Origin of the sequence: Nonomuraea sp. NPDC050663 (genome assembly GCF_044456985.1) — a bacterium.
In the GTDB taxonomy this organism is placed as follows: Bacteria; Actinomycetota; Actinomycetes; order Streptosporangiales; family Streptosporangiaceae; genus Nonomuraea.
This window is the reverse complement of the sequence record NZ_JBITGL010000007.1, coordinates 333,523-389,627: the sequence shown is the minus strand read 5'-3', so window position 1 is coordinate 389,627 and position 56,105 is coordinate 333,523. Positions and strand designations below refer to the sequence as shown.

The following is a 56,105-nucleotide window of genomic DNA, read 5'->3' as shown; positions in this document are numbered from 1 at the left end:
CTCGGTGCCCTTCGGGGTGAGCTCGATGGTCGCGGCGACCTTGATGACGTACGGCTCGGCGGCGGTGACGTAGGCGGCGAGCTCCTCCTGGGTGGTCACGGTCACCGTGGCTCCGGCGGCGCCGCCCGTGGTGCCCTCGGCGAAGCCGTCCGCGATGTCCGTCCACCGGCGCGCGCCGCCGAGCGGTTCGAAGGTACGCAGGCTGCCACCGACGCGGTAGCGGCCGTCGCCGGCGTGGTCGAGGGTGGTGGGGGCCGAGCGGCGGTTCGCGCCGTCGACGAGGATCACCTGGCCGCCGGGCGCGGCCTCGAGCCTGAGCTGGGCCGTACGGCCGCGGCAGGGGCGGTCGCGCAGCTCGACGTCGAGGCATCGGCCGCCGTCGGCGAGGTGATAGAAGCCGCCACCGGGAGGAACGGAGGCCGGGGCAAAGACGGAGGCGGAGGCGGGGACGGCGGTCCAGGCGAGCAGGGCCAGCCCGGCCGCGGGCATGGCGAAACGGCGGGGTGAGATCACGGGGGGTTCCACCTTCGGGGAGGGATGGGCTCACTGTAGGAAGGGCGCCGAATTACCGTCAATGGCTTTCCGCAATATTTGTTTCATGGATTGACGCAATAGGAAACCCCGCCGTAACCTCCTGGCCAATCCCCCCTGCGCGAAGGGCAACGACCCATGATTTCCAGAAGAGACGTCCTGCGGACCGCCGGTCTGACCGGCCTGGGCCTGGCGGTGGCGGCCTGCGGGCGCGGCTTCGGCGGCGGTGGCGGCGAGGCCGCGTCGGGCAAGATCGAGCTGAACATGGTCTGGTGGGGCGACGCCGACCGGGCCGCCAAGACCCAGGCCGCCCTCGACCTGTTCATGAAGCAGAACCCCACCGTCGCCGTCAAGACCGAGTACCAGGACAGCGGGCCGTACAAGGACAAGCTGGCCACGCGCTTCGCCGCCGGGAACCCGCCGGACCTGATGATGATGCGCATGGACTCCCTGCGGGAGTACGCCGACCGCAAGGCCCTGCTCGACCTCGACGCCCACGCCTCCGCCGTCGACACGACCGCCCTCAGCCAGGCCGCCAAGGACCTCACCAAGGTCGGCGACGCCACCTACGGCATCCCCTCGGGCCTGAACACCATCGGCTTCGTGGTCAACAAGACCATCACCGACCAGTACGGCGTGGCCGTCCCCGACGGCGACACCTGGACGTGGGAGGACCTGGCCGCCTTCGCCAAGGAGATCTCCGACAAGAGCGGCAAGAAGGTCTACGGCACCCTCGTCGACCCCGCCACCCTGGCCAACGTCATCGTCTACGTCGCCCAGCAGGGCGAGGACTTCTTCACCGCCGACGGCAAGCTCGGAGCCAGTGAGGCCACGCTGACGAAGTGGTTCCAGCTGTTCGAGGACATGCGCAAGGACGGCGGCTTCCCGCCCGCCGGCTTCGTGGAGACCACCGGCTCCTCCCCCGAGCAGTCGTACATCGCCAAGGGCTCGATCGCCTCGCAGATCATCCCGACGAACAACTTCCTGCGCTACAACCAGGTCTCCGGCGGCAACCTGCAGCTGCTGCGCATCCCCGGCGAGTCCTCCGGCAAGCGCCGCGGCATGAACATCGGCACCCCGGCCCTGTGGTCGATCGCCGCGGGCTCCAAGCACCCGGCCGAGGCGCTGAAGCTGCTGAACTTCCTGGTCAACGATGTCGAGGCGGGCAAGGCGATGAAGACCACCCGCGGCGTCCCTGCCAGCGGCTTCGTCGCCGACGCGATCAAGCCCTCGCTCGACAAGGACGACCAGGTGGCCACCGACTACCTGATCGGGCTGCAGAAGGAGACGCTGCTGTCGGTGCCGCCCTACCCCGTGGGCGCCAGCGCCGTCCAGGACGCGCTGACGGCGGTCGCCCCCGAGGTCGAGCACGGCCGCGTGACCCCCGCCGAGGCGGCCAAGAAGATCATCGACGAAGCGGCGAAGGCCCTGTCGCAGTGACGCTCGTCCAAGATCCGCCCGCGTCCCTGGCGGCGGCGCCCTCGCCCGCCAAGCCGCGCCAGGACCGGTCGGGCTACCTGTTCATCCTGCCCTGGTTCCTCGGGATGGCCTTCACGATCGTCCCGTTCTTCGCCTCGCTGTACCTGTCGTTCACCGACTACAACCTGCTGAACGCGCCGAACTGGATCGGCCTGGACAACTTCGCCGACATGTTCGCCGACGCCACCTGGTGGCAGTCGGTAAAGGTCACGGTGATCTATACGTTCGTGTCGGTGCCGCTCTCGCTGGCCATGGCGCTCGGCGTGGCGATGCTGCTCAACCGCGGCGTGCGCGGCCTGCCGGTCTACCGCGCGGTCTTCTACCTGCCCTCGCTGCTGGGCGGCAGCGTGGCGCTGGTGCTGCTGTGGCGCTACATCTTCGGCCTGGACGGCATCGTCAACGCCTTCCTCGGCGTCTTCGGCATCGAGAAGATCGCCTGGACCTCCGACCCGGACTTCACCCTCACCACGCTGATCATCCTGCACATCTGGACGTTCGGCTCGCCGATGGTGATCTTCCTGGCGGGGCTGCGGCAGATCCCGGCGATGTACTACGAGGCCGCCGCGATCGACGGGGCCGGAAAGTGGCAGCAGTTCCGCAGGATCACGCTGCCGCTGCTCAGCCCGATCATCTTCTTCAACCTGATCCAGTCGCTGATCTCGTCGTTCCAGACCTTCACCCAGGGCTACATCTTCAGCGGCGGCAAGGGCGGCGCGGCCAACTCGACGCTGTTCTACAACCTCTACCTCTACAAGCAGGGCTTCGAGCAGTTCCACATGGGCTACGCCTCGGCCATGGCCTGGATGCTGCTGATCATCATCGCGGCCTTCACGGCGCTCAACTTCGCCCTGGCCAAAAGGTGGGTGCACTATGAGAACTAAGCACCTGGTGTTGTGCCTGGCCGGCGGGGTCATGCTCTACCCGCTGGCGTGGCTGGTGGCCAGCTCGCTCAAGCCCAACGACCTGATCTTCAAGGACCTGTCGTTGTGGCCGGCCGAGTGGGACCTGTCCAACTACGCCGAGGGCTGGACGGCCCTGGCCTACCCGTTCGACCTCTACCTGGTCAACTCGCTGGTGATCGCGGCGCTGACCATCGTCGGCAACCTGCTGTCGTGCTCGCTGGCCGCCTACGCCTTCGCCCGGCTCAATTTCCGCGGGCGCAAGCTCTTCTTCGCGCTGACGCTCGGCACGATGATGCTGCCGGGCCACGTGCTGCTGGTGCCGCAGTACATCCTGTTCAACAAGATGGGCTGGCTCGACACCTTCTTCCCGCTGATCGTCCCGAACTTCCTGGCCACCAGCGCCTTCTACATCTTCCTCATGGTGCAGTTCATCCGGTCGCTGCCCAAGGAGCTCGACGAGGCCGCGCGCATCGACGGGGCGGGCACGTTCCGCATCTTCTGGAGCGTCATCCTGCCGCTGTGCAAACCGGCCTTCGCCACCACGGCGATCTTCACGTTCATCGCGTCGTGGAACGAGTTCTTCAGCCCGCTGCTCTATCTCACCGAGCAGGAGCTCTACACCGTGCCGCTGGCGCTGCGCCAGTTCATCGACTCCGAGGGCCAGTCGCAGTGGGGCCAGATGTTCGCCATGTCGTTCGTCTCGCTCGCGCCGGTCATCGGTTTCTTCATCGCCGGCCAGAAGTACCTGGTCAAGGGCATCGCCACCACGGGACTCAAATGAAGCGCCACGCGTTCGTGGGCACCGGCTCGCGCGCCCAGATGTACCTGTCCGCGCTGCTCGGCCCCTACGCCGACGTCGGCCGCCCGGTGGCCTTCTGCGACACCAACGAGGTGCGCATGGCCTACTACGACCGGTTCGTCCCGCTCCCCCACTACACCCCCGACCGGTACGACGAGGTCCTCGGCCTCGCCGACGTCGTCGTGATCACCTCGCCCGACCACACCCACGCCGACTACGTCAGCCGCGCGCTGCGGCGCGGCGTGGACGTGATCGTCGAGAAGCCGATGACCATCGACGCGGCCGGGGTCCGCGAGATCGGCCGGGCCCTGGACTCCGGTACGGCGGAGCTGACCGTCACCTTCAACTACCGCTACTCCCCGCGCAACTCCCTGGTGAAGGAGCTGATCCCGCAGATCGGCGAGGTCACCTCGGTCACCTTCGAGTGGTGCCTCGACACCGTGCACGGCGCCGACTACTTCCGCCGCTGGCACCGCGACAAGGCAGCCTCGGGCGGGCTGCTGGTGCACAAGGCCACCCACCACTTCGACCTGGTCAACTGGTGGATCGGCGACCGGCCAGAGGTGGTGTTCGCCCGGGGCGGGCTGCGGTTCTACGGGTCGGGCAACGCCCGGCGCCGCGGGCTGGGCGAGCGGCCGTCGCGGGGCGTCGTCGACGGCGACCCGTTCTCGCTCGACCTGGCCGCCGACGACACGCTCCGGGAGCTGTACCAGGAGGGCGAGCACCTCGACGGCTACATCCGCGACCGCGACGTGTTCTCCGACGGCATCACCATCGAGGACAACCTCTCCGTGGTGGTCGGCTACCGGGGCGGGGCGTCGATGGCCTACACCCTGCACGCGCACTGCCCGTGGGAGGGCTACCGGGTCGCGATCAACGGTACGGCGGGGCGGATCGAGCTCGACGTGGTGGAACGCCCGTTCGTCACGCCGTCGGGCGCCTCGGCGAGGATCGGGGCGGCCACCGCCGCCTCCAGGGCGGGCGGGCGGAGCCTCGATCCCGGGGCCGCGGAGAGGGCCGCATCGGATGATGGGGCCGCACCGGATGATGGGGCCGCGCTGGACGACGGGGCCTTGCACGAGGCCGCACCGGACGACGGGGCTCCCCGGCGCCGGGGCTCGCGGCTGCTGCTGCAACGCCACTGGGAGCCCGCCGTCGAGGTGCCGATCCCGCAGGGCGCGGGCGGCCACGGCGGAGGCGACGCGATGCTGCTGCACGACGTCTTCCGCGGCCCAGGCCGTGACCCGCTCGCCCGCCACGCGGGCTTCGCCGACGGCGCCGCGAGCGTCCTGGTCGGGGTGGCGGGCAACGAGTCGCTGCGCACCGGCAGGGCCGTGCGCCTGGACGAGGTCGGGCTGCCACCGGCATGACGGGACGCGCCGAGGTCGCCGGGCGGAGCGGCGTCTCCGCGGTGCTCGTGGCGGCCTCACCCGGGGACTACCCTCGTAATCCCCGGACGTGTGAAGGCGGCGAGATGACCTCGGAAGTGCTGCAGGTGAACGGGCGTGAGGTGGCCACCTACGTCTGGCAGCCCAAGGCGCCCGCGTCCAGTTCTCCGCGGCCCTACCTGCATCCGGTCCGCACGCTCGCCGGCCGTACGGTCACCGACGCCGTGCCCGACTCGCACCCGCACCAGTTCGGCATCGGGGTGGCCTTCCCCGACATCGACGGGGTCAACTTCTGGGGCGGGCGCACCTTCGTCTCCGGTCACGGGCCCGCCTGGCTCGACAACCACGGCAGCCAGCGGCACGAACGCTGGCTGGGCCGCAAGGACGGCTCGTTGTCCCACTCCGTGCGCTGGCTCGGGCCCGACGAGGAGACGCTGCTGCAGGAACGCCGGGTGATCACGAGCGCGCCGGTCAACGGGGCCGTCTGGTCGCTGGCGGTGCGCAGCGTGCTCACCAACGTCGCCGACCGGCCGCTGGTCGTGCGCAGCTCGGCGTCGAAGGGCCGGGTCGGGGCGGGTTACGGCGGCTTCTTCTGGCGCGGCCCCGACGTGGGCGGCGCGGGCGTGTTCAGCCCGTCGGGCTCCGGCGTGGAGCCCGTCCACGGCCGGCGGGCCGACTGGGTGGCGGTCGCCGGAGCCGACTGGACGGTGGTCTTCCGCTCCGAGGAGCCCGGCGGCGGCACGTGGTTCGTGCGTGCCCGCGACTACCTCGGCGTCGGCTCGTGCGTGTCGTGGGACGAACCGAAGGTGCTGCGGCCGCTGGAGACGATCGACATCAACGTGGTCGCGCTCCTGGCCGACGGCGTCCTGGGCGCCGCCGACGTGGACCGGCTGCTGTCATGACCGCCGCGTTCCGGCCGAGCGGGCCGCGCTCGCCCGACGGGGCGGTCCGCCAGGAGAACCTGCGCGACCTCAACCTGGAGGTCGTCTTCCAGCGCATCCTGGGCGCGGGCGAGCCCATCTCGCGCACCGAGCTGGCCTCCGCCACCGGCCTGACCCGCCCCACGATCACCCGCATCGCCGAGGAACTCCTGGCCGGGCGGCTCATCACCGAGAAGGGCGTCACCCACAACGGCAGGGCGGGCCGTCCCCGCGTCGGGCTGACGTTGTCCGACCAGGGCCCGGCCGGGCTGGGGCTCGACATCCGCGCCGACGGGCTGGCCGCGTGCGTCGTCGACCTGACCGGCACCGTGCGCCACCTGACCTTCGCCCCCGCGCGCTACGCCGGGCGCGAGGCCGGGGCGGTGCTGACGGAACTGGCCGGGATGGCACGCGACGCCGCGGGCGCGGTGGCCGCCAAGGACCTGACGGTCGTCACCACGACACTCGCCGTTCCCGGCCCGGTCGACGGCGGCCTCGTGCGCTCGGCCCCGGCGCTCGGATGGCGCGACGTGGCGGCCGGAACGTTCCTCGGCGACCTGGGCCTGGCCACGGCCGTCGACAACGAGGCCAACCTGGCCGCGCTGGGCGAGCTGTACGCCGCCGACCAGGGCGACGACCGGGCGCTCGACAGCTTCGTCTACGTCTCGGGCGGGCTGGGCATCGGCGCCGGCATCGTGCTGGGCGGCCGGCTCATGCGCGGGGCGCGCGGCTGGAGCGGCGAGCTCGGCCACGTCACCGTCCAGCCCGACGGCGAGCCGTGCCCGTGCGGGTCGCGCGGCTGCCTGCAGACCTACGCCAGCACCGCGGCCATCCTCGGCGGCGAGCCGGTGCCCGAGGGCGCCAACCCCGACAACGTGATCACCGAGCGGGCCGAGGCGGGCCACCCGGCCACGCTGGCCGCGCTCGAACGCGCGGGCACGGCGCTCGGCATCGCGCTGTCGGGCGTGCTGAACATCCTCGACCTCGGCACCGTGCTGCTGGGCGGCAGCTTCTCGCTCATGTCGTCGTGGCTGACGGCGACCGTCAAGGCCGAGATCGACCGCCGGGTGCTGACCGCGGCCTGGGCCCCGGTGACCGTACGGCCCGCGCTGCTCGGACCCGACGCCGCCGTGATCGGGGCGGCGCTGACCTCGATCGACCAGATCAGGCAGCGGCCGACGGTGTGGCTGGCCCGCCAGGGCTGAACCGTCAGGGCTGACCTGGCTGGGCTGACCTGCCTGGTCAGCCCTGCCTGGGCTGACCTGGCTGGGCTCAAGCGGCTGGGCTCAAGCGGCTGGGCTCAAGCGGCTGCGCACGGTGGGCCGGGCCGACGATTCGCGGCAGACTGGGCGGATGATCGACGCCTATCGCGCGCTGGCGCTGCAGCTGGCCACCCGTGCCGTCACCTCCCGCGAGCAGATCGCGGAGGCGATCGGCAGGATGGCCGCCCAGGTGGCGGGCGCCCGCGCCTGGCTCGGCCCCGAGCTGCGCCTGGTCGTCCTGCCCGAATACTTCCTGACGGGCTTCCCCATGGGCCACGACGTGCCCGCCTGGCAGAAGCTGGCCTGCCTCGCGCCGGACGGGCCGGAGTACGAGGCGATGGGCGAGGTGGCCAGGCGCCACGGGCTGTTCCTGTCGGGCAACGCCTACGAGACCGACCCGCACTTCCCCGGCCTGTACTTCCAGGCGTCGTTCATCATCGACCCGTCGGGCGAGGTGGTGCTCCGCTACCGCCGCCTGCACTCCATGTTCTCCCCCACGCCCTACGACGTGTGGGACGCCTACCTGGAGGTCTACGGCGTCGAGGCGGTCTTCCCCGTGGCGCGGACCGAGCTGGGGGCGCTGGCCTGCGTCGCCTCCGAGGAGATCCTCTATCCCGAGCTCGTGCGGGCGCTGGCCCTGCGCGGCGCGGAGGTGCTGTGCCACTCGACCTCCGAGGTGTCGGCGCCCACGCTCACGCCCAAGGCCGTGGCCCGGCGCGCGCGGGCGCTGGAGAACCTCGCCTACGTGGTCAGCGCCAACTCCGGCGGGCTCGACGGCATCCCGATCTCCCGCGACTCGACCAACGGCGGCTCAGAAGTGGTCGACTTCGAGGCCAGGCAGCTGGCCGTCGCCGGTCCCGGCGAGTCGCTGGTCGCCTCGGCCGAGCTCGACCTGGCCGCGCTGCGCCGTACCCGGGCCAGGCCGGCCATGACCAACCTGCCCGCCCGGCTCAAGCCCGCCCTGTGGGCCCAGGAGTACGGCAGGCACGAGGTGGAGCCGCCCAACGCGCTCCTCGACGGCCAGGTGCCCGACCGGGCCTGGTTCGTCCGGCGCCAGCAGGAGATCATCGCCTCCCGGACGCCAGGTACGCCCTCCAGCCACCGTGAGCCGTGATCTCCGTGGCGCCGCTAAGCCCTTCCGGCGTGCACACGAAGCCGGTCACCGAACCTCCGTCGGCGAGCTCGACCTCGCCCAGCGCCAGGGGTCTGGGCACGTCGGCGAGCAGGCCGCCCAGGCCGTCCGCGGGTAGCTCCCAGACCTCCACCTCGATGGCCGCCCCGCCGTCCGCCGCCCTGACCAGGCCGGGCTTGGGCGGCTGCGTGGCCAGGGCGTACAGGCGGTAGTGCGGCGCGGTGGCCGTCGTGGCGGCCAGGCGCGCGCCGCGGGAGGTGAGCTGGTGGTTGAGCGGCTGGCCGCTCAGGTGGGCGCCCACCACGGCGAGCAGGAGCGGCGGGGCGAGCCGTTCGGCGATCGCGGCCAGCAGGTCGTCGGCGTGCGCGCGGCCCAGCAGCATCACGCCGAAGGGCCGCCCGTCCACCTCGCCGGCGGGCACGGTCAGGGCGGACAGGCCGAACAGGTTCGTGGAGTTGGTGAAGCGCCCCAGCCGCGTGTTGGCGGCCAGGGGGTGCGCGGCGACCTCGGCGAGGGTGGGGTGGCCGGGTGTGGTGGGCAGCAGGAGGGCGTCGGCGTCGCCGAGGTTCGCCATGGCCCGGGCGCGCAGGAGGGCCAGGCGTTCCTGGTCGGCGAACAGGCGGTGCGCCGGCAGGGTGGCGGCGGCCGTGATGATGCCCGCGACCGTGGGGTCGAGGTCGGGGCCGCCCTTGGCGACGAACTCCCCGACCGCGGTGTGCCGCTCGGCGACGAACGCGCCCTGGTAGAGCAGCTCGGCGGCCTCCAGGAAGGGGGCGGGGTCGACGGGCAGGAGTTCCACGTCGCGCAGCGACCGGGCGGCGCGCTCGAAGGTCGCGCCCCAGCCGGGGTCGAGCTCGCCGAGCGTGTCGACGGGCGGCACGGCCACCCGCCACGGCCCCGGCCTGCGGCTCCCCCGCACCCCGGCACCCGGTGACACCGGCGCCCCGGCCAACCCTCCGGCCGGGACCTCCGTCAAGGTCGCGTCCGCGCCTCCGGTCGCCATGGCGGCGAAGGCCCGGCGGGCCTCGGCCAGGGTGCGGGCGAAGACGGTCACGCAGTCGAGGCTCCTGCACGCGGGCACCACCCCCGCGGCGGGAACCAGGCCGTAGGTCGGCTTCACCCCGACGATGCCGTTGAAGGCGGCGGGGACCCGCCCGGAGCCCGCGGTGTCGGTGCCGAGGGCGAAGTCGGCGATCCCGAGGGCGACCGCCACGGCCGAGCCCGAGCTGGAGCCGCCCGAGACGTAGGCCGGGTCGACGGCGTTGCGGACCGCGCCGTACGGGCTGCGGGTGCCGACCAGGCCGGTGGCGAACTGGTCGAGGTTGGTGGTCCCGAGGACCACGGCGCCCGCCGCCCGCAACCGCGCCACCACCTCGGCGTCGCGGCCGGGCCGGTAGGCGTACGACGGGCAGCCCGCGGTGGTGGGCAGCCCGGCGACGTCGATGTTGCCCTTCACCGCGAAGACCGTCCCGGCGAGCGGCAGGCCAGGATCAATCGCGGCGGCCTCGGCCTCCACCTCGGACGGCGGGCGCAGGTCGATCCAGATCTCGGGCCTGTCCACCTCGGCGATGCGCGCGTACGCCCGCCGTACCCTCTCGACCGCGCTCACGCCGCCTCTCCCTTCAGCACCACCAGGGCGGAACCCGCCTCGACCTGGTCGCCTGGCCTGACCAGCACTCGCTCCACGACCCCGCCCTGCTGGGCCACGACGGCGGACTCCATCTTCATCGCCTCCAGCACCACCAGCCGGTCACCGGCCTCGACCCGCTGCCCCTCGGTCACGGCCACCTGCCAGACGCTCGCCGCGAACTCGGCCTCGGCCACCACACCGCCCGCGGGCACCTCGAAGCCCGAGGGGGCGGGCGGCGCGGCGTCGGCCTCCGCGCGCGAGAACTCTCCCGCCGCCTCCCACGCGGCCCGCTCGGCGGCGAAGGCCGTCGCCTGGTGGGCGCGGAAGGCGGCGATCGACTCGTCGTTGGCCGCCAGGAACCGCCGGTATCCGGCCAGGGAGAACTCCCCCTCCTCGACCTTCGGCTCCAGGCGTCCCGCCGCCATGTCGGCGCGCAGGTCGAGCAGTTCGCGCGCGCTCACCGGATACCAGCGGATACGGTCGAAGAAGCGCAGCGACCACGGACGCTCTCCGCCGTAGGTGGACCACACCTGCACGGTGCGCCCGACGAACTGGTAGCCGCCGGGGCCCTCCATGCCGTAGACGCACAGGTAGGCGCCGCCGATGCCGACGGAGTTCTCCGCCGTCCAGGTCCTGGCCGGGTTGTACTTGGTGGTGATCAGCCGGTGCCTGGGGTCCAGCGGCGTTGCCACCGGCGCGCCCAGGTAGACGTCGCCGAGCCCGAGCACGAGGTATTCGGCGTCGAAGACGACGTCGTAGACGTCCTGGACGCTGGCGAGCCCGTTGACGCGGCGGATGAACTCGATGTTGTCGGGACACCAGGGGGCGTCGTCGCGCACGCCCGCCATGTAGCGCTGGATCGCCTCGCGCGTGGCCGGGTCGTCCCACGACAGCGGCAGGTGGACCGTGCGCGAGGGCACCACCAGGTCCTCGACGGGCGGCAGGCCCGCCTCCAGCTCCATGACGACGGCCAGCAACCGCTCCTGGGCGAGCACCGCGGGGTCGAGGTGGACCTGGAGGGAGCGGATGCCGGGGGTGATGTCCACGACGCCCGGCAGCCGGGCCGCCTCGATCGCCTCGGCCAGGGCGTGCACCCGCATGCGCAGGGCCAGGTCCAGCTCCATGGGGCCGAACTCGACGAGGATGTTGTCGTCGCCGCTGCGCCGGTAGGTGACGTCGCCCCGCCGTACGAGCACGCCGCCGTCGCCGCGGCGGCCGACGGCCGAGGGCAGCGGGACGAACCGCACGCTGTCGCCGGGGCGCAGCTGGCCGAGCTTCCACCGCTCGGCGGTGACGACCGTCGCCGGGCAGACGAACCCGCCGAGCGAGGGCCCGTCGGGACCCAGGATGACGGGCATGTCGCCGGTGAAGTCGACGGCGCCGACGGAGTAGGGGGTGTCGTGGATGTTGGAGGGGTGCAACCCCGCCTCGCCGCCGTCGGGGCGGGCCCAGCGGGGTTTGGGTCCGACGAGCCGTACGCCGGTCCTGGCGGAGTTGTGGTGCACCTTCCAGGTGGCGGCGTAGAACTCGGCGACGTCGTCGTCGGTGAAGAACTCGGGTGCGGCGTGCGGGCCTTCGACGACGCCGATCTCCCACGTCCCGGTCATGGCCGGGGGCACGGCGGAGCCGGGCGGGAGGTGCGGGCCGCCGGGCACGGCACGCAGCACGTCGCCCGCCCGCAGCGCCCGGCCGCCGTGCCCGCCGAAGTTGCCGAGGGTGAAGGTGGAGGCGCTGCCCAGGTAGCCGGGCACGTCCAGCCCTCCGGCCACCAGCACGTAGGTGCGCATGCCGGTGGCGGGCGTCCCGACGTCCAGCAGGGCGCCCGCGGGGACGACGAAGGGTTCCCCGATCGCGACGGGCCGCCCGTCGACGGTCACGGGGGCGGGTGCGCCGGTCACGCAGGCGGCGGTGGCGTGGGTGAAGCGCAGCGCGGGCCCCTGGAGTGTGCACTCGAGCCCGGGAGCGCCCTCCGGGTTGCCGAGGGCGAGGTTGCCCTCGCGGAAGGAGCGCCAGTCCATCGGCCCCGAGGGCGGCACCCCCACCTGCCAGTAGCCGGTCCTGCCCGGCCAGTCCTGGACGGTGGTCTGCATCCCGGCCCTGACGACCTCGATGCGCGGCGTGGTGTCGGCGATCCCCGCGAGGGTGGCGGTGCTGTGCCGTACGGCCAGCACGTCGTCGTCCTCGACGACGGCGCGCAGCAGCCCGAGGTTGGTCTCCACCCCGTCGATCCGGCACTCCTCCAGCGCAGCGCCGAGCCGCGCCATGGCGGTGTCGCGGTCGGGCCCGTGGGCGATCACCTTGGCCAGCATCGGGTCGTAGGCGGTCGTCACCTCCGTCCCGGTCTCGACCCACGTGTCGACCCGCACGCCGGGCGGGAACTCCACGCGGGTCAGCCGCCCGGCGCTGGGCCGGTACTCCCTGTTCGGGTTCTCGGCGTAGACCCGGGCCTCCACGGCGTGCCCGCGCGGCTCGGGCACCCCGGCCTCCAGCGGCGAGGTGTCGCCCTGGGCCAGCCTCAGCATCCACTCGACCAGGTCCACGCCGTAGCGGGCCTCGGTCACCGGGTGCTCCACCTGCAGGCGGGTGTTCACCTCCAGGAAATACGGCCGGCGCCGGACGGGGTCGTAGATGAACTCCACCGTCCCGGCCGAGCGGTAGGAGACCGACTCGCACAACCGCACGGCGCTGTCGGCGAGCAGGTCGCGCACCGCGTCGGGCAGGCCGGGGGCGGGCGCCTCCTCCAGCACCTTCTGGTGGCGCCGCTGCAGGGAGCAGTCGCGGTCGCCCAGCGCCACGACCCGTCCCAGGCCGTCGCCGAAGACCTGCACCTCGACATGGCGCGCCCCTTCGACGAGGGTCTCCAGGAACATGCCGGCGGTGCCGAAGCCGGCCGTGGCCACGTGCTGCACGCTCACCCACGCCTCGCGCAGTTCCGCCGCGTCCCGGCAGGCGCGCATGCCGATCCCGCCTCCGCCCCCGGTGGCCTTGAGCATCACCGGGTACCCGATGCGCTCGGCCGCGGTCAGGGCGGCGGACAGGTCGGCCAGCAGCCCCGTGCCGGGCAGCAGCGGAACCCCCGCCTTCCTGGCCGCGGCGCGGGCGGTGTGCTTGGCACCGAACAGCTCCAGCTGGCCGGGCGTGGGACCGGCGAACACGATCCCGGCCTGCTCGACGCGGCCGGCGAAGCCGGCGTTCTCCGACAGGAACCCGTAGCCGGGGTGCAGCACGTCGGCCCCCGACTCGATGGCCGCGCCGAGCACCCGGTCGGCGTCGAGGTAGCTCTCCTTGGCGGGAGCGGGGCCGAGGCGGACCGCGTGGTCGGCCAGGCGCACGTGGGCCGCGCCGCGATCGGGGTCGGAGTGGACCGCCACGGTCCGCAGGCCCATCCGGCGGGCGGTGCGGATGATCCGGACCGCGATCTCGCCGCGGTTGGCCACCAGCAGCGTCATCGTCACTGGATCGTCATCCTCACCGGCGTGGGGTCGAAGCCGTTGCACGGGTTGTTGATCTGCGGGCAGTTGGAGACGAGCACGAGCACGTCGGTCTCGGCGCGCAGGCTCACCCGCAGGCCGGGGGCGGAGATGCCGTCGACGATGCCGAGGGTGCCGTCGGCCTCGACGGGGACGTTCATGAACCAGTTGACGTTGCTGACCAGGTCGCGCTTGCCCAGGCCGTGGCGCAGACCCTCGGCCAGGAAGTTCTCCACGCAGGCGTGCTGCGACCAGGTGTGCTGGCCGTACCTCAGGGTGTTCGACTCCTTGGAGCAGGCGCCGCCGACGGTGTCGTGGCGGCCGCAGGTGTCGTCGACGACGGTCATGAGCGGGGTGTGCTCGTTGGACAGCAGCACGGTGCCGGTGGTCAGGAAGATGCCGCCCTGGGCGTGGACGGTGTCCTGGGCGCTGTAGCGCACGCGGGTGTCGTGGGCGTCGTAGAGGAGGCAGTCGACGGCCTGGTTGCCGCCGAGGTCGGTGATGGTGAGCGTCCTGCCGGCCTCGACGACGGCCGACCAGGGGGCGCGGGCGGGGACGGTGATGTCCATCAGCGGGTCACCTCGGCGGTGTTCTCGAAGGCGCGGCGTGCTTCCGGGGTGGCGTTCCAGAGGGCGTCGCCTGGGCCGGTGGGCGTCGCCTGGCGGGCCGTCACCTCCAGGAGGCCGCAGGTGTAGGTGGGGCGCGGGTCGACGGGGTGGGCGGTGTTGGCGATGAGGATCGTCACCGGCATCTCCATGCGGAGAGTGACCGCGGCGCCGGGACCGGCCGAGCCGGTGAACTCCAGGCGGCCGGTCGCCGGGTCGACGCGCACGCCCTGGAAGAAGGAGATCGAGGGCGGCAGGTCGCGCGGCTCCAGGCCGTGCTTGGCGGCGGCCAGCTTGAACAGCTCGCGCCCGGCGGGCGAGGCGCCGTGCGGGGCGCCGTCGCCGTACCGCCCGGTGTTGCGGCGCAGCGTGGAGGCGCCGCACATGGTGTCGGCCGGAGCGCTCGACTCCGGGATGGAGGCCAGGACCCGGCCCTGGTCCGACAGCAGCAGGTGGCCCGCGCCCGGGTAGGCGTTCCAGAGCACCTTGACGGTGTCGGCGACGTTGAGCCGCTCCCAGGGGCGGCCGGTCACGTACAGCAGCAGGTGGGCGCAGGCCTCGCCGGTGACATCGGTCAGGGTCAGCTCCGTGCCCCTGGCCAGGGCGCGATGCGTGTAGCCGCCGCCCGCCACCGTCTCCGACCAGGTCAGGCCCTCGGGGGCGGGCACGTGCGGCATGGCGGGGACGGTCGTGCCCTCCTGGGCGCGTGCGTGCTCGCGCGCGCCGTGCGTCGTGGCTGTGGCCATCGGCTCCTCCTCTATTTCTGTCGCACGACAGAAATTAGGAGGCGGACGTTTCCCCCGGTGCGCGCCCAGGTTTCCACCGTGTCACCGAAAGCTCACCGTCCGGCCGGGTACCGGCGCTGTGAAAGGATCGGCTGGTGAGCAGACGAGGGGTCGGGCGGCCCAGGGCGGTCGCGCGTCCCGACACCGGGTTGTCGGCCCGTGAGGAGTTGCTCGCCGCCGCCGCCGAGCTGTTCACCGTCAACGGCTACAGCGCCACCACCACACGCGAGGTCGCGGAACGGGCCGGGATCCGGCAGGCGACGATGTACCACTACTTCGCGGGCAAGGAAGCGCTCCTCGCCGAGCTGCTGGAGAGCACGGTGCGGCCCTCGCTGGAGGCGGCGCGCCTGCTGGCCGCCTCCGAGGCGCCCGCCGGGGCGCGGCTGTGGGCGCTGGCCTGCCGTGACGCGGCGCTGCTGTGCTCGGGCGCGCACAATCTGGGTGCGCTCTACCTGCTGCCGGAGGCCGACCGGTTCGAGGAGTTCCAGGCTCTGCGGGCCGCGCTCAAACGGGCCTACGCCGGCCTGCTCGCGCCCATCACCACCGACCGGCTCCGGGCCGAGCTGGTCTTCTCCGTGGTGGAGAGCGTCATCCTGATCCGCAGGAACGCCTCCGCCTTCGCGGTCGAGCCGATGGCGGAGGCGATCGCGGACGCCGCCCTACGCGTTGGCGGCGTCGGTGAGGACGACCTGGCCGACCTGCGGAAGCTCGGCCGCGCGCTTCTTGGCGGCTGACCAGCGGTAGAGCAGGCCCGCTCCCACCGCCACGGCCAGGAACAGCACGGTGAACCACTGGAAGTACCACTCGCCGCTGGCCGGGGCGTAGACCTCTGCCCGCGGCCAGGCGAGGTTGACGGCCATGCCGACGCCGTACAGCACGGCCAGCACGTTGACCGGCAGCCCCCAGCGGCCCAGCGAGAACAGCGGGCGGCCGTTCTCGTCGGTCCCGGCCGGGGCGCCGCCCTTCCACGAGCCCTTCAGCCGCTGGTAGAGCAGCGGGCCGGTGACCAGGGCGTAGGCGATGTAGAGGGCGACGATGCAGGTGGTTCCGACGGCCAGGAACGCGTCGGGCGAGACGAAGTTGATCGCCACGATGACGGCCGCGAGCACGCCGGTGACCAGCGCGGGCCCGGCCGGCATGCCGGTGCGGGGCGAGACCCTGGCCAGGCGGGAGGAGAAGGGCACGACGCCGTCGCGGGCCATCGAGAAGAGCATGCGGGTCGCGGCGGTCTGGATCGCCAGCGTCGCGACGCAGATCGCCACCACCACGTCCACCAGCAGCAGCTTGCCGACCCCGTCGCCGAGGGTGCTCGTCAGCACGTACGACAGGCCCTCGGTGGCCAGGCGGCCGTCGGTGAGGCTGGGCGCGGCCAGCAGCGCGGCGAAGACGATCAGGCACGCCAGCAGCCCGGCCGCGCCGAGCGCGGTGAGGATCGTGCGCGGCGCGACCGCGGAGGGCTTGCGGGTCTCCTCGCTGAGCTCGCCGGCGCTGTCGAAGCCGATCAGCACGTAGGCGGCGGCGAACGCCGCGACCAGCAGGGCGGCGAAGGCGCTGCCCGGCATGCCGGTCTCGAAGGTGATCGTGGGCGTGCGGTCGGCGTGCGTCAGCAGCAGCACGACGATGAGGACGGCGCCGATGATCTCGGCGGTGACGCCGACGACGTTGATCCTGGCCATGATCCGGTTGTCGAGGACGTTGATCACGGTCGTGGCGGCCAGCAGGATCACTCCGAACAGCGCGGCGTTGGCCGCGCCGTCCGCCGAGACGGGCGAGGTGTCGGTGCCGATCAGCTGGAAGCCCGGCCAGATCGCCGGGAGCACGACCTGCAGGGCCAGGGCGGCGGCCGCGATCACCACGACCTGGCCCAGCACCATGATCCAGCCCGCGAACCAGCCGACGGCCGCGGTGCCCATGCGGGTCGACCACTGGTAGATCGCCCCGGAGATCGGGTAACGCGCGGCCAGCTCCGCGAAGCACAACGCCACCGTCAGCTGCCCGGCCAGCACCAGCGGCCAGGTCCAGAAGAAGGCCGGGCCTCCGAAGGAGTAGCCGAGGGCGAAGAACTGGAAGACCGTGGTCAGGACCGAGATGAAGGAGAAGCCGGCCGCGAAGGAGGCGTAGCGCCCCATGCTGCGGCGCAGCTCCTGCCGGTAGCCGAACTGCTCGAGGACGCTCTGGTCGATGGGGGGTGCGGACGCCATGGGGTCTCCCCGGGGAGGCAATTTCTGTCGATTGACAGATAAGTAACGCCGCCCCGTTTCCCCCACGTGTCCCGGGTGTGTGCCGGTCGTAACGGTGCCCTCACATCAGCAGGTGCGCAGCATGTTCAGCAACGCCGTGCGCTCGCCGCGGGTGACGAACAGCTTGTAGTGGTGCTTCACGGAGATCCACGAGATGGCGTACCTGCACCAGTAGGCGCGCCTCGGCGGGCGCCAGCTCTGCGGGCCCTGGCCGCCCTTGGCGATGTTCACCGAGTGGCTGACCGCCTTCAGCTCGGGGCGCCACAGGTCGTTGGCGAAGGCACGCCGCTTGGCCTGGCTCCAGCGTTTGGCGCCCGAGCGCCAGGCGTAGGCCAGCGGCACCATGTGGTCGACGTCGACGTGGCGCTCGCTCCTGAGCCACTTGCCGTCGTAGGGGCTGTACCAGCGTCCCTTGACCGGGTGGCAGGAGGAGTTGCGCCTGACCCCCTTGCCGTCCCTGGCCAGCACCACCTCGCGCGTGTCGCACCTGCCCCTGTGGTTCGCCCAGCGAGGCTGGAAACGTTTGTGGCTGTATCCGCGAATCGACAGTGCCTTGGCCACCTTCAGCTGCGCCAGCATGCGACGGGCCTGGGCCTCCGACTTCGGCGCCGCCTCGGCCGGGGCGGGTGCCAGGGGGATGACCAGGACGCTGAGTGCGGCGGCTCCTGCCGCGCGGATACGGGGGATCATGGTCCCTAGCTTTACATATCGACCCGGTGTCCCTCCGCCTCCAGAGCCGCGACCGCCTCCTTGAGCCGGTGCTCCGGCACCAGGACGAGGTCGGCGTGGAAGGTCGAGGCCGCGAAGACCGCGATCTCGGCGTCCGCGAGCGGCCCGACGACGTCGGCCAGGGCGCGCACGTTGTGCTTGGCCGCCTTGCCGTACAGGCCGACCCAGCGCTCGCCCGAGCCGGTCGGCCACGTCTCGCGCACCACCGTGAGGCCCTCGGGTGCGCGCACCAGGGCGATCCACTCGTCGTCTTCCGGGAAGGTGGCGTGCGGCAGGTGCTCGACGGCGAAGACGGACGGGACGACGCCCAGGTGCTGAGTCATGCGTCGTATCTAAGCGCACGCGGCGACGAGCCGAACTCACGACGGCACGCCTTGTTGAAGGCCTGGAGGTCGGGGATGCCGACCTGGGCGGCGATGGCGGGGATGGCGAGCGTCGACTCGCGCAGCAGGTGCAGGGCGCGTGTCAGGCGCCGCCTGCGCAGGTAGCCGACGACGGTGTCGCCGGTCTGGGCACGGAACAGGCGGGTGAGGTGGTTGTGCGACACCCCGGCGGCGCGGGCGATGGCGGGGACGGTGAGCGGGGCGGCCAGGTTGGCCTCGATGTGGTCCGTGGCCGCCGCGATCACCGCGTGCGGGCGTTCCGCCTGGGGCAGGTCGGCCACGCGCCAGAGCACGCTCCACACCTCGGCCGACATGCGGGCGGGGCCCGCGGTGACAGCGGTGCGCAGGGCTGCCGCGATGGCGGGCGCGTGGTCGCCGGTGTCGCGCATGACGGGCACGGTGCGCCGCTCCTGCGCGCCCGGCAGGCGGAAGTGGGCGTACAGGTGCTGCGAGCGGCCGGTGTAGTGGTAGTGCACCTCGGCTCCCGGCGGGATGAGGCTGAGCCGTCCTGGCCTGATGAGGTGCTCGGCTCCCCCGACGACGAGCCGGGCCGCGTAGCCGTACAGGTGCAGTTGCCACAGGTCGGGCAGGCGGAAGACGTCGTGGGGGCGGGCGACGCCGTGCACGCCGATCCCGGCGCTGGCGACGTCGGGGGGTTCCGACAGGGGCAGGGTCACCTGGTGAAAATCAACCACCGTCTGATGATTTCATCCCATTTCAGGCGCGCCGCGGGGCCGTACGGTCGGACGCGTGCCAACCACTTGCCTGACTTCAGTCCAGGTGGCGCGCTTCGTGGCGGCAGGTTACCTGCGCCTCGACGCCGTCGTCCCCGACGAGCTCAACGACCGCGCGATCGGCGTGCTGGAGGCGGGCCTGCCCGCCGTCCCGTACGGCACGCCGATCGAGCAGGCCTTCCCCACGGGAAGCTTCACCCGCGACCTACTGGAGGTGCCCGAGGTCGCCGGAGCGCTGCGCGGCCTGCTGGGACCGGGCGCCACCGTCGACCACCACGCCGTGCACGTGCGCCGGCCGCGCGGCGGCCAGGCCCAGCCGCTCCACGGCGACGCGATCATCGACGTCCGTCCCGACGCCTTCGACGTGCAGCTCATGTACTACCCGCGCGCGGTCGAGGCCGACATGGGCGGCACCCTGGTCGTGCCCGGCAGCCACCTGCGCCGCACCAACGAGAGCGACACCGGCCGCTACCAGAACCTGCTCGGCCAGGTGCGGCTGACCTGCCCGGCGGGCACGGTGATGCTGCTGCACCACGGCATCTGGCACGGCGGGCGCCGCAACGACAGCGACGTCCGGCGCCACATGTACAAGATCCGCTTCAACCCGAAGGTGCCGCAGGTGCTGCTGTGGGACACCGCCGACCTGCACGACCCCGCCGTGAAGCAGGAGCTCGACCGGCGATTCCCCTGGTACGAGCACGCCACGGGACGCCTGGAGGTCCACAACCGGGTGCACCTGTGGCGCACCATGACCGCCGACCCGGCCTTCGACATCGACTACTGGGCCACCCGCGTGAGCAACCGTCCCCTCCTCCGGAGCGCCGTATGAAGCAGCAGGTCCTCGTCCTCTACCTGGCCAACTCCTCGCTCGACGCGCCGGTGGTGGGCTGGTCGTCGTACGACGGCACCGGGGCCACCCGGCCCACCGCGGGCGACAGTGACGAGCCGCCCTACCGGAGCGGGGTGGAGGCGCTGTGCGACGGCTGGCGGTTGTTCCAGGCCTCGCAGCTGATCCCGCCGTACCCGGGGCACGAGTACGACACCTCGTTCCTCAAGCACGAGTTCTTCTTCGAGAAGCTCGCTTAGAGGGACGCCGGGAGGGCAGGGCGAATCCATGCCCCATGCCGGCAAGCTCCTCGCGGGATCACTGATCGTGTTCGCGGCGGCCGGGTGCACCGGCCTGTCGTACGACTCCGACGACGTCACCCGCTTCCACCACCCGCAGAACGAAGGCGCGAACGCCAGCTTCCGTGGCGTGCACCTGCGCAACGCCTACCTCCTGGGTCAGGAGGAGGAGACCTCCTCGCCCGTCGACATGCCGCTCTACCTGGTGATCGTCAACGCCGCCGACCGGCCGGACCGGCTGGAGCGGGTCCAGGTGGAGGGCGGGGGCGAGGTACGGCTGGCCGGGCCGATCGAGCTGCCGCCGCACCAGCCGGTCGGCGCCGCGCAGCCGATCGGCACGGTGAGCGGGGTGAAGGGCTCGGGCTCGGCTTGGATGGTCTTCCAGCTGCGCGAGGCCGGGGCGGTACGGCTGGCCGTACCGGTCAAGCCGCGTACGGGCCTCTACGCGACCATGACCCCCAGCCCGATGAGCTCCAGCCCGATGACCCCGAGCCCGACGGCGCCCAGCCCGACGGCGCCCAGCCCTTCCCCTTCCGGCTGAGGTCAGCCGGCCTCGGCCGCCTGCGCCTCGAACATCCACGCCTGCTTGTCGAGGTCGCGCGCCACCGCGATGAGCACGTCCTGGCTCACCGGGTCCGCCTCGGACAGCGCCGAGATCCGCTCGCGCAACCGGCCGCCGGATGCCCGCAGGATCCGCACCATGCCCTGGACGACGGCCTTGTCGGCGACCCATCCCGCCGCGCCGGTGCCGGGCCCGTGCGCGGAGGCCACGGTCTGGGCACGGCCGTCGGGGTTGACGCCCACGGCCACCGACCGCTCGGCGACGGTGTCGGCGTGCGCACGCGTGATCGCCACGATCTCGTCCAGCTGCAGGTGCAGCGACCGGAACCGGGGCCCGACCAGGTTCCAGTGGTACTGCTTGGCGACCAGTGAGATGTCGATCAGCTCGACCAGCGTGCCCTGCAGGGCCTCGCCGGCGAGCTTGCTCTCGGCCTCGCCCAGCGGGCTGCTGATGATCGTCATGATGCTTCCCCTCCTCGGTGACGGTCAGGTTTGGCGACCTTCCCGCAACCGGCCGGAGCATGCCTGATCAGGTGGTTTCGGGCAGCCGCCGCACCGCTTCGAGGGCCAGCGCGATGTCGACGATGTCGCGCGGGCGGGCCAGCGAGCGCCCGGTGAGCTGCTCGATCCTGCGCACCCTGTTGATGATCGTGTTGCGGTGGCAGAACAGGCGCCTGGCGGCCCTGGCGGCCGAGCCGTCGCAGGCCATCCAGGTCTCCAGCGTGGTCAGGAGCAGATCGCGGTCGGCGGCGTCGAGGGCGAGCAGCGGGCCGAGGGTCCCGGCGACCAGGTGACCGGCCAGGTCGGGCTGGGTGATGACCAGGACGGCGGGGATGCGCGCGTCGAGCCTGGCCAGTTCGGGGCCGCCGTCGAGGCAGGTGCGCATGGCCAGGGTGGCCAGTTCGTGGGCGCCGCCCAGCTCGGTCAGCCCGCCGACGACCGGGCTGACGCCGCCGACGCCGCTGACGATGAGGCTCAGTTCCTGGCACAGCTCGTCGAGGGTGACCTCGCCGAGGGCGGCCACGGCCACCTCGTGACCGGCGCGCATGCGCCACAGCAGGCGGGCGCCGCCGAGCGAGCCGGGCAGGCGCACGTCGTCCTGGTGGCGGTAGCCGGCGAAACGCACGGTGACGACGGCGTAGCGGCCGCGCTCGGGCAGGTCGAGCGAGGCGGCGGCGGTGCGCACGACTCCGGCGTCGGCGGTGCCGTCGAGCAGCGCGTCGAGGAGAGCGTCGATCCGCTCCTTGCTGCGGCCCAGGATCTCCTGCTCCCGCCTGCTGTAGGTGTCGCACGTCACCATGCACTGCCTGTCGATCGCGTGCCAGACGTGGCCCGCGGCGCGCACCAGCACGCCGAGCCGGTCGGGGAACTCGCGTTCCGTGTACTCCACCATCGCCGTCCAGGTGACCTGGCCGGCGATGCGGTACATGCGTAACAGCGAGTCCAGCGGCAGTCCCTGCTCGGCCCTGCGTTGCGCCATGGCCGCGGTGAAGACCAGGTCGCGGCGCTCGGAGGGTTCCTGCAGGATCGCCGCGAGGCCCTGGCGCACACCCTCGCGGGTGCTGCTCCAGTGGTCCTCGTAGGAGACGTACGCGCAGTACACCTCGTCGGCCTGCCGTACCCGGTCGACCAGGTCGTCGGTCAGCCGGGTCAGGTGGTGCTCGAGCAAGGCGCCGGCAGCGGTTCGCAACGTCTGGCGGACGTCCTCGTCCACGAACGAATGAGGGCGCATTCCCCGAGGTTGCCACCGACCATTTGTCTAGAACAAGGCTCTGTAGCGATTTGTGACCTGGCCCTGTGCGGGTGCACAACGGGCGCGCCGCCCGGCTGGGCAGCGCGCCCGACTTGCGCCGGGGATCTGGACGACGGCGCACGTCAGAGGTTTGGGTGAGCCCGCATGGGAGGACAGTGAATGGCTGAGCTGACAATCGCGGACCTCGCGGTGGACTACGGTCCGGTGCGGGCGCTGGGCGGGATCACCCTCAGCGTGCCGTCCGGCTCGATCGTGGCGGTGCTGGGCGCCAACGGCGCGGGCAAGACGACGTTGCTGCGCGCGGTCTCGGGAACGCTCCGATTCCACCGCGGACGGGTCACCGGCGGACGGATCGGCCTCGAAGGCGACCGGGTCGACGGGCTGGCCGCGGCGGCGGTGGTCCGGCGCGGCGTGACGCACGTGCCCGAGGGGCGCCGCGTCTTCGCTCGCATGACGGTCGCGGAGAACCTTCGGGCGGGCGGACTGGGCACGCCGCGCGCCGAGGCGGCCAGGGCCGCCCAGTGGGTGCGCGAACTCTTCCCGGTGCTGGCCGAGCGCGCCCACCAGCGCGCGGGCCTGCTGTCGGGCGGCGAGCAGCAGATGCTGGCCATCGGCAGGGCCCTCATGGCCGACCCGAAGGTGCTGCTGCTCGACGAGCCGACGCTGGGCCTGGCCCCGCAGATGGCCGCCCGCATCGCCCAGACCGTCCGCACGATCAACGCAGCGGGCACCTCGGTCCTGCTGGTCGAGCAGAACGTCGTCATGGCGCTCTCGCTGGCCTCCCACGCCTACGTGCTGGAGGTCGGGCAGGTCACCCTGGAGGGCCCGGCGTCCGAGCTCGCGGGCAGCGACGAGGTACGGCGCCGCTACCTGGGCGAGACCGGGGAGCAGGAGGCGCTGGAGGCGCTCGAATCGCGGGCCGGGTTGTCGAGGTGGTCCGCGTGACCCCGACATACCGACCAGACGGTACGCCCGCCTTGGAGGTCCGCGACGTGACCGTCCGCTTCGCCGGCCTCACCGCGCTCGACGCCGTCAGCTTCACCGTGGAGCCCGGCACCGTGCACGCGGTCATCGGCCCCAACGGCGCGGGCAAGTCCACCTGCTTCAACGTGCTGTCCGGCGTCTACCGGGCGACCACGGGCAGCGTGCGCTTCGGCACCGCCGAGCTGACCTCGCTGCGCCCGCACGAGGTCGCGGCGCTGGGCGTGGCCAGGACCTTCCAGAACATCGCCCTGTCGCCGCGCCTGCCGGTGCGCGACAACCTGCTGCTGGGCCGCCACCGGCTCACCCGCGCCGGGTTCGTCGCCTCCGGGCTGCGCCTGCCCGCCGCCCGCCGCGAGGAGCGTGCCCACCTGGCCCGCGTCGCCGAGATCGCCGAGTTCGTCGGCCTCGGCGCCTACCTGGCCGCCCCGGTCGGGCTGCTGCCGTACGGCGTGCAGAAGCGGGTCGAGCTGGCCAGGGCCCTGGCGATGGAGCCGAAGCTGCTCCTGCTCGACGAGCCGGTCGCCGGCATGAACAGCGGCGAGCGGGTGGAGATGGCCGAGCTGATCCTCTCGGTCAAACGCAGCCTGGGCATCTCGATCCTGCTCGTCGAGCACGACATGGGCATGGTCATGCGGCTGGCCGACCGGGTCACCGTCCTGGACTTCGGCAAGCGCATCGCCGACGGGCCGCCCGACGAGGTGCGCGCGGACCCCAAGGTCATCGGCGCCTACCTGGGGGAATCGTGATCACCTTCATCGAACTGCTGGTCAACGGCATCTCCATCGGAGCCGTCTACGCGCTGATCGCGCTCGGCTTCGTGATCATCTTCAAGGCCACCGAGGTGGTGAACTTCGCCCACGCCTCGCTGCTGCTGGCCGGCGGCTACGTGGTGGCGCGCATGCACCCCTACGTCGGCTTCTGGCTCGCCCTGCTGATCGGGATCGCCGCCGCGGCGGTCGTGGGCGCGCTGGTGGAGTTCCTCGTCATCCGCCGCTCCAAGGCCGCCAATCACAGCGTGCTGGCCATCGTGACGATCGGCGTCGACATCGTGCTCACCACCGAGCTGACCCGGCGCGTCGGCACCGAGGTGCTGGCCATGGGCGACCCGTGGGAGTCCGGCGTGGTGCACCTGGGGCCGATCACGATCGCGCAGACCAGGATCGCCGCGCTGGTGGTGGCCGCCCTGCTGATCACCTCCTTCCTGCTGGCGTTCAAGTTCACCGGCTGGGGCGTGGCGATGCGGGCCACCGCCGAGGATCCCGAGACGGCCGCCCTCATGGGCGTGCGGCTGGGCCGGGTCTCGCTCAGCGCCTGGGCCGTCGCGGGCGGGCTGGCCGCGGTCGCGGCGCTGTTCCTGTGCGTCTTCCCGACGCCGGGACTGGACCGCAGCTCGTCGCTGGCGGCGCTGAAGGCCTTCCCCGCCGCGATACTCGGCGGCCTCGACTCCACCACGGGCGCCCTGGTCGGCGGCCTGGTCGTGGGCGTCACCGAGGCCCTGATGACCGGCTACCAGAACGACCTGGCCTTCCTGGGACGCGGCATCGGCGACGTCGCCCCCTTCCTCGTCATGATCGTCATCCTGCTGCTGCGGCCCGCCGGGCTGTTCGGAACCAAGGAGCTGGCCCGTGTCTAGGCTCATCACCTGGGCGGCCGTGCTGGTCGCGTTCGTGGCGGTGCCCTTCTACCTCGAAGGCTTCTGGCTGCAGACCGGGCTGTTCGCGATGTCGGCGGCCGTCGGAGCGATCGGCATCAACCTGCTGACCGGCGCCACCGGCCAGCTGTCCATGGGGCACGCCTTCTTCCTGGCCGTCGGCGCCTACGCCTACGTGTCGTTCTCCGACGACCTGGGCCTGCCCACCCCGATCGCCGCCGTGCTGGCGGTCCTGCTCGCGGGGGTGGCGGGCGGGCTGTTCAGCCCGATCGCCGGGCGGCTCAAGGGCGCCTACCTGGGCATCGCCACGCTGGCGCTGATCTTCGGCGGGCAGCACCTGCTCTTCAACGTCGAGCACGTCACGGGCGGATTCAACGGCCGGGCCGTCCCTCCCCTGGAGATCTTCGGCTTCTCCTTCGCCGACAAGCCCGAGCTGATCCTGATGAACGTGCCCTTCGGCTCCCTGGAGCGGCTGTGGTTCCTGGGCGGCGCGCTGCTGCTCCTGGCCGCGCTGTTCGCCCGCGGGGTGCTGCGCGGCCGGCCGGGCCGCGCCATGAACACCATCCGCGACCACGAGATCGCCGCCGGGGTCATGGGCGTGCCCGTCACCCGCTACCGCGCGGGCGCCTTCGTGCTGTCGTCCATGTACGGCGGGCTGGCCGGGGTCATGCTCGCCCTGGTCTTCCAGCGGACCGTGCCCGACTACTTCGGCATCCTGCTCTCCCTCGACTACCTCGCCATGATCGTGATCGGCGGGCTCGGCTCGGTCGGCGGCGCGGTGATCGGCGCCGTGTTCGTCTCGCTGCTGCCGCAGCTGCTCACCCGCTACAGCGACGCCCTGCCGCTGGTCAGCGCGCCCGGCTCGGGCGGGGTCTCCCCCGCCGAGGCCGCCCGCCTGCTGTATGGCGCGGCCGTGGTCGGCGTCGTGCTCTTCCTTCCCGGGGGCCTGCTCGGCCTCCTGCGCTCCCTGCGCCTGCGACTCCCCTCGTTGCCCACCCCGTTACCCGACACCAGGAGCTCACATGTCTCGTAATCGCACGGCCGCCCTCAGGGGCGCGGCCGCGCTCCTCGCGCTGGCGCTGGCGGCCACCGCCTGCGCCAGCGAGAAGGCCACCGGCGGCGCCCAGCCCTCCGCGTCGGCGGGCGGCGACGGGGTCAAGACCGGCCCCGGCGTGACCGCCGACACCATCACCCTGAGCCTGCTCACCGACCTGACCGGGCCCTACGCCTCCTTCGGCAAGAGCCTGACCCAGGCGCAGCAGCTCTACTTCGAGCAGATCAACACCGCGGGCGGCATCTGCGGGCGCAAGATCGAGACGATCGTGCGCGACCACGGCTACGACCCGCAGAAGGCGATGGCCTCCTACACCGAGGTCTCGCCGAAGACCGCCGCGATCCCGCAGTTCATCGGCTCGCCCATGGTCACCGCGCTCAAGGACAAGATCACCGGCGACAAGATCCTCACGATCCCGATGGCGTGGGCGACCGGCCTGCTCGGCAGCGAGGCCATCCAGGTCACCGGCACCACCTACGACATCGACATGATCAACGCCGTCGACTACCTGGTCAAGGAGAAGGGCATCAAGGCCGGGGACAAGATCGGGCACCTGTACTTCGAGGGCGACTATGGCGAGAGCGCCCTGGCGGGCTCCAAGTTCGCCTCCGAGAAGCTGGGCCTGGAGCTTGTCGAGCAGAAGATCAAGGCGACCGACCAGGACATGACCGCGCAGGTGGCCGCCTTCAAGAAGGCGGGCATCAAGGCGGCGCTGGTCTCGGTCGGGCCGCGCCAGACCGCCTCGCTGGTCGGCGTGGCCCTGGCCGGCGGCATGGACGTGCCGTTCGTGGGCAGCAACTCCGCCTACAGCCCGCAGCTGCTGGCCACCCCGGCGGCGCCCGCGCTGCTGAAGGACTTCACCTACGTGACCGCGGGCGCGCCCATCAGCGCCCCGCTGCCCGCCTACCAGAAGCTGATCACCGACTACCAGGGCAAGTACGCCGGCCAGACGCTCGACAGCGGCGTCGCGGCGGGCTGGACCGCGGCGATCATCGTCGGCGACGCGCTCCGCAAGGCGTGCGAGGCCAAGGACCTGAGCCGGGAGGGCATCATCGCCGCCCACCGCGGCCAGAAGGCCTGGGAGGCCGGGCTCGGCGGCGAACCGCAGGACTTCAGCGCCTTCGACCGTCCCGCCTCGCGTGCCTCGTACGTGGTCAAGCCCGACAAGCAGGCGGTGGGCGGCGCCGTCATCCTCAAGGAGGCCGCCGTCTCCGACCTGGCCAAGGAGTACTCCGTGCCAGCGGCGGGCTGAGCCGTGGCCGGGCCGTTGCCCGAGGGGCGCTTCCCGCTGAGCTGGTTCCCCTCGGGCCCCCTGGGAGCGTTGCTGGAGGTCAGGGGACTGACCATGCGCTTCGGCGGCCTCACCGCCCTGGCCGGCGTCGACCTCGACGTCGGCGAGGGCGAGCTGGTCGGCCTCATCGGCCCCAACGGGGCGGGCAAGAGCACCCTGCTCGACTGCCTGACCCGGCGGTGCTCTCCGCAGGAGGGGTCGATGCGGCTGGGCGGCCAGGAGCTGGGCGAGCTGCCCCCGCACCAGGTCGCCGGGTACGGCATCGCCCGCACCTTCCAGAACGCCGCCCTGTTCCCGGGACTGTCGGTGCGCGAGAACGTGATGGCGGGAGCGCACCGGCACGGCCGGGCGGGGTTCTGGGACGCCGCGCTGGGGCGGACCACGGCCGAGGAGCGGTGGCTGGGCGAGCAGGCCGACGCGCTGCTGGAGACCTTCGGCCTGAGCGCCTACGCCGACCATCCGCCGGCGGCGCTGCCGTACGGGCTGACCAAGCGGATCGAGATCGCCCGCGCCCTTGCGGCCGGTCCGCGGCTGCTGCTGCTCGACGAGCCGGCCGGGGGGCTGGCTCCGGGCGAGGTGCCCGCCTTCGCCCAGCTGATCGCCCGCCTGCACCGCGAGCGGGGACTGACGATCATCGTCGTGGAGCACCACATGGAGTTCGTGCTCGCGCTGTGCCGCAGGATCGTCTGCCTGGAGCTGGGACACAAGATCGCCGACGGCCCGGCGCAGGTCGTGCGGAACGATCCCGCGGTGATCAGCGCCTGCCTGGGAGTGGTGCGATGAGCGGGTTACGGGTGAGCGGGCTGCGCGCGGAGTACGGCGCGGCCCGCGTGCTGCACGGCGTCGACCTGGACGTGGGCGACGGCGAGATCGCGGTGCTCACCGGGCCCAACGGCGCGGGCAAGACCACGCTGCTGAGAGCGCTGTCGGGGCTGGTCAGGGCGCGCGGCACGGTGACGCTCGACGGCGTGCGGCTGCTGGGGCGCCGCCCCGAGGAGATCGCCAGGCTCGGGGTCTGGCACGTCACCCAGGAGGGCGGCACCTTCGCCCCGCTGACCGTCAGGGAGAACCTGCGCGTCGGCGCGCGGTCCGGGCGGCACTTCGCCGCCGACCTGGAATGGCTGTTCGGCTACTTCCCGGTGCTGCAGGCGCACCTCAGCCAGCCGGCCGGGACGCTGAGCGGCGGCGAGCAGCGGCTGCTGGCCATCGGCAGGGCGCTGCTGGCACGGCCCCGCCTCCTGCTGCTCGACGAGCCGCTGCGGGGGCTGGCTCCACGCGCGGAGGGTGTGCTGTTCCAGGCCATCCACGCGATCAACAGGCACGAGGGAACCATGATGATCATCGTCGAGCACCACGTGGCGACCGCCCTCCGGATCGCGCACCGCTCCTACGTCGTGGAGTCGGGCAAGATCGCCGACCTGCGCACCCGCTGGAGGTGGTGAGAGCGTGTTCTTCCAGCAACTCGCGGAAGGGCTGGGCGCCGGGGCCGGGTACGCCGCTCTGGCGCTGGCCCTCGTGCTCGCCTACCGCTTCACCGGGATCGTCAACTTCGCCCAGGGCGAGCTGGCCCTGCTGGCCACCTACGTCGCCTGGCAACTGGTCGACTCCGGCCTGCCGTACTGGGCGGCGCTGCCCGTGACCGTGGCCGTCGCCTTCGCCGCCGGCATGCTGACCGAGCGGGTCCTGATCAGGCGCGTGGAGTCCGCGCCGGGACCGATCAGTCCCGTCGTGGCCACGATCGGCCTGTACGTGCTGGTCAACGCGCTCGCCGCGCTCGTGTGGAGCTCGGCGTTGCGCGCCTTTCCCAGCCCGTTCCCCGACGCCCCCGCAGGGCTGGCCGCGCTCGCCGCGGCGGGGCTGGCCGGGCTGGTGCTCGGCGCGCTCGCCCTGGTGGTACGTCACACCGGGCTCGGGCTGGTGATGCGAGCGGTCGCCGCCGACCCGCGCACCGCCCGGCTGTCCGGCATCAGGGTCGGGCGGGTGGCCGCCCTGGGCTGGGGCGCGGCCTCCGCCGTCGGCGCGTTGTCGGGAGTGCTGCTCGCGCCGTCGCTTTTCCTGGAGCCCGCGATGATGACCGGGGTCCTCGTCTACGCCTTCGCCGCCGCCGTGCTCGGCGGGTTCGACAGCGCGCCCGGCGCGGTGATCGGCGGGCTGATCGTGGGCGTCACCGAGACGCTCTGCGGCACCTACCTGGGATTCGTCGGCGCCGACCTGAAGATCGCGGTGCCGCTCGTGCTGATCGTCGCGGTGCTGCTGCTGCGACCGCGGGGCCTGTTCGGCTCCGCACCCGTGGAGCGGGCGTGAACGCCGTCGCCGCCGGGCACCGGCGGGTCCCGGTCGGTCACGAGGCGGGCGACCGGCGTCCCGCCTGGCCGTGGCGGCGCACCAGCCTGGCGCTGCTGGCGGTGGCCGCCGTGGCGCTGCCGTTCACGCTGCCGCCCTACCGGCTCTTCCAGCTCACCCTGGTGCTGGTGTACACGGTCGCGCTGCTCGGCCTCGACCTGGTCGTCGGGCGCAGCGGCAGGTTGTCGCTGGGGCACGGCGCCTTCTTCGGGGTGGGCGCCTACACCTCGGCGGTGCTCATCGCCCAGTTCGGCGTGCCGTACCCGCTGACCCTGCCCGCCGCCGCGCTGGCCACCTTCGGGCTGGGCTGGGCGGCGGGACGGCCGGCGCTGCGGCTGCGCGGGCTGTACCTGGCCATGGTGACCTTTGCGGTCGCCGTCGTGCTGCCGCCGCTGCTCAAACGCCTGGCCGGGCTGACCGGAGGGGCGATGGGGCTGACGGTGCCGACGCCGGAGGGGCTGCTCGGGCTCGCCGACGACCAGTGGGTCTACTTCCTGGTGCTCCTGGTGACGGCGGCGGCGTTCGCGGGCATGCGGGGCCTGGCGGGCTCGCGTCCCGGCAGGGCGCTGACGGCGCTGCGCGAGCATCCCGCCGCCGCCGAGACGCTCGGCATCCGGGCGGCGACGCACATGACCGCCGCCTTCGCGTGGAGCGCCATGTACGCGGGCGTGGCGGGGGCGCTCTACACCTGGACGGCGGGCTTCGTCTCCCCCGACTCCTTCACCCTGGCGTTGTCGATCACGCTGCTGGCCGGGGTGGTGATCGGCGGCCTCGGCACGCTGGCCGGGCCGGTGCTCGGCGCGTTCGCCGTGCTGGCCGTGCCCGCCGTGGCGCAGGAGTTCGACCCGGCCGCTCCGGGGATCGTGTCGGGGCTGCTGATCCTCCTGATCGTCTACGCGGCGCCCGCGGGGCTGGCCGGGCTGCTGCGCCGTACCCTGTGGGCCCTGCTTCGGAGGCGCGCGTGAAACGCCTGGTCATGGCGCTGGTGCTGGTGCTGGTGCTGATGATGACGGGATGCAGGCCCGGCGAGGAGGTGCTGGCCGGGGCGTGCGCGGGGCAGGTCGGCACGGGCATCACCGCGACCTCCGTCAAGGTGGGCGGCGTCTACCCGCTGTCGGGGCCGGCCTCCGCGTACGCGGCGGTAGCGCAGGGCGTGCGCGCCTACTTCGCGCACGTCAACGACAGCGGCGGCGTGGCGGGCAGGCGCATCGAGTTCCTGGTGCGCGACGACGCCTACCAGCCCGCCCGCGCGGTGGAGGAGGCGCGCAGGCTGGTGCTGCACGACCGGGTGTTCGCGCTGTTCCAGACGCTGGGCACGCCCTCGACCGCGGCCGTGCGCGAGTACGCGCACGAGCACCGGGTGCCGCAGGTGTTCGTCGCCACCGGCGCCACCCGGTGGGGCACCGACGCCACCCGGCCGTGGACGATCGGCTTCCAGCCCAGCTACGTCGCGGAGGCCCGCGTCTACGCCCACTTCCTGGCCAGGACCAGGCCCGAGGCGCGCGTCGCCGTGCTCTACCAGAACGACGACTTCGGCCAGGACCTGCTCGGCGGATTCCGCCGGGCGATCGAGGGCACCTCGGTGCGGATCGTCGCCACCCGCAGCTACGAGGTAACCGACCCGAGCGTGCAGGGCCAGATCGCCAACCTCGCCGACTCCGGCGCCGACGTGCTGCTCGACGTGAGCACGCCCAAGTTCGCCGCCCAGGCGCTGGCCGTCGACGCGGCCATGCCGGGGTGGAACCCGCTGCACATCCTCAACGGCGTGGCCGCCGCGCCGTCGATGCTGAAGGCCGTCGGGCACGCCAAGGTCCAGGGCGTGGTGACCGCCGGGTTCCAGAAGGACCCGGCCGCGCCCGAGGCCGCCGACGACCCCGCCGTGCGCACCTACCTGGCGGCCGTGCGGCGTCACGTGCCCGAGGCCGACCCCGCCGGACAGCAGGTGGTGTACGGCTGGACGGCGGCGCAGGCCTTCGTCAAGGTCCTGGAGGGCATGCGCTGCCCCTCCCGCGAGGCCCTGCGCGCGGCGATGCGCGACCTGCGCAAGGTGGAGCTCGACATGCTGCTGCCTGGCATCACCCTGTCGACCGGGCCGGGCGACGCGTTCCCCATCGAGTCGCTGCAGATGGCGCGTTTCGAGGGGGCGCGCTGGGTGCCGGTGGGCGGCGTCGTCGACACCCGCGCCGAGTTCGGCCCGGTGGAGGCGGATTCCGGCCAGGGGGGCTGATCGGGCGCGCCCAGGTCCCCGTCGGCGCCGGGGGCCTGGGCGCGCTCACCTGCGGCTCGACCGGCGCCGGGGCCTCGCGCTCACCTGCTCGGCCGGCGCCGGAGGCCTTGCGCCTACCCGCTCGGCCGGCGCCGGGTGGTCGCCAGGGCGGCGGCGAGGCCGGTCAGCAGCAGCGCGGCGGCTCCGGCAAGGGCGCGGCGTTGCCACCTCACCCGCCCGCGCACGCGGGCGTAGGGCAGCGTCGAGAACGACACCAGCTCGTACTCCGACACGTACACGCCGGGCAGCAGGTCCTCCAGCCGGTGTTCCAGGGTGCGCACGGCGCGGAAGAGCGGCGAGGCCACCTTGTCGCGCATCTCGACGAAGTTGTTCAGCGCCATCGCCGCGATGGCGTCGGTGTTGGGCCGCCTGCGCTCCTCCAGCAGCGGCAGCGCCCGCGCCCAGTCGCCGCCCGTCTCCTCCAGGCACCGGTCGAGCTCGACGACGTCCTCGAAGCCGCAGTTGGCGCCCTGGCCGTAGAAGGGCACGATGGCGTGCGCGGCGTCGCCGATCAGCGCCACCCTGCCCCCTCGCTGCCAGGGCGTGCAGCGCACCGTGCCGAGCGTGCCGACCGGGTTGCGCGGGTAGGCCTCGGCCAGGTCGGGCACGAGCGGGACCACGTCCGGGTAGACGGCGCGGAAGTGCTCCACGACGACCGGCTCCACCTCGGCGAAGGCCCGCTTCGGCCAGAACAGGGTGCAGGTGAAGGTGCGGTCGGGGTTGGGCAGGGCGATCATCATCGAGTCGCCGCGCGGCCAGATGTGCAGCGCGCCCGGATCCAGCGCGAACTCGCCGTCCACGGCCGGGATCGTCAGCTCCTTGTAGCCGTGGTCGAGCAGGTCGACGTGCTCGTCGAGCTTGATGTGCGCGCGCACGACCGAGGCGGCGCCGTCGGCGCCGAGGATGACGTCGGCTCTGGCGGTGCCGGTGTCGAAGGTCAGCTCGCCGCTCGCCGGGTCCAGGCCGGTCAGCCGGTGACCGAAGAGGATCTTGACGCCGGGGGCCGCCTCGGCGGCGTCGAGCAGGGTGTCGTTGAGCGCCGCCCGGCTGATGGAGTTGATCGCGGCCGTGCCGTCGTGGCTGTAGCTCTGGAAGTCGAGCGGGCCGTCGACGGGGTGGATCATCCGGCCGCGCATCGGCAGCGCCCCGGCCATCACCTTCTCCTCCAGCCCGATGCGGCGCAGCGCGTCGCGGCCGCGGGCGGAGATCGCCAGGTTGATCGACCTGCCGCGCTCGGCGCCGCCCTCGCGCGGGTCGGGGCGCCGCTCGTAGAGGGTGACCTCGTAGCCGCGCCTGGCCAGGTAACAGGCGAGCAGGCAGCCGGTGAGACCGGCGCCAACCACTGCCACGTGCATGCTCGCTCCTCTCACATGTGGGTCCGCGCGGACCACAGCTCGGGGAAGACCACCCGGGCCATGCTCCGTTCCAGCCAGGCCAGCCCGTTGGATCCGCCGCTGCCCGGCTTGTGCCCCATCGAACGGCGCACCGCGGCCACGTGCTGGCGGCGCCACTCCCCGAAGGCCTCGGCCACATCGGTCAGCGCCTCGCCGAGCTGCCGCAGGTCGTTGCCGGGCGAGGTGTCGCGGTAGACCTCGACCCAGGCACGCTCGACCGCCTCGTGCGGCTCGTGCTCGATCGAGAAGTCGCGCACCAGCAGCTCCTCCGGCAAGTCGTGGCCGCGCCTGGCGAGCGCCGCGATCGTGTCGTCCCACACGCTCGGCCCGTCGAAGGCCTTCCGCAGCTCGGCCGAGCGGCTCTTGAACGGCCGCAGCAGCGCCGGGTTCTTCAGCCCGAGCAGGAACTCCACCTGCCGGTACATACCCGACTGCAGGCCGGAGGCCTCACCGAGCTGGTCACGGAAGCGGTTGAAGTCGGCGGGTGTCATCCACCGCAGGCCCCGCCAGCTGCCGTTGAGCCCCTCCAGGTGCAGGGCCGTACGGCTCAGCGGGGAGGTCGCCTCCCACACCCGGTCGGCGCGCAGCAGCTCCTGGGCGCCGCGCAGCTCGAAGGCGATGAGCTTGAAGTACAGCTCCATCACCTGGGTGATCATCAGGAAGGACATCTCGCCCGGGTCGTCGGTCACGGTCCGCTGCAGGCTGTGCAGGACATCGGTGCGCACGTAGGCGTCGTAGGGAATGCGCTGGTCGAAATCCGTGATCGGCTGCCCGCCCGTGGCCCTGGCCCGGGCGGTGCGTTCCGCGGCGTTCAGCGGTCGTACCGTTTCCATGCCTTCATGCTCGCGTGGCGATCGGTGCCCGCGGAATGCCACTCCGAAGGCCCTGGGTCGAATTTTCCGCCCATCGACGGCAAAATGCGGGAGCACGGTTGCCGAACGAAAGGAAGCCCAGGTGGACGCCATGGACTGGGAGCTGCTGCGCGAGCTGCAGGCCAATGCCCGCCTGTCCTTCAACGAGCTGTCGCGGCGCGTGCACCTGTCGCCCCCGGCGGTGGCCGAGCGGGTGCGGCGCCTGGAGGACAGCGGCGTCATCGCCGGCTACCACGCCCACGTCGACCCGGCCCGCGCCGGGTGGCCGGTGCGGGCGTTCATCCGGATGACGTGCTACGGCGCGCGCTGCGTGCTGCGCGATCCCGAGGTGGCGCAGTGGCCGGAGATCCGGCAGGTCCACCGGGTGACGGGCGACGTGTGCAGCATCCTGGAGATCGCGGCGGTGTCGATGGCGGGCTTCGAGGCGCTCATCGACCGGCTGGCCGCCTACGGGCCGCCGTCGAGCACCATGATCCTCTCGACGCCGCTGGCGGGCCACCCGCTCAGCGCGCCGCCCGGCCAGCCGCCGAACGGTTAGCCGCCTCCCGGCTAGCCGGGCGGTTGGTCACCAGGTTGGCCGCCGGGCGGCGGGTCCCGGGCCGCCCCGCTAGCTCCCGGCCAGGGTGTCCCTGGCGGCCATGAGGGCGAAGCCGAGCAGGTTGAGCCCCTGCCACGCCGACGGCTGGGTCGCCCGCTCGTCGGAGGCGGCCAGGCCGATGCCCCAGACACGGTCGAGCGGGCTGGCCTCGACCAGCACCCGGCCCGCGGTGCCGAGCAGGAACTCCTTCAGCTCGGGATTCTGGCCGAACTTGGCGAGGTTGGCCCTGACCACGATGTCGAAGCGGCGCTCCTGCCAGAGCGCGTCGTCGAAGCCGCGCACGGCCCTGCCCAGCTTCTTGGCCTCGCCGGGATGGCCCGCCGCCAGGATCTCGGCCGCCGTGTCGTCGTCGCCGAACAGCCAGGCCTTGTGCGCCATCATGTAATGCTCGGCCGAGCCGTACGTGTGGCCATCGTCGGTGAAGTCCGCCTCCCACCACTGCGACAGGCAGCCGGGGCGCAGGCTCTGGTGCCCCCAGAAGCACAGGTACTTCAGGGGCCGTCCCGCCCGCTCGGCGGCGACGGCCTCGGCCACGGTCATCGGCAGGCGCTCGTTCACGCCGTCACGGTGTCACACCCGCGCCGATCGCGGCCAACCATTTGCCGCGAAACAGCCTCCAATGATGCGTGAGCGCTGATCCTCAGAGACTGGGCGACTACTGGCTGGCCGGGCGGCTCGGCTCGGGCGGGCAGGGCGTCGTGTACGAGGCCTACGACGCCGCCGCCAACCGCGTGGCGGTCAAGGTCCTGCACGCCTACCTGCCGGGCGACCACCAGCTGCGCCGCCGCTTCCTGCGCGAGGTGCTGGCCGCCCAGCGGGTCGCCTCCTTCTGCACCGCCCGGGTCCTGGACCACGACCTGGACGGCGAGCGGCCCTACATCGTCAGCGAGTTCGTCTCGGGGCCGAGCCTGCGCGCGGCGCTCGCGCCCACCGGGCCGCTGGGCGGCGACGGGCTGCGCCGGCTGGCCGTGGGGATGGCCACCGCGCTGGCCGCCATCCACCAGGCGGGGGTGGTGCACCGCGACCTCAAGCCGGAGAACGTGCTGCTCGGGCCCGACGGGCCGCGGGTGATCGACTTCGGCATCGCCAGGGCCGCCGGGTTGTCGATGACCTCGACGGGCGAGCTGACGGGCACGCCGATGTACATGGCGCCCGAGCTGTTCGCGGGCGGGCGGGCCGAGCCGGCGGCCGACGTGTTCGCCTGGGGGGCGATGGTGTACTTCGCGGCCACCGGGCGTGACGCGTTCGCGGCGCCCACGACGGTGGCGGTGATCCACCGGCTGCTGACGGGAGAGGTCGACCTGGGGGCGATTCCCGGGGACCTGCGCGCCCTGGTGGCGGCGGCGCTCGCCAAGGAGCCGTCGGAGCGGCCCGCGGCTTCGGAGCTGCTGCTCTCGCTGCTGGCGGGAGGAGGTCACGGGGGTCAGGTGAGCACGGCGGCCACGCGCCGTACGCCTGACTCCGGCACGCCTCCGGCCGACGGCTCAGCCGCAGGCCGTACGGCGCTGCCGGCCGACGGGCGCGCCACGGGTCACCCGGCCGGCCCGGGCGGCGAGCACGTCGGCGGCCATCCGGCGATGCTGGCCGACGGGGCGCGGGCCGCGGCCGAGGTGCGGCCGCCGCGGGAGCTGGCCGGGCGGCCGCCCCTGGGCGTGCTGGCCGAGCAGGCGTACGCGGCGTTGCCGCCGCGCGGCCGCGAGGTGGCCAGGCAGGTGATGCTCCGCCTGGTCGACGTGCGCGACGGTGAGGGGACCCCGCGCCGCGCGACCCTGTCCGAGCTGCCGGAACCCGATGAGGCGGTGCTGGCCGCGCTGACGGAGGCCGAGCTGATCGAGCGCGGCCACGACACGCTCGCCGTCGGCACCCCGGCCCTGCTGCGTGCCTGGCCGCGCCTGCACGAGTGGGTGAGCGCCGACCGCGAGGCGCTGCTCGGGCACCGCAGGCTCGGCGAGGCCGCCCGGCACTGGGCGGCGGGCGGGCGGCACCGCGAGGACCTGCTCCGTGGCACGGCCCTGCGCGAGTCCCTGGCGTGGGCGTCCGGCGCCCCCGCGCATCTGACGATGAATCAGGTCGAGAAGGGTTTTCTGGAGGAGAGCCGGGCGCAGGCCCTGCGCCAGGGCCGGGTGCGCAGGGGCGTGACGACGGGCGTGGCCGCCCTGCTGGTGGTCTCGCTCGCCGCGGGACTGTTCGCCTGGCGGCAGTCGGCGCTGAGCGACGAGAACGCCGGGCTGCTGGCCGAGCAGCGGGCCATGGCGACGGCCAGGCAGCTGGCCCTGCAGGCCGACGCGTTGCGCGCCAACGACCCGGTGCGGGCGATGCTGCTGTCGGTGGCCGCCTACCGGATCTCGCCGGTGCCGGAGGCGCGCTCGGCGTTGTTCGGCTCGCTGGCGCGGCCGGAGCGGCGGGTGGTCAGGGATCCGGTGGCGGGCAACCTGGGCAGGGCGCTCACCGCCGACGGCCGGTTCCTGGTCAGCGCGGGAGCGGGCGTCGTGTCGGTGTTCGAGGTGGAGACCGGGCGGCTGACGTGGCGGTTCGGCGGCGTCGGCGACGGGCCGTTCCGCGCCGCGGTGGCGCCCGACGGCGACACGCTCGCCCTGGCCTCGCAGGGCAGGATCCGCCTGTGGAGCCTCAGGAGCGGCGCCCTGCTCGGCGAGGGCCCCTACCTCGACCCCGACCCGCTCTCGGCCAACGCCGCCCCGCCGGACGAGCTGACCTTCAGCCCCGGCGGCGGCTACCTCGTGATGCGCGAGGGAGGCGTCCTGGCCAGGTTCTGGAAGGTCGCCACCCGCTCCACGGTCCCGCTCCACTTCCCCGGCCATGTCCTCGTGGCTCCGGGCGACAGGTACGCGATCATCGACGCGGACCGGGTGAAGGCCCTGTCGGGCCCGGCCCCGAAGCTGGTCATGCCCCCTCGCGGCGCCATGATCCTGGCCTTCACCGGCGCCGGTGACGTCGTGGTCGTGGCCATGGAGGAGCCGTCGCGCCTGGTGCGCTGGGACCTGCGCACCGGACGCCAGATCGGCCCCGCCCTGCGCACCGCCGCCACCACCGAGCCCGCGGTCAGCGCCGACGGCCGGTTCCTGGTCGTCTCCGACGGGCTGCAGCAGTCCGACTCCTCGGTCAGCGGGGCGCCGCCGGTGTCGCTCTGGCGGCTGTCCGACGGCAGGGAGCTGCTGCGCTTCACCGCCCCCTCGCTGCTGCAGCGCGGCGCGCTCCTCAGCCGCGACAACCGGCTGCTCACCCTGCTCGACGACTCAGGCCGGGTGACCTCCTACGACGTCGCCGTGCACACCGCTGCCGCGCCCGGCATCCCCGCCGGAGCCACGGAGCGGCGGTTCGCGGGCGGCTCGTTCTTCGCCAGGCGCGGCGACGACGTGCTGCGTTGGAGCGTGCCCTCCTTCACCGGCGGGCACGCCGTGACCTCGCTGAACCCCGGGAGGTACGAGGATCCGTGGTGGGGGGTCAGCCCGGACGGCAAGCGGGTGATCAAGGGCATCACCAACGACCAGAGCAAGCCGCTGCGCGTCGTCGACACCGCCACCGGGCGGGAGGTGGGCCGCATCCAGCTGGGCGACTTCGGCAGCGAGCCGGACCAGCTCGCCTTCAGCCCCGACGGCAGGTACATCGCGGCCAGCAGCGGCCAGTCCAACGACACCTACGGCGCGGGCGTGGTGATCCTGTGGGACGCGCGCACCTTCGAGCGGGTCGCCACTTTTGAGGGCCTGTGGGCCGGGCCGATGACCTTCAGCGGCGACGGCAGGTTCCTGGTGACCGCCGATCCGGCGGGGGTGAGCGTCATCGACCTGACCACCCGCCGGGCCGTACCGCGAAGTGCCGGTCCCGGCACCCTGGCCAAACGATGGATGACGCTGTCCGCGGACGGCCGCGTCGGCGTCTCGCCGTGGGGCGCGCAGGGCGTGACCCTGTGGGACACCGGCGGCTGGCGGCCCACCGGGCAGTTCCTGCAGGTGGGCGGCACCGTCCACAACGCGCAGTTCTCGCCCGACGCCCGGCTCCTGGCGGTCACCCACGACGACCGGCTGACCCTGTTCGACGTGCCCTCGGGCCGCCAGCTCGGGGCGGCGCGGACGATCAGCGCCATGAGGTACGGCACGGCGGACGAGGGCAGGCCCGCCCTGTCCTTCTCCGCGGGCGTGCTGCGGGTGGTCGCCCACGACGGGACCTTCCGCGAGCTCGACCTGGATCCCGAGCAGGTGGCGCGCAGGGTGTGCGAGCGCGCCGGACGCGGCCTGGCCGAGGCGGAGTGGCGCGAGCACGCCGGCCCCGACCTGCCGTTCGTCAGGGTCTGCGGCTCGCCGAACCCCTAGCGTTCATGAAGCGCTCGATGCCGCCGTCGGCGAGCCTGGCGGTCCACTGCTCCAGGACGCGGGGCTCCTCCAGGTCGCGGCGCATCTGGATGGTCTCGTTGACCGAGCGGCGCAGCTGGTGCTTGGTGAAGGCGAAGGTGTCGGCGGGGACGGCGGTCGCCATGCGCCGGGCGGCGGCGACGGCCGCGGCGACGGGGTCGTCGTCCAGCTCGTCGACAAGGCCGCGTTCGAGCGCCTGGGCGGGCTCGAACGTAGCGCCGCTCACCACGCAGGCACGCGTCTGAGCGGGGCCGAGCGCGTATTCGAGGATCGTCAGGGCGGTGGTCGGGAAGGGCACGCCGACGAGGAGCTCGGTCACGCCGATGCTGCCCCGTCCGCCCATGACGCGGTGGTCGGCGCAGGCGGCCAGCACGCATCCTCCGGCGATCGCGTGGCCGTTGACCGCCGCGACCAGCGGTTGGGGCAGGTTGAACGCGGCCAGGAAGGCCGCGCTCAGGGCCGGGAGGAAGGCCTCGACGTATTCGGGGCCGCCGTCGACGATCCGCCACAGGTCGACGCCCGCGCTGAAGGCGCCGCCCGTCCCGGTCAGGACCACGCCCCTGGGAGGTTCGCCCTGCAGCTCGGTGAGGATCGTGGTGAGCCGTTCGAGCAGCTCCAGGTCCAGGGCGTTGACCTTGCCGTGCGCCAGGCGCAGCACGACGACGTCGTCGATCTCGGTGCGCTCGATCACGTCAGCGGCGCCCCACGCCGCCGAGCCACCAGGCTCCGGCGGCTTCCAGCTCGGGCAGGGCGTCCTCGTCGGGCCGCCAGGCGGTGACCGGGGTGAGGCCGGGCTCGACCAGGTCGAGGCCGTCGAAGTAGCGCAGGATCTCGTCGCGGGCTCGGTAGGAGAAGACGGTGTTCGACCGGGCGAACACCTCCTCCTTGCGGCGCACCAGGTCGGGCGGCTGGCCCTCGCGGGTCAGGTGGGACAGGATCAGGAAGCTGCCGGGCGCCAGACGCTCGCAGAAGGCCCGCACGACGGCCGCCGGGTTCTCGTCGTCGGCGATGCCGTGCAGCACCGAGACGAGCAGGACGGCGGCCGGCAGGGTGAAGTCGATCAGCCGGTTGACGTCGGCGTCGCCGAGGATCTTCTCCGGGTCCCTGATGTCGCCCTCGACGACGGCGACGCTGCTGTCGCCGCCCGACAGCAGCGCTCTGGCGTGCACGGCGACCACGGGATCGTTGTCGACGTAGACCACGCGCGCCCTGGGTCGCGCCCGCTTGGCCACCTCGTGCACGTTGCCCTGGCTGGGCAGGCCCGCGCCGAGGTCGAGGTACTGGTCGATGCCCCGCCTGGCGGCGAAGCGCACGGCCCGGCGCAGGAACTGGCGGTTGACCAGCGGCACGTACCGGTTCTCCGGCGACATGGCGAACAGCTTGCCCACCGCCTGGCGGTCGGACTCGAAGTTGTCCTTGCCGCCGAGGGCGTAGTCGTACATGCGAGCCATGTTCGGCGTCCGGGCGTCGATGCCCGGGGGCGCCTGCTCGTCGTTGGTCATCGCACCGTCTCCCAGTCAGGAAGCACGATAGTCGTCCGCCGCCCCACCGAGTGTCAACGGGTCGGGCGTGCCTGGTCGCGCTCTTGACGTCACACAGAAACGGGGCTAAAACCAAGTAAAACCAAATGAAACGGCGGTGAATCCACACGATGTACCCCGAAGAGCGCCAGCAGGAGATCCTTCGCAGGGCCCGCGAGACCGGGCGCGTGGACGTGGTGGTGCTGGCCGAGGCACTCGAGGTCACCACGGAGACCATCCGCCGCGACCTCACCGTGCTGGAGCGGGCGGGAGTGCTGCGCCGGGTGCACGGCGGGGCGATCCCGGTCGAGCGGCTGGGCTTCGAGCCCGGGCTGGCCGTACGCGACGAGGTGATGACCGCCGAGAAGGAGCGGATCGCCAAGGCCGCCCTGGCGGAGCTGCCCGACGACGGATCGGTGATCATCGACGCGGGCAGCACGACCGGGCGGCTGGCGCAGGTCCTGCCCGCCGACCGCGAGCTGACCGTGGTGGTCAACTCGCCGCCGCTGGCCTCGGTGCTGGCGACCAGGGGCAATCTGACCGTCATCATGCTGGGCGGCCGGGTGCGCGGCCGCACGCTCGCCACCGTCGACGACTGGGCCCTGCGTCCGCTGGCCGACCTTCATGTCGACGTGGCGTTCATGGCGACCAACGGCTGCTCGATCGCCAACGGGCTGACCACGCCCGACCCCGCCGAGGCGGCGATCAAGCGCGCGATGATCGCCGCCTCCGAGCGCAGCGTGCTGCTGGCCGACCACACGAAGTTCGGCAACACCTACTTCGCCAGGTTCGCCGCGCTCCAGGAGATCGACATGGTGATCACCGACGCCGGGCTGGACCTCACGCTCGCCGCCGAGCTGAGCGCCGCGGGGCTGGAGGTGGTGCGCGCATGATCCTCACCCTGACCCTCAACCCCAGCCTGGACCGGACCATCGAGATCGGCGAGCTGGCGCGGGGCACGGTCATCAGGGCGAGCACGGCGCGGCTCGATCCCGGCGGCAAGGGCGTCAACGTCGCCAGGGCCCTGCTGGCCAACGGCGTCTCCTCGTGCGCCGTCGTGCCGTACGGCGGCGACGAGGGCAGGCAGCTGGTGCACCTGCTGTCCGACGCGGGCCTGGAGATGGTCACCGTCCCCGTCAGGGGCTCCACCCGGTCCAACGTGGCGCTGGCCGAGCCCGACGGCACCGTCACCAAGGTCAACGAGCCCGGCACCGCGCTCGGCCCCGACGAGCTCGACACCGTCGCCGAGGCGGTGCTCGCCGCCGCCCACTCGGCCGACTGGGTGGTCGCCTCCGGCAGCCTGCCGCCCTCGGTCCCCCACGACGTGTACGCCTCGCTCTGCCGCCGCTTCTCCGGCGCGGGCATCCGGGTGGCCGTCGACACCAGCGGCCCCGCCCTGCGCGCCGCGCTGCCCGCCGGTCCCGCCCTGGTCAAGCCGAACAGGGAGGAGCTGGCCGAGGCGACCGGCATGCCGATCACCTGCCTGGGCGACGTCGCCGAGGCCGCGGAGAAGATGCGCGCCGCCGGCGCGCGCACCGTGCTGGCCAGCCTCGGCGCGGAAGGCGCCGTCCTCCTCGGCGAGGCCGGGCTCTGGTACGGCAGATGCCCCGTGGACGAGCCGCGCAGCACCGTCGGCGCGGGAGACGCCCTGCTGGCCGGCTACCTGTCGCGGGCGGCCGGTCCCGACCACGGTGACGACGAGCAGGCCCTGCGCGAGGCGCTGGCCTGGGCCGCCGCCTCCGTCGGGCTTCCCGGCAGCCGCATGCCCGGCCCCGCCGACATCCGCCGCGACCGCGTCCGCTTGTTACCTCTGGATCCCTCGACCCCCCTGGGAGACTGACCATGGCCGACACCTACACCCCTCCGGTCACCGGGACCGGAGCCAAGGCCACCATCCAGCGCATCGGAGGCTACCTAGCCGGGATGATCATGCCGAACATCGGCGCGTTCATCGCCTTCGGCCTCATCACCGCCCTGTTCATCCCCACCGGCTGGCTGCCGAACGAGGAGTTCGCCAAGCTGGTCGGCCCGATCATCTCCACGCTCCTGCCGATCCTCATCGGCTACACCGGCGGGCGCATGGTCCACGGCCAGCGCGGCGCGGTCGCCGGCGCGGTCGCCACCGTCGGCCTCATCGTCGGCGCCACGATCCCCATGTTCCTGGGCGCGATGATCATCGGCCCGCTCGCCGCCTACGTGCTCAAGCTCGTCGACGGCTTCACCCAGGACCGCACCAAGGCCGGCTTCGAGATGCTGGTCGACAACTTCACCGCGGGCATCGTCGGCGGCGGCATGGCCCTGCTCGGCGCCTGGGGCATCGGCCCGGTCGTCAGGGTCGTCACCGAGGCGGCCGGCAGCGCGGTGGGCTGGCTGATCGACAACGGCGTGCTGCCCCTGGCCTCGCTGCTGATCGAGCCGGCCAAGGTGCTCTTCCTCAACAACGCCATCAACCACGGCGTGCTCGGCCCGCTGGGCGTGGCCGAGGCGGCGCGGACCGGCAAGTCCATCCTGTTCATGCTGGAGTCGAACCCGGGACCTGGGCTCGGGCTGCTGCTGGCCTTCATGTTCTTCGGCCCGATGGCGATGCGGCCCACCACGCCCGCGGCGATCATCATCCACTTCTTCGGCGGCATCCACGAGATCTACTTCCCGTACGTGCTGATGAAGCCGCGTCTCATCCTGGCGGTCATCGCGGGCGGCATGGTCGGCGTCTTCACCTTCATGATCACCGGCTCCGGGCTGGTGGCCCCGCCGTCGCCCGGCAGCATCTTCGCCTACCTCGCGGTCACGCCCAGGGGCGGCTGGCTCGGCGTCGGCGCGGGCATCGCGCTGTCGGCGGCGGCCAGCTTCATCGTCGCCGCCGTCCTGCTCGGCTTCGGGCGGGGCGAGAAGAAGCAGCAGCAGGAACAAGAGCAGAGCACGGAGGGTGCGACCGCATGAGCATCGACAGCAAGGACATCCGCAAGATCGTGATCGCCTGCGACGCGGGGATGGGCAGCAGCGTCATGCTCGCCACCACCGTGCGCAAGCAGCTCAAGGGCACCGGGGTGGCGGTCGAGCACACGCCCGTCAACGCCATCCCCGGCGACGCCGACGTGGTGCTCACCCACGCCGGGCTCGCCGATCGGGCCAGGGCGGCCGCTCCGGGCACCGTCGTCATCCCGTTCCAGATCTTCCTGGGCGACCCTGCCGTCACCGGGCTGGTCGAGGCGATCAAGAAGGGCGGGACCGTCGGTGCGTGAGGTGCTGCAGGCGCGTGCCGTACGGCTCGGCGAGCGCGCGGCCACGCGCGAGGAGGCCATCGCGCGGTGCGGTCAGGTGCTCGTGGAGATCGGCGCCGTGGCGCAGCCGGACGTGGCGGCGATGCTGGAACGCGAGCGCTCGATCTCCACCTACGTCGGCGAGGGCGTGGCCATCCCGCACGGCACCTCCAAGGAGCACGTGACCAGGGACGCCATCTGCGTGCTGCGCTTCCCCGACGGGATCGACTGGGACGGCGAGCACGTCGTCGTGTGCGTCGGCATCGCCGCGCGCGGCGACGGCCACGTGGCGCTGCTGGCCGAGCTGGCCGAGATCCTGCTCGATCCCGAACGGGCGCGCGCGCTGCGCGAGGCCACCGACGTCGACGCCGTCATGAAGGAGTTCACGTGAAGGTCGCCCGCTTCCACGCCCCCGGCGACATCAGGCTGGAGGAGGCCCCGCGCCCCGAAGGCGAGCTGGTCATCCGGGTGCGCAACTGCTCCACGTGCGGCACCGATGCCAAGATCTACCGGCATGGCCACCACCACATCAGGCCGCCGCGCGTGATGGGCCACGAGATCGCCGGCGAGGTCGTGGGCACCGGCGAACGGGTGCAGGTGATCGCGGCCATCCCGTGCGGGACGTGCCCCGAGTGCCGCCGCGGGCGCATGACGGTCTGCCCGAACCAGGAGTCGATGGGCTACCACTACGACGGCGGCTTCGCCGAGTACATGGCCGTTCCCGACAAGGTCGTCGCCGTCGGCGGCGTCAACCGCATCCCCGACGGGGTGTCGTTCGCGGAGGCCTCGGTCGCCGAACCGCTCGCCTGCGTGCTCAACGGGCAGGAACTGGCCCGGGTGTCGGAGGGCGACGACGTCGTGATCATGGGCGCGGGCCCGATCGGCTGTCTCCACGTACGGCTGGCACGCGCGCGGGGCGCGGCCAGGGTCTTCCTCGTCGACGTCAACCCCGAGCGGCTGGCCATGGCGGCCGCGCTGGTCGGGCCCGACGCCGCCATCGACGACTCCCCCGTGGAGAACGTGATGAAGCTGACCGGGTCGCGCGGCGCCGACGTGGTCATCACGGCCGCCGCGTCCAAGGTCGCGCAGGAGCAGGCGATCCGGATGGCGGCCAGGCAGGGGCGCATCAGCTTCTTCGGCGGGCTGCCCAAGGACGACCCGGTCATCGCGTGCGACTCCAACCTCGTGCACTACCGCGAGCTGACCATCGTCGGGGCCAACGGCTCCAGCCCCGCGCACAACGCCCGCGCCCTCGACCTGATCGCCTCCGGTCAGGTGCCGGTCGCCGACCTGATCACCCACCGGCTCGGGCTGGAGTCGGTGCTGGAGGCGATCGAACTCGTCAGCAGGGGCGAGGCCATCAAGGTCACGATCGAGCCGTGAGGGAGTGAGTCGGATGGTGGAGCGCACGGTTGCGGTGGCCTCCAGGACGGGGCTGCACGCGCGGCCGGCCAAGCTGTTCGTCCAGGAGGCGCAGCGGCTCGGCGTGCCGGTGAAGGTTCGTGTCGGGTCGGGCAAGGAGGTTCCGGCCACCAGCATGCTGGGGGTGCTGTCGCTGGGGGCGGTGCAGGGGACGCAGGTCACGCTGTCGGCGGCGGGCGGGCCGGAGGGCGAGGCCGCGGTGGAGGCGCTGGCCGCGCTGCTGGCGCGCGACCTGGACGCGTCCGATGAGTGAGCTGCGCGGGCTCGGCGTGAGTCCGGGACTCACGGCGGGGCCGGTGCTCCGCATGGCGGCGGCCCCCACGCTGGAGGGCCTCGGTGCTGGACGGAGGACTGCCCCCGCAGCCTCGTCGGGCGCCTCCTCGCAGAACCCGCCCACCGCCGCAGCCTCGTCGGGCGCCTCCTCGCAGAACCCGTCCACCGCCCCGCCGTCGGAGGCCGGGGACGCGACGACGGGCGCCGGACCGGTGATCGGTGTCGGGCAGGCGCTCGGCGCCGTCGCGGCCGAGCTCGAGGAGCGGGCGCGGCGGGCGCAGGGCGAGGCGGCCGACATCCTCGAGGCGCAGGCCATGATGGCCGCCGACCCTACCCTCGCCGAGGCCGCCGAGGAGCACGTAGAGGCGGGCCTGGCCGTACCCCACGCCCTCGACGCCGCCTTCGCCGCGCACCGCGAGGCGTTGCTGGCGGCGGGCGGCTACTTCGCCGAGCGGGCCGCCGACCTTGACGACCTGCGCAACCGCGCGATCGCCGCCGCGCTCGGCCTGCCGATGCCCGGCGTGCCGGACCCCGGCCACCCGTTCGTCCTGATCGCCGAGGACCTCTCCCCCGCCGACACGGCCGGACTGGGCGCCGACGTGCTGGCGCTGGTCACCGAGAGGGGCGGACCGACCGGCCACACCGCGATCCTGGCGCGCGCCAGGGGCCTGCCGGCCGTGGTCGCCTGCCCCGGCGTGCTGGACCTGGCCGACGGCACGCTGGTCGCCGTCGACGGCGGCACCGGCGAGGTGCGCACCGGCCTCGACGAGCCGGGCGCCGCCGCGATCAGGGAGCGCGCGGCCCAGGACAGGGCCAGGCTGGCCGCCGGGCGCGGACCCGGCAGGACCGCCGACGGCCACGCGGTCAAGCTCCTGGCCAACATCGGCTCGGCCGCCGATCTCGCGCCGGGCGCGGAGGGTGTGGGCCTGTTCCGCACCGAGTTCCTCTTCCTGGGCCGCCGGTCCGCCCCCGCCTTCGACGAGCAGGTGGCCGCCTACGCGCGGGTGTTCGAGGCGGTGCCCGATGCGATCGTGCGCACCCTGGACGCCGGGACCGACAAGCCGCTGCCCTTCCTGGGGCTGGAGGCCGAGCCCAATCCGGCGCTCGGCATCCGGGGCCTGCGGGTCGACCGGCTCCTGCCGGAGGTCCTCGACACGCAGCTGGCCGCCATCGCGCGGGCGGCGCGAGCCACGGGCGCCCGGCCGTCGGTGATGGCGCCCATGGTCAGCACGCCCCGCGAGGCCGCGCGCTTCGCCGAGCGCGCGGCCAAGGCGGGCATCCAGCGGGTGGGAGTGATGATCGAGGTGCCCGCGGCGGCGTTGCTGGCCGCGGAGGTGCTGGCCGAGGTGGACTTCCTCAGCATCGGCACCAACGATCTGGGACAGTACGCCTTCGCCGCCGACCGCCAGCATCCGGGCCTGGCCGACCTGCTCGATCCGCGTCAGCCCGCGCTGCTGCGGCTGGTACGGCTCTGCGCGGAGGCGGGCCTGGCGGCGGGCAAGCCCGTCGGGGTGTGCGGCGAGGCGGCGGGAGATCCGGGGCTGGCGCCGATCCTGGTGGGGCTCGGGGTGAGCAGCCTGTCGATGTCGGCCCTGTCCATCCCGGGGGTGCGCGCGGCGCTCGCGGAGCGCACCCTCGACGACTGCAGGCGGGAGGCAAATTCATGTATTTCCGGTAGGTATTGACTCTTTCCTGAGCCGATGCTTGCATGAACCGCATGACCAAGCGGCAGGGAAGACTGCATCTCAACGCGTTCCTGATGAGCGTCGGCCACCACGAGGCGGCCTGGCGGCTGCCCTCGGCCGATCCCTTCGCCAACACCGACATCGCCTACTTCCAGAACCTGGCCAGGATCGCCGAGCGCGGCAAGCTCGACTCGCTGTTCCTGGCCGACAGCCCGGTCCTGTGGGGAGAGATCGGCCGCCGGCCGTCAGGGGCGCTGGAGCCCACGCTGCTCCTCACCGCCCTGGCGACCGCCACCTCGCGCATCGGGCTCATCGCGACCGCCTCCACCAGCTACAACGAGCCCTACAACCTGGCGCGGCGCTTCGCCTCGCTCGACCACATCAGCGGCGGCAGGGCCGGCTGGAACATCGTCACCACCGCGGGCGCCGACGCCGCGCGCAACTTCAACCTCGACGACCTGCCCGCCCACCGCCACCGCTACGAGCGGGCCGCCGAGTTCGTGGACGTCTCGATCAAGCTGTGGGACAGCTGGGACGACGAGGCTCCGATCGGCGACAAGGACGCCGGCGTGTGGGGCGACACGGACAAGATCTACCCCGCCGCGCACCGGGGAGAGTTCTTCCAGGTCGCCGGAGCGCTGAACGTGCCCAGGCCGCCGCAGGGACACCCGCTGCTGGTGCAGGCGGGCTCGTCCGAGGACGGCAAGGACCTGGCCGCCCGCTACGCCGAGGCGGTCTTCACCGCCCACCAGACGCTCGACGACGCCCGCGCCTTCTACGTCGACCTCAAGGAGCGCACCCGCCAGGCCGGCCGCGACCCGGAGGGCATCAAGATCCTGCCCGGCATCGTGCCGGCGATCGGCTCCACCGAGGCCGAGGCGCTCGCCCTGGAGGAGGAGCTGGACCGGCTGATCAACCCGGAGTACGCCAGGAAGCAGCTCGCCACGCTGCTCGGCGTCGACCCCGAGGACCTGCCGCTGGACCGGCAGCTCCCGGCCGACCTGCCCGACGAGGACGCCGTCGAGGGGGCCAAGAGCCGCTACACGCTGGTCGTCAACCTGGCCAGGCGCGAGAAGCTGACCGTGCGCCGGCTCATCGGACGGCTCGGCGGCGGGCGCGGGCACCGCACGTTCGCGGGCACGCCCGAGCAGGTCGCCGACGCCATCGAGCACTGGTGGCGGAGTGGGGCGGCCGACGGGTTCAACATCATGCCGCCGGTGCTGCCGAGCGGGCTGGAGGTGTTCGTGGACCAGGTGGTGCCGATCCTGCAGCGGCGCGGGCTGTTCCGCACCGAGTACGAGGGGACGACGCTGCGCGACCACTACGGCCTGGCCCGTCCCGCCAACCGCAACCCGCAGCTCGCCGCCCTCTAGGAGACACCCATGGACTACCGGCCCTTCGGGCGCACCGGCGTCAAGGTCAGCCCGCTCACGCTGGGCGCGATGAACTTCGGCCGGCGCGGCAATCCCGACCACGACGACTCGATCCGGATCATCCACCGCGCCCTCGACGCGGGCATCAACGTGATCGACACCGCCGACGTCTACTCCCAGGGGGAGTCGGAGGAGATCGTCGGCAAGGCGCTGGCCGCAGGCCGCCGCGACGACGTGTTCCTGGCCACCAAGTTCCACGGCCAGATCGGCGACCATCCCAACCACCGGGGCAACTCCCGCCGCTGGATCATCCAGGAGGTCGACAACAGCCTGCGCAGGCTGCGGACCGACTGGATCGACCTGTACCAGGCGCACCGGCCCGACACCGACACCGACTTCGACGAGACCCTCGGCGCGCTCAGCGACCTGGTCGGCCAGGGCAAGATCCGTTACATCGGCACGTCCACCTTCCCCGCCGACCAGATCGTCGAGGGCCAGTGGACGGCCGAGCGCCGCGGCCGCGAGCGGGTCGTCAGCGAGCAGCCGCCGTACTCCATCCTGGCCAGGGCCGTCGAGCGCGACGTGCTCCCGGTCGCCCAGCGGTACGGCCTGGCGGTCATCCCCTGGTCGCCCCTGGCCGGAGGATGGTTGTCCGGCCGCTACCTCGACGGCCGCCCGTCGAGGCGCGCCGCGCTCTTCCCCGAGCGCTACGACGCCACCACCGAGGCCAACGCGCCCAAACGCGCGGCGGTCGGCGAGCTGGCCGCGCTGGCGGAGGAGGCGGGCCTGTCGCTGATCCACCTGGCGCTCGCGTTCGTGCTGGAGCATCCCGCGGTGACCTCGGCCATCATCGGGCCGCGCACGCTGGAGCAGCTGGAGTCGCAGCTCGACGCCGTGAAGGTGACGCTCACGCCGGACGTGCTCGACAGGATCGACACGATCGTGCCGCCCGGCGTCACTCTCAACCCGGCCGACGCGGGCTACCACCCTCCGGCCATCACCTCGCCCGGGGCGCGTCGCCGCTCGGGCTGACCCTCACGCATCTCAGAGGCCCTCCGCCCGGTGGCGGAGGGCCTTTGCCGTACGCCCTGCCAGCGGCCGGCTGTCGACATCCTCCACCTTCCGATGTTATTTTCAGTACGTGTACGAAAAGCCTGACGCGCTAGCGCAGAGGACTGGGTTACGGTGAAGAACGCGGAATCAGCAAGCGGACCATCGGTCATCGCTCCGGCCGCGCGGCCAGGGCTCACCCTCGCCGCGGTGGCCGTCGTGCAGTTCATGGTGTCGGTCGACCTGTCAGTGGTGAATCTCGGACTCCCCCAGATCTCCAGCGGACTCGGCTTCAGCGCCGTCGGCCTGACCTGGGTGATCCACGCCTACGCGCTCACCTTCGGCGGGCTCCTCCTGCTCGGAGGCAAGATCGCCGACCGGTTCGGGCACCGGCGGGTGCTCCTGATCGGCCTCGCCGTCTTCGGCATCGCCTCCCTCCTGGGCGGATTCGCGCAGGAACCCGGCCACCTGGTCGCCGGACGCGCCCTGCAGGGCATCGGGGCCGCGGCCCTGTCGCCCGCGGCGCTGGCGCTGCTCACGGTGACCTTCCCCTCCGGCAAGGAACGGGTGCGCGCCTACGGCATCTGGAGCGCCGTCAACGCCGCCGGCGGCGCCCTGGGCGTGCTCATCGGCGGGGCCCTCACCGAGTACGCGGGCTGGCGCTGGGTGATGTTCATCAGCGTCCCGATGGCCGCCATCGCGCTGGGGCTCGCCTGGCGCGGCGTCGCCTCCGCCCCTCCGCTCGCCCCCAGCGGCCGCCCCGACGTGCTGGGCGCCGTCCTGGGTACGGCCGGCATGACGCTGCTGGTGTTCGGGGTCGTGCGCACCGAGCAGTACGCGTGGACCTCGCCGGTCACGCTGGGGACCCTCGCGGCGGCCGCCGTCCTGCTCGCCGCGTTCGTCGCCGTCGAGCGCACCACCACCCGCGACCCGCTCGTACGGCCCGGCCTGCTGGCCAACCGCTGGGTCAGCGGAGCGAACTCCTTCAACCTGCTCCTCGGGGCGGCGATGGCGTCGTGCTTCTACTTCGCCTCCCTCTACCTGCAGCAGGTCCTCGGGACCAGCCCGACGCTCGCCGGGCTTCAGCTCCTGCCGTTCGCCTTCGGCGTGATCATCGGGGCGGCGGTGGCCATCAAGCTCGGCTACCGGGTGGCGCTGCGCACCCTCCTCATCGCCGGCGGGCTCGTCACCGCCGCCGGATTCGCCTGGTTCGGCCTGATGAGCGCCGACGGCACCTTCCTCGTCGACGTGCTCGGGCCCTCGCTCGTCACGAGCATCGGCTTCGGACTCTGCCTCGGCCCGGTCGTCTCCGCGGCCACCGTGGACGTCCCGCAGCGGGACGCGGGCACCGCGTCGGGGCTGCTGTCGAGCTCGCGGCAGATCGGCGCCTCGCTCGGCCTGGCCGCCCTCGGCACCGCCGCCCACGGCCACACCGGGCCCAGCGCCACGCCGCAGGCGCTCGCCGGGGGGTACGGGCTGGGGATGACGCTCGGGGCGGTGCTGCTGGCGGTGGCGGTGCTCATCGCCTTCTTCGTGCTGCCGCGCACCAGCCCGGCGGCTGCGGCCGAGCACGACGCGCCCGCGCAGGGCGCGCCGCGGCTGGTACCCGAGGCCGAATGACGGCTCCACCGCGACGGCCCGCGAACCACGGCACGGCACCCCGCCGTGCCGTGCCGTACTGCGCGGCGCGACGGTTTGTGCAGCGGCGTCCCAGCGGCGGGCACCGCTCCCCGTGGGGCCGCTCCACCTCAGACTGCGTCACCCCAGGCCGCACCCCCTCAGACCGCGCCCCTTCAGGCCGCGGCACCTCGGGGCGCCCCCTCAGACCGCACAACGTCGGCCGCACCGCCTTGGGGCGCGTCTGTTGGTCCACGCCACCTCGCGCCACATCCCCCGGCCGCACGCCGCCGGGCCGCATCGCCGGGGAAGCGCGAAGGCGCATCGCCGTCGGCGTGGCGATGCGCCCTGCTGGTGCGGGACAGGAGGAGGTGTGACCGGTGAGTGACGAGGCGGCGGGGCGGGCGGGCGTGTCGGAGGGGGCGCGCCCGCCCGCGGGGTCAGTCGAGCAGCAGCTCAGGCGAGTGCCGTTCCATCCACACGTGCAGGTCGAGCACCCGCTCGAGCCCGCCGCGCACGGCCACCGGCATGCTCGCCGGGTCCTGCGCCACGACCTGCTGGGCCCACCCGCGGTCGACCAGGGCGAACACTTGCGCGTCTCTCTCGGCGACGAGTTCCTTCACCTGCTGCTGCAGGAAGGCCGCGTATCCGGGGCTCTGCGGCGACGGGAAAGGGCTCTTGACCCGCTCCACCACCGAGCGCGGCAGCACGGGCGCGGCGGCCTGCCGCAGCAGGCTCTTCTCGCGGCCGTCGCAGGTCTTCAGCGCCCACGGCGTGTTGTAGACGTACTCCACCAGCCGGTGGTCGCAGAACGGCACCCGCACCTCGAGCCCGACGGCCATGGACAGGCGGTCCTTGCGGTCGAGCAGGGCGCGGACGAACCGGGTCAGGTGCAGGTGGCAGGTGGTGCGCATCAGCCGGTCCTGCTCGGACTCGCCGTCGAGGTGCTCCACGTCGGCGAGGGCTGCCGCGTACTGGTCGGCGGTGTAGGCCTCGACGTCGAGGCGTTTGCGCAGGCCGGGCTCGATGTGGTCGGTCCTGGCGGCGAGGCTCAGCGGCGGGATGACCATCATCCAGGGGAACGTGCCGCCGCGCAGGAGCTGCGGGTGGTGGAACCACGGGTAGCCGCCGAACACCTCGTCGGCCGACTCGCCGGACAGCGCCACCGTGGAGTGTTCCCTGATCGCCTTGAACAGCAGGTACAGGGAGCTGTCGAGGTCTCCGAAGCCGTTGGGGATGTCGCGCGCTCCGACGGTCGCCTGCCGTACGGCGGGGTCGGACAGGTCGGCGGGGTCGAGCACGACGTCGCGGTGGGTGGAGCGCACGTGGGCGGCGACGTCGCGGACGAACGGAGAGTCGGGTGTGTCGCGCATCTCGTCGGGGACGAAGTTCTCCTCCTGGCCGACGAAGTCGACCGAGAAGCTGCGCACCTGCTCGCCGCGGAGCGCGAGCCGCTCGGCGGCCAGGGCGGTGATCGCGCTGGAGTCGAGGCCTCCGGACAGCAGCACGCACTGGGGCACGTCGGAGATGAGCTGGCGGTCGACGATGCCGGTGAGCAGGTCGCGCACGCGCTCGATGGTGTCGTCGCGGCTGTCGGTGTGCTCGGCGGCGCGCAGGTACCAGTAGGTGCGGTGGCGCGGGCCGGCGCGGTCGACGACCAGGAGCGTGCCCGGCACGAGCTCGTGCATGCCCTTCCACAGGGCCCAGCCGGGGGTCTTGGTCTGGGCGAACAGCTCGCGCAGGCCGTCGGTGTCGACGGCCTTGCGCACGAGCGGGTTGGCGAGGATCGCCTTGGGCTCGGAGCCGAACAGCACGCCGTCGGGGGTCGGGTGGTAGAAGAGCGGCTTGATGCCCATCCGGTCGCGGACGAGCAGGAGCTTCTGGTCGCGTTCGTCCCAGATCGCGAAGGCGTACATGCCCTCGATGTGATCGACGACGCTCTCACCCCATTCCAGGTAGGCGCGGAGCACGACCTCGGTGTCGCTCTCGGTCCTGAACGGGTGCCCGAGCGCCTTGAGGCGGTCGCGCAGGGACCGGAAGTTGTAGACCTCGCCGGAGTAGACCAGGCAGACCTCGCCGGCGGGGGTGCCGGCGGTCATCGGCTGGGCCCCGCCGGGCAGGTCGATGACGGCCAGGCGCCGGTGGCCGAGGGCCGCGTGCGCCCGCACATAGGTGCCGCGGCCGTCGGGACCGCGGCAGGCCATCGTCCCGGTCATCGCGTCGAGCACGTCACCCTGGTGCGTCAGGTCGGCGCCGAACGACACCCAGCCTGCGATTCCGCACATCTCACGACCCCATTTCCACTAGGTTTGCGCGCGCTTCTCGTCGAGTCATGGGGATCGGCTCTCCCGTTCGCGGGGATGTGCGGGGGCGGAGGCTTCGGAAACCTCCGCAAGGCCCGTACGGCACGACCGCCGGTGTGCCCGGCGGAATCGCGCCGCGCACACCGGCGTTTTCGCGGGAGGCAGATCGTTCCGATGCGGTGTCCGAGGAATTCGGGCGCCGTGTTCTCGCCCGTCTGGGCGCCGGTTCGCCGGTACGGCGGCTTTCCCCTTCGATCGAAGAATAGGGCCGCCTCGGCGGGTTCACAGCAATACACTGCCGCACGCATGCCATTTCCATCAATCGACGCCACCAAGCCCCGGCGCGGCGTCGTCATGAACAATTCAACGCCGGCGCGACATAGTTCGACCTTGCGAACCTCGAAACAGCTTCAACTTGCCCGAATATCTGGTAAGATACCATCGAGGCCAGACCCCAACAATGTTCGTTTCACACCTGCCCATGTGAATAATTCACATCGCGTCGATTGGGTGACATATCCACGCCCCCAGTGTTTTGCTAGGATCAGGCGTCAGCACCACTGAGCTCTGGCACGTTGATTTTCGCAACAGTCGATCGTCGTGGCTCGACACGAATGTTCCACCGGTCGTCTCGGAAACACCCCCGCCTCGCTCGTCGATGAACGCAAGCATCGTGGAGGATTGAGATGCCCACAGAAGAACCCCAGACAAAGGGCGTCGGCCGGCCTCCCCGCTTGTCCCTCGAGGCGATCATCGCCGCCGCCGATCACATCCTGCAGTCGGAGGGTTCCGAGAAGCTGTCGATGCGGCGGCTGGCGACCGAGCTCAACAGCGCGCCCATGGCGCTCTACTACCACGTGCGCGACAAGGACGAGCTGCTGCTGCTCCTGATGGAGATGCAGGCGGCGCGCATCCCGCGCCCCGACTTCCCCGACGACCCGCGTGACCGGCTCGTCGCGGTGGCGATCATGCTGTACGAGCTGCTCGCGGAGCGGCTGTGGATCGTCGAGGTGCTGACGGGCGACGACCTGATCGCCCCGTCGGCGCTGTGGTTCGTCGACGAGATGATCGGATCCGCAGTGGAGTACGGGCACAGCCCTGAGCAGGCGGTCTTCATCTATCGCACGATCTGGTACTACATCGTGGGCGATCTGATCGTCCGGGTGAACGGCAAGCGGCGGCGCAGCAGGGCTGCCGGGCCGGTCCACCAGGACCAGGTGATCAGCAGCCTGAACAACGGGACCCACCCCAGGCTGACGGCGGTGTCGGAACGCTGGGCCGAGCTCAACGCTCGCGACACTCACCGGCAGGGGCTGGAGGCGATCGTCGACGGGTTGCTGCGCTCGGCGCCGCTGCCGGAGGGCATCACGGCCGACCGGTAACCGCTCCACCGGCCCCGGGCCACGGGTCGCGGCCCGGAGGTGGCGTCGTGGCCGTTCGGGGCGGGTGCACGCCGGGCCTCGGCGGCGGGGCTGATGGCGGCGCCGTCGCACGGCGTGCGGCGCAAGCGCGGGTCGGGGCCCAGGAGCACGGCACACCAGGCGCCGCAGACGAGCCCGCGACCCAGGCAGGAGCACGCGGCATGGACACACTCGCGGCGCAGGCAGAGGCGAGCGGCGCAGGCAGGAGCGTAAGGCGGAGGGGCGTGACCGCCGTACTCCGAGGTAGCGGTGCCAGGGCGGGAGCGCCGGTGTCAGGCCGGGCCCCCGCCCTTTCGGAAGCAACCGGTCACGGCATCGACGGCCACGGGTTGGCCGCCCTGTCGGCCGCGGCCCGCGCCTGTGACGTCAGCAGCCCGACGACCGCGTCCCGATGCTCGTCGAGATAGAAATGCCCACCCGGAAAAACCCGGAAATCGCATTCCCCGAATGTCGTCTCCCGCCACCCTTCAGCCTCGGAAACGTCGATCTCCGAATCCCGGTCTCCATAGAGAACCGTCACCGGCGAGGTCAACCGCTCCCCCGGCACAACGCGATAGGTCTCGCTCAGCCGATAATCCCCCCGAATGATCGGAAGAAATGCCTGGATGAGCGGATCCTCGTCGAGGATGGAAAGATGAGTCGCCTCCGTGCGACGCAATTCCTCGACCAGTTCCGCGTCGCTCCCCCGGTGCACGATTCCCGGCCTGGTCAATGCCGGCGCCGGGTGTCCTGAAACGACCAGGCGCATCGGTGGATCGCCCGCCGTGGAAAGGTGGCGGGCGATTTCGTAGGCGACGATCGCCCCCATGCTGTGCCCGAAGAGAATGGTCGGAACAGGGGGCCCGCCGAGGGGCAGGTCCGCTGCGAGCAAGGCGGCGAGGCCTTGCATATCCGGCGGCACGGGCTCCGAATAGCGGTCTTCGCGTCCTGGAT

At 72.6% G+C, this 56,105-nt stretch carries 53 protein-coding genes (2 of these 53 only partly in view); 35 read left to right on the top strand and 18 right to left on the bottom strand.

Going from position 1 to position 56,105, the window contains the following annotated elements; genetic code table 11:
• Nucleotides 1–513, bottom strand: the 5' end (the start) of a protein-coding gene (locus tag ACIBH1_RS24465) for a polysaccharide lyase family 1 protein (RefSeq protein ID WP_397316208.1). Its footprint begins 729 nt before the window's first position; the window shows 513 of its 1,242 coding nt (coding positions 1–513); it begins with the start codon at nt 511–513; its stop codon lies off the left edge, out of view.
• Between the two features lie 156 nt (nt 514–669).
• Here ACIBH1_RS24465 and ACIBH1_RS24460 point away from each other — a divergent pair, with 156 nt between their 5' ends.
• From ACIBH1_RS24460 to ACIBH1_RS24430, 7 genes are all read left to right on the top strand, one after another.
• Complete coding sequence (locus ACIBH1_RS24460) at nt 670–1,971, top strand: ABC transporter substrate-binding protein (RefSeq protein WP_397316207.1); 1,302 nt, start codon at nt 670–672, stop codon at nt 1,969–1,971.
• Nucleotides 1,968–2,891 carry a carbohydrate ABC transporter permease gene (locus ACIBH1_RS24455; protein ID WP_397316206.1) on the top strand — a complete coding sequence of 308 codons (924 nt, stop codon included), beginning with the start codon at nt 1,968–1,970 and terminating at the stop codon, nt 2,889–2,891. The genes ACIBH1_RS24460 and ACIBH1_RS24455 overlap by 4 nt, the downstream gene beginning before the upstream one ends.
• Nucleotides 2,881–3,693 carry a carbohydrate ABC transporter permease gene (locus tag ACIBH1_RS24450; RefSeq protein WP_397316205.1) on the top strand — a complete coding sequence of 271 codons (813 nt, stop codon included), beginning with the start codon at nt 2,881–2,883 and terminating at the stop codon, nt 3,691–3,693. Before ACIBH1_RS24455 ends, ACIBH1_RS24450 begins: the two co-directional genes overlap by 11 nt.
• Nucleotides 3,690–5,081 (top strand): Gfo/Idh/MocA family protein, encoded by a 1,392-nt coding sequence (locus ACIBH1_RS24445; RefSeq protein ID WP_397316204.1) that lies wholly within the window; start codon nt 3,690–3,692, stop codon nt 5,079–5,081. The genes ACIBH1_RS24450 and ACIBH1_RS24445 overlap by 4 nt, the downstream gene beginning before the upstream one ends.
• A 104-nt stretch (nt 5,082–5,185) precedes the next feature.
• Nucleotides 5,186–6,001 carry a PmoA family protein gene (locus ACIBH1_RS24440; protein WP_397316203.1) on the top strand — a complete coding sequence of 272 codons (816 nt, stop codon included), beginning with the start codon at nt 5,186–5,188 and terminating at the stop codon, nt 5,999–6,001.
• Entirely contained in the window at nt 5,998–7,224 is a 1,227-nt protein-coding gene (locus ACIBH1_RS24435) for an ROK family protein (protein WP_397316202.1), read from the top strand. The genes ACIBH1_RS24440 and ACIBH1_RS24435 overlap by 4 nt, the downstream gene beginning before the upstream one ends.
• A gap of 148 nt (nt 7,225–7,372) precedes the next feature.
• Entirely contained in the window at nt 7,373–8,395 is a 1,023-nt protein-coding gene (locus ACIBH1_RS24430; protein ID WP_397316201.1) for a nitrilase-related carbon-nitrogen hydrolase, read from the top strand.
• On the opposite strand, the gene ACIBH1_RS24425 is transcribed toward ACIBH1_RS24430, so the two are convergent.
• Genes ACIBH1_RS24425 through ACIBH1_RS24410 form a run of 4 tightly spaced genes read right to left on the bottom strand, consistent with a single transcriptional unit; the run spans nt 8,346 to nt 14,864 of the window.
• Entirely contained in the window at nt 8,346–10,022 is a 1,677-nt protein-coding gene (locus ACIBH1_RS24425) for an allophanate hydrolase (protein ID WP_397316200.1), read from the bottom strand. The two genes, ACIBH1_RS24430 and ACIBH1_RS24425, sit on opposite strands and share 50 nt — an antisense overlap.
• Entirely contained in the window at nt 10,019–13,492 is a 3,474-nt protein-coding gene (locus ACIBH1_RS24420) for a 5-oxoprolinase/urea amidolyase family protein (protein WP_397316313.1), read from the bottom strand. Before ACIBH1_RS24420 ends, ACIBH1_RS24425 begins: the two co-directional genes overlap by 4 nt.
• A 2-nt stretch (nt 13,493–13,494) precedes the next feature.
• Nucleotides 13,495–14,082: an urea amidolyase associated protein UAAP2 gene (locus ACIBH1_RS24415; RefSeq protein ID WP_397316199.1), complete on the bottom strand. Its 588-nt coding sequence runs from the start codon at nt 14,080–14,082 to the stop codon at nt 13,495–13,497.
• Nucleotides 14,082–14,864: an urea amidolyase associated protein UAAP1 gene (locus ACIBH1_RS24410; protein WP_397316197.1), complete on the bottom strand. Its 783-nt coding sequence runs from the start codon at nt 14,862–14,864 to the stop codon at nt 14,082–14,084. The genes ACIBH1_RS24415 and ACIBH1_RS24410 overlap by 1 nt, the downstream gene beginning before the upstream one ends.
• A 134-nt stretch (nt 14,865–14,998) precedes the next feature.
• On the opposite strand from ACIBH1_RS24410, the gene ACIBH1_RS24405 reads away from it, so the two are divergent.
• Nucleotides 14,999–15,637: a helix-turn-helix domain-containing protein gene (locus tag ACIBH1_RS24405; RefSeq protein WP_397316196.1), complete on the top strand. Its 639-nt coding sequence runs from the start codon at nt 14,999–15,001 to the stop codon at nt 15,635–15,637.
• On the opposite strand, the gene ACIBH1_RS24400 is transcribed toward ACIBH1_RS24405, so the two are convergent.
• From ACIBH1_RS24400 to ACIBH1_RS24385, 4 genes are all read right to left on the bottom strand, one after another.
• On the bottom strand, nt 15,563–17,104 hold the full coding sequence (locus ACIBH1_RS24400; RefSeq protein ID WP_397316195.1) for an amino acid permease: 1,542 nt from the start codon (nt 17,102–17,104) through the stop codon (nt 15,563–15,565). The two genes, ACIBH1_RS24405 and ACIBH1_RS24400, sit on opposite strands and share 75 nt — an antisense overlap.
• Before the next feature lie 105 nt (nt 17,105–17,209).
• Complete coding sequence (locus ACIBH1_RS24395; protein WP_397316194.1) at nt 17,210–17,833, bottom strand: DUF1524 domain-containing protein; 624 nt, start codon at nt 17,831–17,833, stop codon at nt 17,210–17,212.
• An 11-nt stretch (nt 17,834–17,844) separates the two neighbouring features.
• Complete coding sequence (locus ACIBH1_RS24390; protein WP_397316193.1) at nt 17,845–18,195, bottom strand: ACT domain-containing protein; 351 nt, start codon at nt 18,193–18,195, stop codon at nt 17,845–17,847.
• Nucleotides 18,192–18,950 (bottom strand): helix-turn-helix domain-containing protein, encoded by a 759-nt coding sequence (locus ACIBH1_RS24385; protein WP_397316192.1) that lies wholly within the window; start codon nt 18,948–18,950, stop codon nt 18,192–18,194. Before ACIBH1_RS24385 ends, ACIBH1_RS24390 begins: the two co-directional genes overlap by 4 nt.
• A gap of 55 nt (nt 18,951–19,005) precedes the next feature.
• Between ACIBH1_RS24385 and ACIBH1_RS24380 the strand changes: the two genes are divergently transcribed.
• From ACIBH1_RS24380 to ACIBH1_RS24370, 3 genes are read left to right on the top strand one after another with little or no spacing between them, the layout of a single operon-like run.
• Nucleotides 19,006–19,818, top strand: a complete 813-nt coding sequence (locus ACIBH1_RS24380; RefSeq protein ID WP_397316191.1) for a phytanoyl-CoA dioxygenase family protein — start codon at nt 19,006–19,008, stop codon at nt 19,816–19,818.
• The gene (locus ACIBH1_RS24375) at nt 19,815–20,075 is read left to right on the top strand and encodes a hypothetical protein (RefSeq protein ID WP_397316190.1); all 261 of its coding nucleotides are present in this window, start codon (nt 19,815–19,817) and stop codon (nt 20,073–20,075) included. Before ACIBH1_RS24380 ends, ACIBH1_RS24375 begins: the two co-directional genes overlap by 4 nt.
• A gap of 28 nt (nt 20,076–20,103) precedes the next feature.
• Complete coding sequence (locus tag ACIBH1_RS24370; RefSeq protein WP_397316189.1) at nt 20,104–20,655, top strand: hypothetical protein; 552 nt, start codon at nt 20,104–20,106, stop codon at nt 20,653–20,655.
• 2 nt (nt 20,656–20,657) lie between these two features.
• Here the strand turns inward: ACIBH1_RS24370 and ACIBH1_RS24365 are convergent, their stop codons facing one another.
• Both ACIBH1_RS24365 and ACIBH1_RS24360 read right to left on the bottom strand, forming a co-directional pair.
• Nucleotides 20,658–21,137: a DNA starvation/stationary phase protection protein gene (locus tag ACIBH1_RS24365; RefSeq protein WP_397316188.1), complete on the bottom strand. Its 480-nt coding sequence runs from the start codon at nt 21,135–21,137 to the stop codon at nt 20,658–20,660.
• 67 nt (nt 21,138–21,204) lie between these two features.
• The gene (locus tag ACIBH1_RS24360) at nt 21,205–22,389 is read right to left on the bottom strand and encodes a PucR family transcriptional regulator (protein WP_397316187.1); all 1,185 of its coding nucleotides are present in this window, start codon (nt 22,387–22,389) and stop codon (nt 21,205–21,207) included.
• A gap of 198 nt (nt 22,390–22,587) precedes the next feature.
• On the opposite strand from ACIBH1_RS24360, the gene ACIBH1_RS24355 reads away from it, so the two are divergent.
• The 10 genes from ACIBH1_RS24355 to ACIBH1_RS24310 are packed head-to-tail and all read left to right on the top strand — an operon-like array spanning nt 22,588 to nt 31,978.
• Entirely contained in the window at nt 22,588–23,373 is a 786-nt protein-coding gene (locus tag ACIBH1_RS24355; RefSeq protein ID WP_397316186.1) for an ABC transporter ATP-binding protein, read from the top strand.
• Nucleotides 23,370–24,158 (top strand): ABC transporter ATP-binding protein, encoded by a 789-nt coding sequence (locus ACIBH1_RS24350; protein ID WP_397316185.1) that lies wholly within the window; start codon nt 23,370–23,372, stop codon nt 24,156–24,158. Before ACIBH1_RS24355 ends, ACIBH1_RS24350 begins: the two co-directional genes overlap by 4 nt.
• Nucleotides 24,155–25,045: a branched-chain amino acid ABC transporter permease gene (locus ACIBH1_RS24345; RefSeq protein ID WP_397316184.1), complete on the top strand. Its 891-nt coding sequence runs from the start codon at nt 24,155–24,157 to the stop codon at nt 25,043–25,045. Before ACIBH1_RS24350 ends, ACIBH1_RS24345 begins: the two co-directional genes overlap by 4 nt.
• Nucleotides 25,038–26,096: a branched-chain amino acid ABC transporter permease gene (locus ACIBH1_RS24340; RefSeq protein WP_397316183.1), complete on the top strand. Its 1,059-nt coding sequence runs from the start codon at nt 25,038–25,040 to the stop codon at nt 26,094–26,096. Before ACIBH1_RS24345 ends, ACIBH1_RS24340 begins: the two co-directional genes overlap by 8 nt.
• Nucleotides 26,086–27,369, top strand: coding sequence for an ABC transporter substrate-binding protein (locus ACIBH1_RS24335; RefSeq protein ID WP_397316182.1), 1,284 nt, complete (start codon nt 26,086–26,088; stop codon nt 27,367–27,369). The genes ACIBH1_RS24340 and ACIBH1_RS24335 overlap by 11 nt, the downstream gene beginning before the upstream one ends.
• Before the next feature lie 3 nt (nt 27,370–27,372).
• Nucleotides 27,373–28,191: an ABC transporter ATP-binding protein gene (locus ACIBH1_RS24330; protein ID WP_397316181.1), complete on the top strand. Its 819-nt coding sequence runs from the start codon at nt 27,373–27,375 to the stop codon at nt 28,189–28,191.
• A complete protein-coding gene (locus tag ACIBH1_RS24325; RefSeq protein ID WP_397316180.1) occupies nt 28,188–28,850 on the top strand; it encodes an ABC transporter ATP-binding protein in 663 nt (220 codons plus the stop codon). The genes ACIBH1_RS24330 and ACIBH1_RS24325 overlap by 4 nt, the downstream gene beginning before the upstream one ends.
• 4 nt (nt 28,851–28,854) lie before the next feature.
• A complete protein-coding gene (locus tag ACIBH1_RS24320) occupies nt 28,855–29,712 on the top strand; it encodes a branched-chain amino acid ABC transporter permease (RefSeq protein WP_397316179.1) in 858 nt (285 codons plus the stop codon).
• Entirely contained in the window at nt 29,709–30,716 is a 1,008-nt protein-coding gene (locus ACIBH1_RS24315; protein WP_397316178.1) for a branched-chain amino acid ABC transporter permease, read from the top strand. Before ACIBH1_RS24320 ends, ACIBH1_RS24315 begins: the two co-directional genes overlap by 4 nt.
• A complete protein-coding gene (locus ACIBH1_RS24310; protein WP_397316177.1) occupies nt 30,713–31,978 on the top strand; it encodes an ABC transporter substrate-binding protein in 1,266 nt (421 codons plus the stop codon). The genes ACIBH1_RS24315 and ACIBH1_RS24310 overlap by 4 nt, the downstream gene beginning before the upstream one ends.
• Nucleotides 31,979–32,091: 113 nt before the next feature.
• Here the strand turns inward: ACIBH1_RS24310 and ACIBH1_RS24305 are convergent, their stop codons facing one another.
• Nucleotides 32,092–33,372 carry an FAD-dependent oxidoreductase gene (locus tag ACIBH1_RS24305; protein WP_397316176.1) on the bottom strand — a complete coding sequence of 427 codons (1,281 nt, stop codon included), beginning with the start codon at nt 33,370–33,372 and terminating at the stop codon, nt 32,092–32,094.
• 11 nt (nt 33,373–33,383) lie between these two features.
• Nucleotides 33,384–34,244, bottom strand: a complete 861-nt coding sequence (locus tag ACIBH1_RS24300; RefSeq protein WP_397316175.1) for a tryptophan 2,3-dioxygenase — start codon at nt 34,242–34,244, stop codon at nt 33,384–33,386.
• Between the two features lie 130 nt (nt 34,245–34,374).
• Here ACIBH1_RS24300 and ACIBH1_RS24295 point away from each other — a divergent pair, with 130 nt between their 5' ends.
• On the top strand, nt 34,375–34,821 hold the full coding sequence (locus ACIBH1_RS24295) for an Lrp/AsnC family transcriptional regulator (RefSeq protein ID WP_397316312.1): 447 nt from the start codon (nt 34,375–34,377) through the stop codon (nt 34,819–34,821).
• A 69-nt stretch (nt 34,822–34,890) separates the two neighbouring features.
• Here ACIBH1_RS24295 and ACIBH1_RS24290 read toward each other — a convergent pair whose 3' ends face one another.
• Nucleotides 34,891–35,421, bottom strand: coding sequence for an NADAR family protein (locus ACIBH1_RS24290; RefSeq protein WP_397316311.1), 531 nt, complete (start codon nt 35,419–35,421; stop codon nt 34,891–34,893).
• Nucleotides 35,422–35,507: 86 nt separating this feature from the next.
• On the opposite strand from ACIBH1_RS24290, the gene ACIBH1_RS24285 reads away from it, so the two are divergent.
• Nucleotides 35,508–39,209, top strand: a complete 3,702-nt coding sequence (locus ACIBH1_RS24285; RefSeq protein ID WP_397316174.1) for a protein kinase — start codon at nt 35,508–35,510, stop codon at nt 39,207–39,209.
• Here the strand turns inward: ACIBH1_RS24285 and ACIBH1_RS24280 are convergent.
• Together ACIBH1_RS24280 and ACIBH1_RS24275 are read right to left on the bottom strand one after the other, a co-directional pair.
• Nucleotides 39,181–39,939, bottom strand: coding sequence for an enoyl-CoA hydratase/isomerase family protein (locus ACIBH1_RS24280; protein WP_397316173.1), 759 nt, complete (start codon nt 39,937–39,939; stop codon nt 39,181–39,183). The genes ACIBH1_RS24285 and ACIBH1_RS24280 overlap by 29 nt on opposite strands.
• A gap of 1 nt (nt 39,940) precedes the next feature.
• On the bottom strand, nt 39,941–40,750 hold the full coding sequence (locus tag ACIBH1_RS24275) for an SAM-dependent methyltransferase (protein ID WP_397316172.1): 810 nt from the start codon (nt 40,748–40,750) through the stop codon (nt 39,941–39,943).
• Between the two features lie 149 nt (nt 40,751–40,899).
• On the opposite strand from ACIBH1_RS24275, the gene ACIBH1_RS24270 reads away from it, so the two are divergent.
• The 11 genes from ACIBH1_RS24270 (at nt 40,900) to ACIBH1_RS24220 (ending at nt 51,451) form a co-directional block, all read left to right on the top strand.
• Nucleotides 40,900–41,661 (top strand): DeoR/GlpR family DNA-binding transcription regulator, encoded by a 762-nt coding sequence (locus ACIBH1_RS24270; protein ID WP_397316171.1) that lies wholly within the window; start codon nt 40,900–40,902, stop codon nt 41,659–41,661.
• Nucleotides 41,658–42,608, top strand: a complete 951-nt coding sequence (pfkB, locus tag ACIBH1_RS24265) for a 1-phosphofructokinase (RefSeq protein WP_397316170.1) — start codon at nt 41,658–41,660, stop codon at nt 42,606–42,608. Before ACIBH1_RS24270 ends, pfkB begins: the two co-directional genes overlap by 4 nt.
• A gap of 2 nt (nt 42,609–42,610) precedes the next feature.
• Complete coding sequence (gene mtlA / locus ACIBH1_RS24260; protein ID WP_397316169.1) at nt 42,611–43,708, top strand: mannitol-specific PTS transporter subunit IIC; 1,098 nt, start codon at nt 42,611–42,613, stop codon at nt 43,706–43,708.
• A complete protein-coding gene (locus tag ACIBH1_RS24255; RefSeq protein WP_397316168.1) occupies nt 43,705–44,010 on the top strand; it encodes a PTS lactose transporter subunit IIB in 306 nt (101 codons plus the stop codon). Before mtlA ends, ACIBH1_RS24255 begins: the two co-directional genes overlap by 4 nt.
• Nucleotides 44,003–44,419, top strand: a complete 417-nt coding sequence (locus ACIBH1_RS24250; RefSeq protein WP_397316167.1) for a PTS sugar transporter subunit IIA — start codon at nt 44,003–44,005, stop codon at nt 44,417–44,419. The genes ACIBH1_RS24255 and ACIBH1_RS24250 overlap by 8 nt, the downstream gene beginning before the upstream one ends.
• Nucleotides 44,416–45,411 (top strand): zinc-dependent dehydrogenase, encoded by a 996-nt coding sequence (locus ACIBH1_RS24245; protein WP_397316166.1) that lies wholly within the window; start codon nt 44,416–44,418, stop codon nt 45,409–45,411. The genes ACIBH1_RS24250 and ACIBH1_RS24245 overlap by 4 nt, the downstream gene beginning before the upstream one ends.
• Nucleotides 45,412–45,424: 13 nt before the next feature.
• Nucleotides 45,425–45,703: an HPr family phosphocarrier protein gene (locus tag ACIBH1_RS24240; protein WP_397316165.1), complete on the top strand. Its 279-nt coding sequence runs from the start codon at nt 45,425–45,427 to the stop codon at nt 45,701–45,703.
• Nucleotides 45,696–47,408, top strand: coding sequence for a putative PEP-binding protein (locus ACIBH1_RS24235; protein ID WP_397316164.1), 1,713 nt, complete (start codon nt 45,696–45,698; stop codon nt 47,406–47,408). Before ACIBH1_RS24240 ends, ACIBH1_RS24235 begins: the two co-directional genes overlap by 8 nt.
• Before the next feature lie 32 nt (nt 47,409–47,440).
• Nucleotides 47,441–48,781, top strand: coding sequence for an LLM class flavin-dependent oxidoreductase (locus tag ACIBH1_RS24230; protein ID WP_397316163.1), 1,341 nt, complete (start codon nt 47,441–47,443; stop codon nt 48,779–48,781).
• 9 nt (nt 48,782–48,790) lie between these two features.
• Entirely contained in the window at nt 48,791–49,813 is a 1,023-nt protein-coding gene (locus ACIBH1_RS24225) for an aldo/keto reductase (RefSeq protein ID WP_397316162.1), read from the top strand.
• 153 nt (nt 49,814–49,966) lie between these two features.
• Nucleotides 49,967–51,451, top strand: a complete 1,485-nt coding sequence (locus ACIBH1_RS24220) for an MFS transporter (protein WP_397316161.1) — start codon at nt 49,967–49,969, stop codon at nt 51,449–51,451.
• A 437-nt stretch (nt 51,452–51,888) separates the two neighbouring features.
• Here ACIBH1_RS24220 and asnB read toward each other — a convergent pair whose 3' ends face one another.
• Nucleotides 51,889–53,733 carry an asparagine synthase (glutamine-hydrolyzing) gene (gene asnB, locus ACIBH1_RS24215; protein ID WP_397316160.1) on the bottom strand — a complete coding sequence of 615 codons (1,845 nt, stop codon included), beginning with the start codon at nt 53,731–53,733 and terminating at the stop codon, nt 51,889–51,891.
• Nucleotides 53,734–54,485: 752 nt separating this feature from the next.
• On the opposite strand from asnB, the gene ACIBH1_RS24210 reads away from it, so the two are divergent.
• Entirely contained in the window at nt 54,486–55,133 is a 648-nt protein-coding gene (locus tag ACIBH1_RS24210) for a TetR/AcrR family transcriptional regulator (RefSeq protein WP_397316159.1), read from the top strand.
• 346 nt (nt 55,134–55,479) lie between these two features.
• Here ACIBH1_RS24210 and ACIBH1_RS24205 read toward each other — a convergent pair whose 3' ends face one another.
• A protein-coding gene (locus ACIBH1_RS24205) for a thioesterase II family protein (protein ID WP_397316158.1) crosses the window boundary here: on the bottom strand, nt 55,480–56,105 show its 3' portion. The gene runs 175 nt beyond the window's last position; 626 of the gene's 801 nt are visible here — the last part of the coding sequence; its start codon lies off the right edge, out of view — the gene reads right to left on this strand; it ends in the stop codon at nt 55,480–55,482.

Excerpts from the sequence above, each read along its gene's own strand:
- ACIBH1_RS24395 (WP_397316194.1), bottom strand. The coding sequence starts at position 17,833 with ATGATCCCCCGTATCCGCGCGGCAGGAGCCGCCGCACTCAGCGTCCTG.
- ACIBH1_RS24435 (WP_397316202.1), top strand. The coding sequence starts at position 5,998 with ATGACCGCCGCGTTCCGGCCGAGCGGGCCGCGCTCGCCCGACGGGGCG.
- ACIBH1_RS24375 (WP_397316190.1), top strand. The coding sequence starts at position 19,815 with ATGAAGCAGCAGGTCCTCGTCCTCTACCTGGCCAACTCCTCGCTCGAC.
- ACIBH1_RS24355 (WP_397316186.1), top strand. The coding sequence starts at position 22,588 with ATGGCTGAGCTGACAATCGCGGACCTCGCGGTGGACTACGGTCCGGTG.
- ACIBH1_RS24370 (WP_397316189.1), top strand. The coding sequence starts at position 20,104 with ATGCCCCATGCCGGCAAGCTCCTCGCGGGATCACTGATCGTGTTCGCG.
- ACIBH1_RS24240 (WP_397316165.1), top strand. The coding sequence starts at position 45,425 with ATGGTGGAGCGCACGGTTGCGGTGGCCTCCAGGACGGGGCTGCACGCG.
- ACIBH1_RS24290 (WP_397316311.1), bottom strand. The coding sequence starts at position 35,421 with ATGACCGTGGCCGAGGCCGTCGCCGCCGAGCGGGCGGGACGGCCCCTG.
- ACIBH1_RS24225 (WP_397316162.1), top strand. The coding sequence starts at position 48,791 with ATGGACTACCGGCCCTTCGGGCGCACCGGCGTCAAGGTCAGCCCGCTC.
- ACIBH1_RS24440 (WP_397316203.1), top strand. The coding sequence starts at position 5,186 with ATGACCTCGGAAGTGCTGCAGGTGAACGGGCGTGAGGTGGCCACCTAC.
- ACIBH1_RS24325 (WP_397316180.1), top strand. The coding sequence starts at position 28,188 with ATGAGCGGGTTACGGGTGAGCGGGCTGCGCGCGGAGTACGGCGCGGCC.
- ACIBH1_RS24305 (WP_397316176.1), bottom strand. The coding sequence starts at position 33,372 with ATGCACGTGGCAGTGGTTGGCGCCGGTCTCACCGGCTGCCTGCTCGCC.
- ACIBH1_RS24430 (WP_397316201.1), top strand. The coding sequence starts at position 7,373 with ATGATCGACGCCTATCGCGCGCTGGCGCTGCAGCTGGCCACCCGTGCC.
- ACIBH1_RS24400 (WP_397316195.1), bottom strand. The coding sequence starts at position 17,104 with ATGGCGTCCGCACCCCCCATCGACCAGAGCGTCCTCGAGCAGTTCGGC.
- pfkB (WP_397316170.1), top strand. The coding sequence starts at position 41,658 with ATGATCCTCACCCTGACCCTCAACCCCAGCCTGGACCGGACCATCGAG.
- ACIBH1_RS24390 (WP_397316193.1), bottom strand. The coding sequence starts at position 18,195 with ATGACTCAGCACCTGGGCGTCGTCCCGTCCGTCTTCGCCGTCGAGCAC.
- asnB (WP_397316160.1), bottom strand. The coding sequence starts at position 53,733 with ATGTGCGGAATCGCAGGCTGGGTGTCGTTCGGCGCCGACCTGACGCAC.
- ACIBH1_RS24295 (WP_397316312.1), top strand. The coding sequence starts at position 34,375 with ATGGACTGGGAGCTGCTGCGCGAGCTGCAGGCCAATGCCCGCCTGTCC.
- ACIBH1_RS24415 (WP_397316199.1), bottom strand. The coding sequence starts at position 14,082 with ATGGACATCACCGTCCCCGCCCGCGCCCCCTGGTCGGCCGTCGTCGAG.
- ACIBH1_RS24255 (WP_397316168.1), top strand. The coding sequence starts at position 43,705 with ATGAGCATCGACAGCAAGGACATCCGCAAGATCGTGATCGCCTGCGAC.
- ACIBH1_RS24300 (WP_397316175.1), bottom strand. The coding sequence starts at position 34,244 with ATGGAAACGGTACGACCGCTGAACGCCGCGGAACGCACCGCCCGGGCC.
- mtlA (WP_397316169.1), top strand. The coding sequence starts at position 42,611 with ATGGCCGACACCTACACCCCTCCGGTCACCGGGACCGGAGCCAAGGCC.
- ACIBH1_RS24410 (WP_397316197.1), bottom strand. The coding sequence starts at position 14,864 with ATGGCCACAGCCACGACGCACGGCGCGCGCGAGCACGCACGCGCCCAG.
- ACIBH1_RS24420 (WP_397316313.1), bottom strand. The coding sequence starts at position 13,492 with ATGACGCTGCTGGTGGCCAACCGCGGCGAGATCGCGGTCCGGATCATC.
- ACIBH1_RS24270 (WP_397316171.1), top strand. The coding sequence starts at position 40,900 with ATGTACCCCGAAGAGCGCCAGCAGGAGATCCTTCGCAGGGCCCGCGAG.
- ACIBH1_RS24445 (WP_397316204.1), top strand. The coding sequence starts at position 3,690 with ATGAAGCGCCACGCGTTCGTGGGCACCGGCTCGCGCGCCCAGATGTAC.
- ACIBH1_RS24365 (WP_397316188.1), bottom strand. The coding sequence starts at position 21,137 with ATGACGATCATCAGCAGCCCGCTGGGCGAGGCCGAGAGCAAGCTCGCC.
- ACIBH1_RS24450 (WP_397316205.1), top strand. The coding sequence starts at position 2,881 with ATGAGAACTAAGCACCTGGTGTTGTGCCTGGCCGGCGGGGTCATGCTC.
- ACIBH1_RS24235 (WP_397316164.1), top strand. The coding sequence starts at position 45,696 with ATGAGTGAGCTGCGCGGGCTCGGCGTGAGTCCGGGACTCACGGCGGGG.
- ACIBH1_RS24275 (WP_397316172.1), bottom strand. The coding sequence starts at position 40,750 with ATGACCAACGACGAGCAGGCGCCCCCGGGCATCGACGCCCGGACGCCG.
- ACIBH1_RS24335 (WP_397316182.1), top strand. The coding sequence starts at position 26,086 with ATGTCTCGTAATCGCACGGCCGCCCTCAGGGGCGCGGCCGCGCTCCTC.
- ACIBH1_RS24460 (WP_397316207.1), top strand. The coding sequence starts at position 670 with ATGATTTCCAGAAGAGACGTCCTGCGGACCGCCGGTCTGACCGGCCTG.
- ACIBH1_RS24230 (WP_397316163.1), top strand. The coding sequence starts at position 47,441 with ATGACCAAGCGGCAGGGAAGACTGCATCTCAACGCGTTCCTGATGAGC.